51 protein-coding genes and 4 tRNA genes (2 of these 55 cut by a window edge) are annotated in these 56,987 nt (G+C 68.6%); 32 read left to right on the top strand and 23 right to left on the bottom strand.

What is annotated here, in order from left to right; translation table 11 throughout:
- Both AC25YV_RS08135 and AC25YV_RS08130 read left to right on the top strand, forming a co-directional pair.
- Window positions 1-955, top strand: partial view of a DUF8094 domain-containing protein gene (locus AC25YV_RS08135; RefSeq protein WP_488123323.1) — the 3' portion only. It extends 863 nt beyond the left edge of the window; only the last 955 of its 1,818 coding nucleotides appear in the window; its start codon lies beyond the left edge, outside the window; it ends in the stop codon at window positions 953-955.
- Window positions 952-1,917, top strand: a complete 966-nt coding sequence (locus AC25YV_RS08130) for a tetratricopeptide repeat protein (protein ID WP_488123322.1) — start codon at window positions 952-954, stop codon at window positions 1,915-1,917. The genes AC25YV_RS08135 and AC25YV_RS08130 overlap by 4 nt, the downstream gene beginning before the upstream one ends.
- A gap of 9 nt (window positions 1,918-1,926) precedes the next feature.
- Here AC25YV_RS08130 and glgB read toward each other — a convergent pair whose 3' ends face one another.
- From glgB to glgX, 3 genes are all read right to left on the bottom strand, one after another.
- Window positions 1,927-4,101 carry a 1,4-alpha-glucan branching protein GlgB gene (glgB, locus tag AC25YV_RS08125; RefSeq protein ID WP_488123321.1) on the bottom strand — a complete coding sequence of 725 codons (2,175 nt, stop codon included), beginning with the start codon at window positions 4,099-4,101 and terminating at the stop codon, window positions 1,927-1,929.
- The gene (locus tag AC25YV_RS08120) at window positions 4,098-6,185 is read right to left on the bottom strand and encodes a maltotransferase domain-containing protein (RefSeq protein WP_488123320.1); all 2,088 of its coding nucleotides are present in this window, start codon (window positions 6,183-6,185) and stop codon (window positions 4,098-4,100) included. Before AC25YV_RS08120 ends, glgB begins: the two co-directional genes overlap by 4 nt.
- Window positions 6,186-6,246: 61 nt before the next feature.
- On the bottom strand, window positions 6,247-8,334 hold the full coding sequence (glgX, locus tag AC25YV_RS08115; RefSeq protein ID WP_488123319.1) for a glycogen debranching protein GlgX: 2,088 nt from the start codon (window positions 8,332-8,334) through the stop codon (window positions 6,247-6,249).
- 53 nt (window positions 8,335-8,387) lie between these two features.
- Between glgX and AC25YV_RS08110 the strand changes: the two genes are divergently transcribed.
- From AC25YV_RS08110 to ligA, 3 genes are read left to right on the top strand one after another with little or no spacing between them, the layout of a single operon-like run.
- Window positions 8,388-9,551 (top strand): cysteine desulfurase family protein, encoded by a 1,164-nt coding sequence (locus AC25YV_RS08110; protein WP_488123318.1) that lies wholly within the window; start codon window positions 8,388-8,390, stop codon window positions 9,549-9,551.
- A gap of 52 nt (window positions 9,552-9,603) precedes the next feature.
- Window positions 9,604-10,701 (top strand): tRNA 2-thiouridine(34) synthase MnmA, encoded by a 1,098-nt coding sequence (mnmA, locus tag AC25YV_RS08105; RefSeq protein WP_488123317.1) that lies wholly within the window; start codon window positions 9,604-9,606, stop codon window positions 10,699-10,701.
- A 31-nt stretch (window positions 10,702-10,732) separates the two neighbouring features.
- Complete coding sequence (gene ligA / locus AC25YV_RS08100; protein ID WP_488123316.1) at window positions 10,733-13,063, top strand: NAD-dependent DNA ligase LigA; 2,331 nt, start codon at window positions 10,733-10,735, stop codon at window positions 13,061-13,063.
- Window positions 13,064-13,087: 24 nt separating this feature from the next.
- On the opposite strand, the gene AC25YV_RS08095 is transcribed toward ligA, so the two are convergent.
- Window positions 13,088-14,791 (bottom strand): long-chain-fatty-acid--CoA ligase, encoded by a 1,704-nt coding sequence (locus AC25YV_RS08095; protein ID WP_488123315.1) that lies wholly within the window; start codon window positions 14,789-14,791, stop codon window positions 13,088-13,090.
- Between the two features lie 54 nt (window positions 14,792-14,845).
- On the opposite strand from AC25YV_RS08095, the gene gatC reads away from it, so the two are divergent.
- From gatC to AC25YV_RS08065, 6 genes are read left to right on the top strand one after another with little or no spacing between them, the layout of a single operon-like run.
- A complete protein-coding gene (gene gatC / locus AC25YV_RS08090) occupies window positions 14,846-15,145 on the top strand; it encodes an Asp-tRNA(Asn)/Glu-tRNA(Gln) amidotransferase subunit GatC (protein ID WP_488123314.1) in 300 nt (99 codons plus the stop codon).
- The gene (gene gatA / locus AC25YV_RS08085; protein WP_488123313.1) at window positions 15,142-16,665 is read left to right on the top strand and encodes an Asp-tRNA(Asn)/Glu-tRNA(Gln) amidotransferase subunit GatA; all 1,524 of its coding nucleotides are present in this window, start codon (window positions 15,142-15,144) and stop codon (window positions 16,663-16,665) included. The genes gatC and gatA overlap by 4 nt, the downstream gene beginning before the upstream one ends.
- Window positions 16,665-18,194: an Asp-tRNA(Asn)/Glu-tRNA(Gln) amidotransferase subunit GatB gene (gene gatB, locus AC25YV_RS08080; RefSeq protein WP_488123312.1), complete on the top strand. Its 1,530-nt coding sequence runs from the start codon at window positions 16,665-16,667 to the stop codon at window positions 18,192-18,194. The genes gatA and gatB overlap by 1 nt, the downstream gene beginning before the upstream one ends.
- A gap of 49 nt (window positions 18,195-18,243) precedes the next feature.
- Window positions 18,244-19,503, top strand: coding sequence for a DNA polymerase IV (gene dinB / locus AC25YV_RS08075; RefSeq protein ID WP_488123311.1), 1,260 nt, complete (start codon window positions 18,244-18,246; stop codon window positions 19,501-19,503).
- A gap of 43 nt (window positions 19,504-19,546) precedes the next feature.
- Entirely contained in the window at window positions 19,547-19,867 is a 321-nt protein-coding gene (locus tag AC25YV_RS08070) for a hypothetical protein (protein ID WP_488123310.1), read from the top strand.
- Window positions 19,842-20,435, top strand: coding sequence for a nucleoside/nucleotide kinase family protein (locus tag AC25YV_RS08065; RefSeq protein WP_488123309.1), 594 nt, complete (start codon window positions 19,842-19,844; stop codon window positions 20,433-20,435). The genes AC25YV_RS08070 and AC25YV_RS08065 overlap by 26 nt, the downstream gene beginning before the upstream one ends.
- A gap of 4 nt (window positions 20,436-20,439) precedes the next feature.
- On the opposite strand, the gene AC25YV_RS08060 is transcribed toward AC25YV_RS08065, so the two are convergent.
- The 6 genes from AC25YV_RS08060 to AC25YV_RS08035 form a co-directional block, all read right to left on the bottom strand.
- Window positions 20,440-20,925: a DUF2017 family protein gene (locus tag AC25YV_RS08060; RefSeq protein ID WP_488123308.1), complete on the bottom strand. Its 486-nt coding sequence runs from the start codon at window positions 20,923-20,925 to the stop codon at window positions 20,440-20,442.
- On the bottom strand, window positions 20,922-21,218 hold the full coding sequence (gene clpS, locus AC25YV_RS08055) for an ATP-dependent Clp protease adapter ClpS (protein WP_488123307.1): 297 nt from the start codon (window positions 21,216-21,218) through the stop codon (window positions 20,922-20,924). Before clpS ends, AC25YV_RS08060 begins: the two co-directional genes overlap by 4 nt.
- Window positions 21,218-21,565: a metallopeptidase family protein gene (locus tag AC25YV_RS08050; RefSeq protein ID WP_488123306.1), complete on the bottom strand. Its 348-nt coding sequence runs from the start codon at window positions 21,563-21,565 to the stop codon at window positions 21,218-21,220. Before AC25YV_RS08050 ends, clpS begins: the two co-directional genes overlap by 1 nt.
- Before the next feature lie 26 nt (window positions 21,566-21,591).
- A tRNA-His gene (locus AC25YV_RS08045) sits at window positions 21,592-21,667 on the bottom strand.
- Between the two features lie 37 nt (window positions 21,668-21,704).
- The gene (gene orn / locus AC25YV_RS08040; RefSeq protein ID WP_488123305.1) at window positions 21,705-22,331 is read right to left on the bottom strand and encodes an oligoribonuclease; all 627 of its coding nucleotides are present in this window, start codon (window positions 22,329-22,331) and stop codon (window positions 21,705-21,707) included.
- 41 nt (window positions 22,332-22,372) lie between these two features.
- Window positions 22,373-22,445: transfer RNA gene (locus AC25YV_RS08035), tRNA-Arg, on the bottom strand.
- 107 nt (window positions 22,446-22,552) lie between these two features.
- On the opposite strand from AC25YV_RS08035, the gene AC25YV_RS08030 reads away from it, so the two are divergent.
- Window positions 22,553-22,765, top strand: a complete 213-nt coding sequence (locus tag AC25YV_RS08030; RefSeq protein WP_488123304.1) for a methyltransferase — start codon at window positions 22,553-22,555, stop codon at window positions 22,763-22,765.
- A gap of 10 nt (window positions 22,766-22,775) precedes the next feature.
- On the opposite strand, the gene yczE is transcribed toward AC25YV_RS08030, so the two are convergent.
- The gene (gene yczE, locus AC25YV_RS08025) at window positions 22,776-23,417 is read right to left on the bottom strand and encodes a membrane protein YczE (RefSeq protein ID WP_488123303.1); all 642 of its coding nucleotides are present in this window, start codon (window positions 23,415-23,417) and stop codon (window positions 22,776-22,778) included.
- A 28-nt stretch (window positions 23,418-23,445) separates the two neighbouring features.
- The gene (locus AC25YV_RS08020) at window positions 23,446-23,709 is read right to left on the bottom strand and encodes a hypothetical protein (RefSeq protein ID WP_488123302.1); all 264 of its coding nucleotides are present in this window, start codon (window positions 23,707-23,709) and stop codon (window positions 23,446-23,448) included.
- A 207-nt stretch (window positions 23,710-23,916) separates the two neighbouring features.
- On the opposite strand from AC25YV_RS08020, the gene AC25YV_RS08015 reads away from it, so the two are divergent.
- The 4 genes from AC25YV_RS08015 (at window position 23,917) to AC25YV_RS08000 (ending at window position 27,205) form a co-directional block, all read left to right on the top strand.
- A complete protein-coding gene (locus AC25YV_RS08015) occupies window positions 23,917-24,417 on the top strand; it encodes a single-stranded DNA-binding protein (protein WP_488123301.1) in 501 nt (166 codons plus the stop codon).
- Window positions 24,418-24,458: 41 nt separating this feature from the next.
- Window positions 24,459-24,962, top strand: a complete 504-nt coding sequence (locus tag AC25YV_RS08010) for a DUF6993 domain-containing protein (protein ID WP_488123300.1) — start codon at window positions 24,459-24,461, stop codon at window positions 24,960-24,962.
- A gap of 61 nt (window positions 24,963-25,023) precedes the next feature.
- Entirely contained in the window at window positions 25,024-26,703 is a 1,680-nt protein-coding gene (gene ettA / locus AC25YV_RS08005) for an energy-dependent translational throttle protein EttA (protein WP_488123299.1), read from the top strand.
- Between the two features lie 10 nt (window positions 26,704-26,713).
- Window positions 26,714-27,205 (top strand): acyl-CoA thioesterase, encoded by a 492-nt coding sequence (locus AC25YV_RS08000; RefSeq protein WP_488123438.1) that lies wholly within the window; start codon window positions 26,714-26,716, stop codon window positions 27,203-27,205.
- 5 nt (window positions 27,206-27,210) lie between these two features.
- Here the strand turns inward: AC25YV_RS08000 and AC25YV_RS07995 are convergent, their stop codons facing one another.
- Window positions 27,211-28,122: an acyl-CoA thioesterase gene (locus tag AC25YV_RS07995; protein ID WP_488123298.1), complete on the bottom strand. Its 912-nt coding sequence runs from the start codon at window positions 28,120-28,122 to the stop codon at window positions 27,211-27,213.
- Window positions 28,123-28,177: 55 nt separating this feature from the next.
- Between AC25YV_RS07995 and AC25YV_RS07990 the strand changes: the two genes are divergently transcribed.
- Window positions 28,178-28,849 carry a DUF8185 domain-containing protein gene (locus AC25YV_RS07990; RefSeq protein WP_488123297.1) on the top strand — a complete coding sequence of 224 codons (672 nt, stop codon included), beginning with the start codon at window positions 28,178-28,180 and terminating at the stop codon, window positions 28,847-28,849.
- A 6-nt stretch (window positions 28,850-28,855) separates the two neighbouring features.
- Here the strand turns inward: AC25YV_RS07990 and AC25YV_RS07985 are convergent, their stop codons facing one another.
- The 4 genes from AC25YV_RS07985 to pepN all read right to left on the bottom strand — a co-directional run bounded on the left by AC25YV_RS07985 (window position 28,856) and on the right by pepN (window position 34,767).
- On the bottom strand, window positions 28,856-30,520 hold the full coding sequence (locus AC25YV_RS07985) for an FAD-binding dehydrogenase (RefSeq protein WP_488123296.1): 1,665 nt from the start codon (window positions 30,518-30,520) through the stop codon (window positions 28,856-28,858).
- A 27-nt stretch (window positions 30,521-30,547) separates the two neighbouring features.
- Entirely contained in the window at window positions 30,548-31,015 is a 468-nt protein-coding gene (locus AC25YV_RS07980; RefSeq protein ID WP_488123295.1) for a globin, read from the bottom strand.
- A complete protein-coding gene (locus AC25YV_RS07975; protein WP_488123437.1) occupies window positions 31,012-32,109 on the bottom strand; it encodes a mechanosensitive ion channel family protein in 1,098 nt (365 codons plus the stop codon). The genes AC25YV_RS07980 and AC25YV_RS07975 overlap by 4 nt, the downstream gene beginning before the upstream one ends.
- Before the next feature lie 72 nt (window positions 32,110-32,181).
- On the bottom strand, window positions 32,182-34,767 hold the full coding sequence (pepN, locus tag AC25YV_RS07970) for an aminopeptidase N (RefSeq protein ID WP_488123294.1): 2,586 nt from the start codon (window positions 34,765-34,767) through the stop codon (window positions 32,182-32,184).
- A 134-nt stretch (window positions 34,768-34,901) separates the two neighbouring features.
- On the opposite strand from pepN, the gene AC25YV_RS07965 reads away from it, so the two are divergent.
- The 7 genes from AC25YV_RS07965 to AC25YV_RS07935 all read left to right on the top strand — a co-directional run bounded on the left by AC25YV_RS07965 (window position 34,902) and on the right by AC25YV_RS07935 (window position 42,023).
- Complete coding sequence (locus tag AC25YV_RS07965) at window positions 34,902-36,086, top strand: ferrochelatase (RefSeq protein WP_488123293.1); 1,185 nt, start codon at window positions 34,902-34,904, stop codon at window positions 36,084-36,086.
- 29 nt (window positions 36,087-36,115) lie between these two features.
- A complete protein-coding gene (locus AC25YV_RS07960; protein ID WP_488123292.1) occupies window positions 36,116-36,652 on the top strand; it encodes a ribose-5-phosphate isomerase in 537 nt (178 codons plus the stop codon).
- Entirely contained in the window at window positions 36,652-37,650 is a 999-nt protein-coding gene (locus AC25YV_RS07955) for an Fpg/Nei family DNA glycosylase (RefSeq protein ID WP_488123291.1), read from the top strand. The genes AC25YV_RS07960 and AC25YV_RS07955 overlap by 1 nt, the downstream gene beginning before the upstream one ends.
- A 16-nt stretch (window positions 37,651-37,666) precedes the next feature.
- Window positions 37,667-38,317, top strand: a complete 651-nt coding sequence (locus AC25YV_RS07950; RefSeq protein WP_488123290.1) for an FMN-binding negative transcriptional regulator — start codon at window positions 37,667-37,669, stop codon at window positions 38,315-38,317.
- Window positions 38,314-39,810, top strand: coding sequence for an amidohydrolase (locus AC25YV_RS07945; RefSeq protein ID WP_488123289.1), 1,497 nt, complete (start codon window positions 38,314-38,316; stop codon window positions 39,808-39,810). Before AC25YV_RS07950 ends, AC25YV_RS07945 begins: the two co-directional genes overlap by 4 nt.
- 141 nt (window positions 39,811-39,951) lie before the next feature.
- The gene (locus AC25YV_RS07940; RefSeq protein WP_488123288.1) at window positions 39,952-41,340 is read left to right on the top strand and encodes a sensor histidine kinase; all 1,389 of its coding nucleotides are present in this window, start codon (window positions 39,952-39,954) and stop codon (window positions 41,338-41,340) included.
- Window positions 41,341-41,360: 20 nt separating this feature from the next.
- Complete coding sequence (locus tag AC25YV_RS07935; RefSeq protein WP_488123287.1) at window positions 41,361-42,023, top strand: response regulator transcription factor; 663 nt, start codon at window positions 41,361-41,363, stop codon at window positions 42,021-42,023.
- Window positions 42,024-42,076: 53 nt separating this feature from the next.
- Here AC25YV_RS07935 and AC25YV_RS07930 read toward each other — a convergent pair whose 3' ends face one another.
- Complete coding sequence (locus AC25YV_RS07930; protein ID WP_488123286.1) at window positions 42,077-42,562, bottom strand: Dps family protein; 486 nt, start codon at window positions 42,560-42,562, stop codon at window positions 42,077-42,079.
- A gap of 159 nt (window positions 42,563-42,721) precedes the next feature.
- Between AC25YV_RS07930 and AC25YV_RS07925 the strand changes: the two genes are divergently transcribed.
- A complete protein-coding gene (locus AC25YV_RS07925; RefSeq protein ID WP_488123285.1) occupies window positions 42,722-44,866 on the top strand; it encodes an acyltransferase family protein in 2,145 nt (714 codons plus the stop codon).
- Between the two features lie 9 nt (window positions 44,867-44,875).
- Entirely contained in the window at window positions 44,876-45,412 is a 537-nt protein-coding gene (locus AC25YV_RS07920; protein WP_488123284.1) for a gamma carbonic anhydrase family protein, read from the top strand.
- A 9-nt stretch (window positions 45,413-45,421) separates the two neighbouring features.
- On the opposite strand, the gene AC25YV_RS07915 is transcribed toward AC25YV_RS07920, so the two are convergent.
- Complete coding sequence (locus tag AC25YV_RS07915; RefSeq protein ID WP_488123283.1) at window positions 45,422-45,790, bottom strand: hypothetical protein; 369 nt, start codon at window positions 45,788-45,790, stop codon at window positions 45,422-45,424.
- 46 nt (window positions 45,791-45,836) lie between these two features.
- A tRNA-Gly gene (locus tag AC25YV_RS07910) sits at window positions 45,837-45,910 on the bottom strand.
- A 160-nt stretch (window positions 45,911-46,070) separates the two neighbouring features.
- On the opposite strand from AC25YV_RS07910, the gene AC25YV_RS07905 reads away from it, so the two are divergent.
- The 5 genes from AC25YV_RS07905 to clpX all read left to right on the top strand — a co-directional run bounded on the left by AC25YV_RS07905 (window position 46,071) and on the right by clpX (window position 50,523).
- Window positions 46,071-46,144: transfer RNA gene (locus AC25YV_RS07905), tRNA-Pro, on the top strand.
- 85 nt (window positions 46,145-46,229) lie between these two features.
- Window positions 46,230-47,687, top strand: a complete 1,458-nt coding sequence (gene tig / locus AC25YV_RS07900; protein ID WP_488123282.1) for a trigger factor — start codon at window positions 46,230-46,232, stop codon at window positions 47,685-47,687.
- A gap of 130 nt (window positions 47,688-47,817) precedes the next feature.
- Window positions 47,818-48,402, top strand: coding sequence for an ATP-dependent Clp protease proteolytic subunit (locus AC25YV_RS07895; protein WP_488123281.1), 585 nt, complete (start codon window positions 47,818-47,820; stop codon window positions 48,400-48,402).
- A 29-nt stretch (window positions 48,403-48,431) separates the two neighbouring features.
- Window positions 48,432-49,097, top strand: coding sequence for an ATP-dependent Clp protease proteolytic subunit (locus tag AC25YV_RS07890; protein WP_488123280.1), 666 nt, complete (start codon window positions 48,432-48,434; stop codon window positions 49,095-49,097).
- A gap of 157 nt (window positions 49,098-49,254) precedes the next feature.
- Entirely contained in the window at window positions 49,255-50,523 is a 1,269-nt protein-coding gene (gene clpX, locus AC25YV_RS07885; protein WP_488123279.1) for an ATP-dependent Clp protease ATP-binding subunit ClpX, read from the top strand.
- Between the two features lie 13 nt (window positions 50,524-50,536).
- Here clpX and AC25YV_RS07880 read toward each other — a convergent pair whose 3' ends face one another.
- The 3 genes from AC25YV_RS07880 to valS all read right to left on the bottom strand — a co-directional run bounded on the left by AC25YV_RS07880 (window position 50,537) and on the right by valS (window position 55,478).
- Entirely contained in the window at window positions 50,537-52,588 is a 2,052-nt protein-coding gene (locus AC25YV_RS07880) for a M3 family metallopeptidase (protein WP_488123278.1), read from the bottom strand.
- Window positions 52,589-52,659: 71 nt separating this feature from the next.
- Entirely contained in the window at window positions 52,660-52,902 is a 243-nt protein-coding gene (locus tag AC25YV_RS07875; RefSeq protein ID WP_488123277.1) for a hypothetical protein, read from the bottom strand.
- Window positions 52,902-55,478, bottom strand: a complete 2,577-nt coding sequence (gene valS / locus AC25YV_RS07870; protein WP_488123276.1) for a valine--tRNA ligase — start codon at window positions 55,476-55,478, stop codon at window positions 52,902-52,904. The genes AC25YV_RS07875 and valS overlap by 1 nt, the downstream gene beginning before the upstream one ends.
- Before the next feature lie 165 nt (window positions 55,479-55,643).
- Here valS and AC25YV_RS07865 point away from each other — a divergent pair, with 165 nt between their 5' ends.
- Window positions 55,644-56,987 carry the 5' portion of an ABC transporter substrate-binding protein gene (locus AC25YV_RS07865; protein ID WP_488123275.1) on the top strand. Its footprint extends 279 nt past the window's final position, so the window shows 1,344 of its 1,623 coding nt (coding positions 1-1,344); its start codon is at window positions 55,644-55,646; the stop codon falls past the right edge of the window.

The following is a 56,987-nucleotide window of genomic DNA, read 5'->3' as shown; positions in this document are numbered from 1 at the left end:
GACCCCGACCCCGACGCCGACGGTCATCGTTCCTGAGGGCCAGCAGGCCCCTGCGGTCACGAAGGCGCAAGCAGAGCGGATCCTCTCCCGCATCGGCGAGACGGTTGCCGAAGCCGACGCCGCGATGGACCCCGCCCTCGCCGCGACACGACTGGACGGCGCGGTGCTTGCGACCCGCACCACCAACTACAAGCTCCGCGGTGCGATCCCCGACTACGCCGCTCCGCAGCCCATCATCACCAAGCCGGTCGAGATCCTGCTGCCGCAGGCATACGACGGCTGGCCGCGGTCGGCGATGGCCGTCGTCGATGATGAGGAATCGAAGACCTCGAGCATCATGATCATGACGCAGGCCGATCCTTGGGCGCCGTACAAGATCACGTATCAGGCGAACCTCGAAGCGGCGACGCTCATGCCCGACCTGGCCGCCTCGTACGTCGGTGCTTCGCAGATCCCGCCGGACTCGTCCTTCCTGATCCTGCCCCCCGACAAGCTGGCCGCCGCGTACGCCGACATCGTCGACAACGGCGACGAGAGCGAGTTCGCCGGGCTGTTCGATTCAGAGGGCGACCAGTTCCGCACGAGCATCGCGGCCGACCGGCAGGCACGCATCGACGCCTTCAACGAGACGGCGACGAACACGGGAAGCCTCGCGTTCGACGCCGTCCCCGGCACCGAGGAGCCGTTCGCCATCGCCACTCTCGAAAGCGGCGCCATCGTCGCGGTGAACATCCACGAAGTCGACACGGTCAAGCCGACCAACACCGACGCCGTCATCAAGCTCGACACGAACCCGACCGTGCAGACCCTCGCGGGGGCTGAGCAGTCTTCGACGGGCTTCAGCACGACGTACAGCGACCAGCTGTTCTTCTACGTCCCCGGCCAGGGCTCGTCCGAGAAGATCCGTCTTCTGGGCTACGGCTCGGCAATCCTCGATGCGAAGGTGATCAGTTGAGCAACCCCACACCGCCCGCGGCCATGCGCGGCGCCGTCGATCTGTCCGCCCTGCGCAACCGCCCGGCGGCGGCGCCGCCCGCCGGCGCCGGCGCCGGCGCCGCCACCGGCGCGGGGGCCGCGCCCTCGACCCCGTCGCTCGTCTTCGATGTGACGGATGCCACGTTCCCGCAGGTGCTCGAGCTGTCGCGCACCGTCCCGGTCGTCATCGACCTGTGGGCCGAGTGGTGCGGGCCGTGCAAGCAGCTCAGCCCGATCCTTGAACGCGTCGTCGCCGAACTCGCCGGCAAGCTGGTGCTCGGCAAGGTCGACGTCGACGCAAACCCGCAGCTGGCACAGGCCTTCCGCGCGCAGTCCATCCCGATGGTGCTCGCTCTCGTCGGCGGTCAGCCGGTTCCCCTGTTCACGGGCGCCGTTCCCGAGCAGCAGGTGCGCGACGTCTTCGCCCAGCTGCTGCAGTTGGCGGCGCAGAACGGCGTGACGGGCACGGTCCCGGTGGGCGATTCCGCCGACGGCGCCGACACACCCGCCGAAGCGGTCGAGCCGCCCTTGCCGCCGCTGCACGCCGAGGCCTTCGCGGCGATCGAAGAGGGCGACTACCCCCGCGCGATCGCCGCCTACGAGCAGGCGCTCAGCGAGAACCCCCGCGACGCCGAGGCGCGTGCCGGGCTCGGTCAGGTGCGGCTGCTCGATCGGGTCAAGGATCTCGATCTGCAGGAGGCACGCGCTGCTGCCGCGGCGGCTCCGAGGGACATCGCGGCGCAGTTCGCCGTCGCCGATCTCGATATGACGGGTGGGCACGTCGACGATGCGTTCGAGCGGCTGCTCGAGCTCTTCGCGACGTTGCCGTCCGACGAGCGCAGCCCTGTGCGCGAGCGGCTGCTCGAGCTCTTCGGGCTCGTCGGCGATGCCGACGCGCGCGTGCTGCGCGCTCGGGGCCGACTGGCCAACTTGATGTTCTGACGCCCGGCTTCAGCCGCGCGCGGCCGTGGGAAGGTGCTTCTCCGGCTCGTGACGCAGCCACAGCACCCCCAGGGGCGGCAGAGTGAGCGACGCGTGACCGTCGGCATCGGCGTGCACGATCCCGCCGTTACCGGCCCCGGACCCGCCGAATTCGAGCGCGTCGGTGTTGAGGATCTCGTGCCAGACGCCGTGCCCGGGCAGATCCAGTCGGTACCCGACGAGAGGGGTGCCCGAGAAGTTGCACACGACCGCGACCGTCGTCCCGTGACCGTCTCGGCGGGTGAATGCGATGACGTCGGGGTTCCAGCTCGGGCCCCCGATGCGCGCGAACGCGGCGCTGTCGCTGTCGCGTGACCACAGCGCGGGCTCGGCCCGATACGTGCGATTGAGCGAGCCGACGAACGTCAGCAACTGCGCGTGCGAGGGCTGCTCGAGGATCCACCAGTCCAGTCCGCGGCTTTCGGACCACTCAGAGAGCTGACCGAACTCCTGTCCCATGAACAGCAGCTGCTTGCCGGGATGCCCCCACATGTAGGCCAGGTACGCCCGCATGTTGGCGAGTTTCTGCCAGTGGTCGCCTGGCATCCGTCCGAACAGACTGCCCTTGCCGTGCACGACCTCGTCGTGGCTGATCGGAAGCATGTAGTGCTCGCTGAAGGCGTAGACGAACGAGAACGTCAGCTCCCCCTCGTGATGCGATCGGTGGAGCGGATCACGGGAGATGTACTGGAGTGAGTCGTTCATCCAGCCCATGTTCCACTTGAACCCGAACCCGAGCCCTGCTTGGTGAGTGGGGGTCGTGACCCCGGGAAAGCTCGTCGACTCCTCGGCGATCATCGCGATTCCGGGGTAGCGCCGGTAGGCCGTCGCGTTGACCTCCTGCAGGAAGGCGATGGCCTCGAGGTTCTCGCGCCCGCCGTGCACGTTGGGTTCCCAATCGCCCGGCTCGCGCGAATAGTCGAGATAGATCATCGAGGCGACCGCGTCGACGCGCAGCCCGTCGACGTGGAACTCCTCGAACCAGTACAGCGCGTTGGCGACGAGGAAGTTGCGCACTTCGCGACGGCCGTAGTCGAAGATGTACGTGCCCCAGTCACGGTGCTCCCCACGCCGGGGATCGGCGTGCTCGTAGAGCGGCTCGCCGTCGAACCGGGCGAGAGCGAAGGCATCCTTCGGGAAGTGCCCGGGCACCCAGTCCATGATGACGCCGATGCCCGCCTGATGCAGCCGGTCGATCAGGTAGCGCAGGTCATCGGGCTCGCCGAACCGGCTCGTGGGCGCGTAGTACCCCGTCACCTGATATCCCCATGACCCGCCGAAGGGATGCTCGGCGAGCGGCATGAACTCCACGTGCGTGAAGCCGTGCTCCGTGACGTAGTCGACCAGCGGATCCGCCGCGGCACGGTAGGAAAGCCCAGGGCGCCACGATCCGAGGTGCAGTTCGTACACCGACATCGGCTCGGTCAGCGGAGTCGCCCGCGCGCGCCGTACCATCCACTCGCGGTCGCGCCAGCGGTACGACGACTGCGTCACGATCGATGCGGTCGCGGGCGGCACCTCGGCGTACCGCGCCATCGGGTCGGCCTTCATGATCCAGTCGCCGCGTCGCGGGAGCAGTTCGTACTTGTAGGTCGTCCCGGGGCCGATGCCCGGAACGAACAGCTCCCACACACCCGACGCGCCCAGCGAACGCATCGCGTGGCTTTGGCCGTCCCACGCGTTGAGGTCGCCGACGATGCGAACGGCGCGAGCGTCCGGCGCCCACACGGCGAACGCGACACCCGTCACGCCATCGAGGTTGCGCACGTGCGAGCCGAGCACGCGCCACAGCTCCTCGTGGCGTCCTTCGCCGATCAGGTGCAGATCCAGTTCGCCGAGGGTCGGACGGTGCCGGTACGGGTCATCGGCGACGTGGTCGGGACCGGAGTCGTAACGCGCGACGAGCTCGTACGCTCCCGCCGTGCCGCCGCGCGTGCCTTCCCAGATGCCGCTGCGCACATGCTCGAGCGGTACGCGGGTGCCATCATCGAAGACCGCCGTGACGCTGCGCGCCAGCGGACGCCGAGCGCGGACGACCCAGCCTGAGGAGCCCTCGTCGTCGACCGCGGGGTGCAGCCCCAGCACGCTGTGCGGGTCGTGGTGCGATCCGGTTGCGATGTCGTCGAAAACCTGGTCGTCGATCATGACGTGCGCTCCTTGACGTGGAGGATGTGCACGGGTTCGGTGAAGGCATCCAGTCGCACGTAGTTGTGATCCGTCCAGGTCCACGTCGCGCCCGTCACGAGGTCCTCGACGTCGTAGGGCGCCCCCGGCTCGACACCCCATACGGTCGTGTCCAGATGCACCGTGGTCTGTCGTGCGGAGTGCGGATCAACGTTGACGACGACGATGATGGTGTCGCTGCGGCCCGTCGGCGACAGCGCGGCATCCAGGTGCTTCGCGTACACGAGGATCGCGTCATCGTCGCTCCAGTGCACCGTGAGATTGCGCAGCTGACGCAGCGCCGGGTGGTCACGCCGGATCTCGTTGAGACGTGTCAGGAAGGGAGCAAGCGAATCGCCCCGCGTCTGCGCCCCGACCCAGTCGCGCACCTTCACCTCGTACTTCTCGTTGTCGACGTTCTCTTCCGAACCCGGCCGGGCGACGTTCTCGTAGAGCTCGTAACCGGCATACACGCCGTAGGACGGGGCGGCCGTCGCGGCGATCGCCGCGCGGATGCGATAGGCGGCGCGCCCGCCGAACTGCAGGTACTCGGTCAGGATGTCGGGCGTATTGACGAAGAGGTTCGGACGCAGGAAGTCGGCGGTCTCGTCGGCGAGCGACGCGAGGAACTCCTCGAGCTCCGGCTTGGTGTTGCGCCACGTGAAGTAGGTGTAGCTCTGCTGGAATCCGACCGCTGCGAGTGCCTGCAGGGGAGCGGGACGAGTGAAGGCCTCGGCGAGGAAGACGACCCCGGGATGCCGCCCGTTCACGGTGCGGATGAGCCACTCCCAGAACTGCAGTGGCTTGGTGTGCGGATTGTCGACCCGGAAGATCTCGACGCCCTGCGCGATCCAGTGCTCGACGATGCGAAGCACCTCGGCACGGATGCCGTCGGGGTCGTTGTCGAAGTTGACCGGGTAGATGTCCTGGTACTTCTTCGGCGGGTTCTCGGCGTACGCAATCGTGCCGTCGGGAAGCGTCGTGAACCACTCGGGGTGCTCCGTGACCCAGGGATGGTCGGGCGCAGCCTGCAGCGCGAGGTCGAGCGCGACCTCGATGCCCTCGTCGCGGGCGGCGCGCACGAACGCGCGGAAGTCCTCGAGCGTTCCGAGTTCGGGATGCACGGCGTCGTGCCCGCCTTCTGCGGCCCCGATGGCCCACGGCGAGCCTGGGTCGGTCGGTTTCGCGTCCAGCGTGTTGTTCGGGCCCTTCCGGTTGCGTCTGCCGATCGGGTGGATCGGCGGCAGGTACAGCACGTCGAAGCCCATCGCGGCGACAGCCGGAAGACGCTCAGCCGCCGTGCGGAACGTGCCGCTGCGCACGGATCCGTCGGCGAGCCGTACGGCGCCTTCTGACCGCGGGAAGAACTCGTACCAGGCACCCACGCCGGCGCGCTCGCGCTCGACCACGAGCGCGTGCTCTTCGCCGACGGTCCGCAGCGACATGAGCGGTCGCGCCTCGAAATACGCCGCGATGGCGGGATCGCGGACGATCTCCAGCGCGGCGGCATCCGTCGTCTTCGGATCGCGCAGCGACGCAGCGGCCGTACGGAGCGCCGTGCGCTCGGCGGAGGGTCGGCTCTTCTCTGCGGCGGCGCGGTCGAACAGAAGCGCGCCGCTCTCGCGCATGAGGGGCGCATCGACATCGGCGGCGATCTTCAGATCGGCGGAGTGGCGCCACGTGGCGACGTCGTCGCCGAACGCTTCGTACCGGAACGTCCAGATGCCCTCTTCGAGCGGCGCGATGAGCGCCTCCCAGCGGTCGAACCCGTCATCGAGAGCACGCAGGCGGTGCAGCGACGCCGCCCCGGACGGCGCGACCAGCCGCACGTGAACGCCGATGCGGTCGTGCCCTTCGCGGAACGCCGTGACCTGGAACGGCACGACCTCGCCGTGATAGGCCTTCGGGCGGAACCGGCCACCGGGGACGGCGGGCCGAGCCAGCGAGAGCGGGATGCGGGGCGTGACGGTGTCGCGCTCCGCCCCGTCGTCCGGCCAGTCCCGCAGTGGAATCTCGGCGGCACTTCGCCAGGGGCGGGAGGGTTCGGTTCGCGACGGCTTCACCACGGTTCGAACCTATCGAACGGAACCGCCCTCGCGCGCGACGGGGTGCTGCGGCGATCGCGTCTCACTCTGCACGGAAGAGCTGCATGGAGGTGCCGCCGATCTGGAGGATCTCGCCGGGTGAGTGTTCGAGATGCTCGTCGGCGGGCCGATCATCGACGCTCGACCACAGCGACACGAACCGCGTCACACCGTCGACATGCGGCAGCGCGACCTCGATCGGGCGTTCGGAGCCGTGGACGATGAGCAGGATGCGATTGGGCTCCTCGGTCTCCGGCGTCGACGTCGCGACGTACTGCAGCGTGCGGTGCGAGGGATCCGTCCAGCGCTCTCCCGACATCGTCTCGCCGTGCTCGTCGTACCACTCCATGACCGACGCCGACGGCGTGTGCTCGCCGAGCCGGGCGAACCGGCTCGGGCGCAGCGCCGGATTCTCACGGCGCAGCTGGGTGAGTCGCTGCACGTGCGCGTGCAGGTCCTGCTGCCACGGGGCGTACTCCCACGTCAGCCAGGTCAGACGCGAGTCGTGGCAGTAGGCGTTGTTGTTGCCGCGCTGCGTGCGACCGAACTCGTCGCCGGCGGTGAGCATCGGGACGCCCGAGGACAGCAGCAGTGTGCCCAGCAGGTTGCGCATGGCCTTGCGGCGCGTCGCGCGGATGCCCTCGTCGTCCGTCGGGCCCTCTGCGCCGTGGTTGAAGGAGCGGTTCGTGTCCGCGCCGTCGCGATTCTGCTCGCCGTTGCCCAGGTTGTGCTTGACGTCGTACGACACGAGGTCGCGCAGCGTGAAGCCGTCGTGAGCTGTGACGAAGTTGACGCTTGCGAGCGGGCCCCGCTCAGCGCTGAACGTGTTCGACGAGCCTGCGAGGCGCGTCGCGAAGCCGCCGATGCCGACGGGTGACGTCGAAGCGCGGCGCGCGTAGTCGACGTCGCTGAGCCAGAAGTTGCGCACGCGGTCGCGATACCGGTCATTCCACTCGTGCCAGCCCTCGCCGAAATTGCCCGTCTGCCATCCGCCCATGCCGACATCCCACGGTTCGGCGATCTTCTTGACGCCGGCTAGTCCGGGGTCGTGCACGATGGCCTGCAGGAGCGGATGATCGGGGGTGAAGACGTGGGATGCGTCGCGGCCGAGGGTCGTCGCCAGATCGAAGCGAAACCCGTCGATCTGCACGTCGTTCGCCCAGTAGCGCAGCGAATCCAGCACGAGTCGCGCAGCAGCATCCGTCGCGGTGTTCACCGAGTTGCCGCATCCGGTCACGTCGATGTAGGCGCCGTCGTCGGTCTGCCGGTAGTACGCGCGATTGTCGATGCCCCGCAGGCTCGTGCGCGGGCCGCCGAGACCCTCTTCGGAGGTGTGATTGAACACGACGTCGAGGATCACCTCGAGCCCTGCCTCGTGCAGCAGGCGCACCATGCCCTTGAATTCGCGCAGAACCCCTTCGGGGCCGTCGCGACGGGCGTCTTCGCTCGCGTAGGCGGCGTGGGGCGTGAAGAAGTTGACGGTGTTGTAGCCCCAATAGTTGGTGAGGCCGTGCTGGAGCAGTCGGGGCTCGGTCGCGAACGCGTGCACGGGCAGGAGCTGCACGCTCGTCACCCCCAGATCCAGGAGGTGCTCGATCATGGCCGGGTGGCCCAGCCCCGCATACGTGCCGTGCAGGGCCGTGGGCACCTGTGGGTGGCGCTTCGTGAGGCCCTTGAGATGGGCTTCGTAGATGACGGTGCGATCCAGCGGCACGGCGGGCTTGCCGACGCCGCCCCAATCGAAGGCCCCGTCGATGACGACCGAGCGCCAGTCCTCGAAGCCCGCACTGTCCAGTCCCCGCGAATAGGGCTCTACCAGGAGCGTCCCCCGGTTGAAGGTGTTACCCGGCGCGTGCGGTCCGTCGACACGGATCGCGTAACGCGCCCCGGGCCGCATCAGCGGTGTCGTCACGCTCCACACGCCGCCGCCGACGGGCGAAAGGGGCAACTCGTCGGTGATCCAGTCCAGATCGTCGCTGTCGAACAGCACGAGATCGACGGAGTCGGCAGCCCCCGACCACACGCGCAGGGTGCCGCCGTCGGGTCCCTGCGTGACACCGAGCCCGTCGAGTTCAGTGCTCAGCAGGCCCCGCGGGGGCACAGCGGAGTCGGGCGCGTCCGGGTCATGCATGCGTTCTAGAGTAGTAAGGCTCGGACGGTGCCCAGCGCGCGAAGGGAGGGGCCATGACGGTCTACCTGGATCACGCGGCGACGACGCCCCTGCGCCCCGAAGCGCGCGACGCATGGCTGCGAGCTGCCGAGCTCGTCGGCAACGCGTCATCGATCCACGGCGGGGGTCAGGCCGCGCGGCGCCTTCTCGAGGAGTCGCGCGAGCGGCTCGCCGTCGTGCTGGACTGCGACCCCATCGAGGTCGTGTTCACCTCGGGCGGCACCGAATCGGTCAACCTCGCCCTCAAGGGTCTGTGGTGGGCGCGCGTCCCCGATGACGACGCGCTCGTTCTGCCCGACGGCGAGCACCACGCGACGATCGACGTCGTCGACTGGCTCGTCGCCTCGCAGGGCGCCACCGTGCGCGCCGTGCCCCTCGACCCGCACGGGCACATTCCGCTCAGCGCATGGCAGGCGGCGCTCCCCGGCGCCGCGCTGGCCACCGCGCTCGTGGCGGCGAACGAGACGGGCACCCTCAACGATGCGGCGGCGCTCTCGGCGACGGCGGCCGCGGCGGCGGTGCCGCTGCACCTCGACGCGATCGCCGCGCTGGGGCATGTTCCTGTCACGTTCTCGGCGTGGCGGGGGGATGCTGCGGCAGCGACGGGCCTCGTCGCCCTCAGCGTGTCGGGGCACAAGATCGGCGCTCCCGTCGGCACGGGCGCACTCGTCGTCGAGCGCACCGCCCGCATCGCCGCGCTCGTGCACGGCGGCGGGCAGCAGCGCCGGCTGCGCGCCGGAACGCAGGACGTCGCGGGCGCCGCGGCGTTCGCCGTCGCTGCCGAGCTGGTGACCGCCGAACTCACGCGAGAGGCCGATCGCCTCGCCCCGCTGCGCGATGATCTCGTGCGCGGCATCCGCGCGGCTGTTCCGGATGCCGAGCTGCTCGGCGATCCAGAGGCTCGTCTTCCCGGCAATGCGCACGTGCTCTTCCCCGGGGCCGCGGGGGAGACCCTGCTGTTCCTGCTCGACCAGCGCGGCATCGCGGTGTCGACAGGCTCGGCGTGCCAGGCGGGCGTGCCCGAGCCCTCGCACGTCGTGCGCGCGCTCGGTCGCAGCGACGTCGAAGCACGCGAGGTCCTGCGTTTCACACTCGGCCGCACGACGACCGCCGCTGACATCGCCGCCGTCCTCGCGGTGCTTCCCGAGGTCGTCGAGCGAGCGCGCGCCGCCCGCTGACGGATCTGGTGGTCTCAGCGAACGCCGATCCGCGAGCTCGTAGACTGGAAAGATGCGCATTCTGGCAGCGATGAGCGGGGGAGTCGACTCCGCCGTGGCGACCGCGCGCGCCGTCGAGGCGGGGCACGAGGTCGTCGGCGTGCACCTCGCCCTCTCACGGGCCGGCGGCACGCTGCGCACCGGCAGTCGCGGCTGCTGCACCATCGAAGACGCCATGGATGCGCGACGCGCGGCCGACCTGCTCGGCATCCCGTTCTACGTGTGGGACTTCTCGGAACGCTTCCGCGACGACGTCATCGAGGACTTCGTCTCCGAGTACCGTGCGGGTCGCACCCCCAACCCGTGCATGCGCTGCAACGAGAAGATCAAGTTCGCAGCCCTGCTCGAACGCGCCATCGAGCTGGGATTCGACGCCGTCTGCACAGGGCATTACGCGACGCTCATCGACGGGCCCGACGGGCTCGAGCTGCACCGGGCTTCGGATGCCGCGAAGGACCAGTCCTACGTACTCGGCGTGCTCACGGCGCAGCAGCTCGCGCACACGTACTTCCCGCTGGGCGACACGCCGTCCAAGGCGCTCGTCCGGGCCGAGGCCGAGCGCCGCGGTCTGACGGTCGCGCAGAAACCGGACAGCCACGACATCTGCTTCATCCCCGACGGCGACACGCGGGGTTGGCTCGCCGAGCGCGTCGGCGCCGAGCGCGGCGACATCGTCGACCGCGCGGGCGACGTCGTCGGCTCACACGAAGGCGCGCACGCGTTCACGATCGGCCAGCGCCGCGGACTGCAGCTCGGGGTCCCGGCATCCGACGGCAAGCCTCGTTTCGTGCTCGAGGTGCGTCCCGTCTCGAACACCGTGGTCGTCGGCCCGAAAGAAGCGCTCGCCACCGCCCGCATCGGCGGGGACCGGTACACGTGGGCGGGGCGCCCTCAGCCTGCGGGCGAGTTCGCCTGCCACGTGCAGATCCGCGCGCACGCCGACCCCGTTCCGGCCGTCGCCGTGCTCGATGACGACGGCCTCACGGTCACCCCCGAGACGCCGTTCGACGGTGTGGCGACGGGGCAGACCGCCGTACTCTACGACGGCACGCGTGTCATCGGCCAGTTCACGATCGACCGCACAGAGTCGGCTGTTCCCGTCGCATCCTGACGACGTCGGAGGCCGCTCGTAGACTGTGCAGGTGGCTGATGGCGTACCTTCTGACCTTCCCGATCTGACACTCGAGCAGGCGCACGACGAGGCGGCCGACCTCACCGAGCGGATCATGGGCGCGCGCGAGGCGTACTACGGCGCCGACGCCGAGCTGGTCGATGATGCGACGTACGACGGGTGGATGCGGCGGCTCGAAGCGCTCGAGCGACGGTACCCCGAGTTGCAGGGCCAGGACTCGCCGACCCAGACCGTGGGCGCCGCCCAGTCATCGATGTTCGCGCCGGTGACGCACGCCGAGCGCATGCTGAGCCTCGACAACGTCTTCAGCGACGACGAACTCCGCGAATGGTGCGTCAAGACGCAGGCGGCCGCGGGGCGGGCCGTGCACTGGCTCACCGAGCTCAAGATCGATGGACTCGCGGTCAACCTGCGCTACGAACACGGGGTGCTGACGACAGCCGCGACGCGAGGCGACGGCCGGATCGGCGAAGACGTCACGGCGAACGCGCTCCGCGTCACCGGCATCCCGCAGCGGCTGTCGGGAACAGGTCACCCCGCGCTCGTCGAAGTGCGCGGTGAAGTGTTCATCCCCGTGGCGGCGTTCCGCGACCTCAATGCGCTGCAGGCACGCCTGCGCGAGCGGGTCATCGCCGACGCCCTCGCGCGGGGGATCGACGAGGATCGCGCCGCGCGCAGTGCAGCGCGCCGCTTCGCCGCGTTCGCCAATCCTCGCAACGCCGCCAGCGGCGGCCTGCGTCAGCAGCTCGAGAAGAAGTCCGGACTCGAACTCGAAGCCGGACTCGCGCGCCTGGACTCGCTGCGCCTCTTCGTGCACGGAATCGGCGCGTGGGAGGCGCCACCGGTCGGCGCGCAGAGCGAGGTCTACCGGCTCCTCGCCGAGTGGGGCCTGCCCACGAGCCCGTATGCGCGCACGTTCGACGACATCGACGGCGTGCTGGGCTTCGTCGAGTACTACGGCCAGCACCGGCACGACGTGGAGCATGAGCTCGATGGCATCGTCGTCAAGGTCGACGAGCTCGCCCTTCACGATGAGCTCGGCGCGACCAGTCGTGCGCCGCGATGGGCGATCGCCTACAAATACCCCCCTGAGCAGGTCAACACGAAGCTACTCGACATCGTCGTGTCGGTCGGCCGCACGGGGCGCGCGACGCCGTTCGCCGTCATGGCGCCCGCGCTCGTCGCAGGCTCGGTCGTGCGTCAGGCCACGCTGCACAATCAAGACGTCGTGCGGGCGAAGGGCGTGCTCATCGGCGACACCGTCGTGCTGCGCAAAGCCGGCGACGTGATCCCCGAGGTTCTGGGCCCTGTCGTCGAGCTTCGAGACGGCACCGAGCGTGAGTTCGTCATGCCGACCGACTGCCCCGAATGCGGCTCGCGGCTCGCACCCGCGAAAGAAGGCGACATCGATCTGCGATGCCCGAACACGCGGTCCTGCCCCGCCCAGGTGCGCGGCCGTGTCGAGCACATCGGGTCCCGCGGCGCTCTCGACATCGAGGCGCTCGGTGAAGTGACGGCCGCCGCGCTCACGCAGCCCTCGGTTCCTGAGCAACCGCCGCTCGACACCGAAGCAGGACTGTTCGATCTGACGCTTGACGAACTCGTGCCCATCGAGGTTCTCGTCCGCGACCCCGAGACAGGGCTGCCCCGGCAGGACGACGACGGCACGCCCAAGGTGCGCGCGCCGTTCCGGCGCAACCCCACCGCCGCCGAGCGCAAAGCGGGTCTGGAGGGCCCGCATCCGTCGGCGCAGGCGATCACGCTGCTCGACGAACTCGAGAAGGCGAAGACGAAAGAGCTCTGGCGCTTCCTCGTCGCGCTCAACATCCGCCACGTCGGACCGGTCGCGGCCCGCGCCCTGGCGCAGTGGTTCGGATCCGTCGAGGCGATCCGCACCGCCACGAGAGAGGAACTCGCATCGGTCGAGGGCGTCGGAGGCATCATCGCCGACTCACTGCGCGACTGGTTCGGCGTGGAGTGGCACCGCGAGATCATCGATCGCTGGCAGCGCGCGGGTGCGCAGCTGGCCACGCCCGGTCATCCGGGTCCGGGTGCAGCCGCCGCCGCGGGCGGCGTGCTCGATGGTGTGACGATCGTGGCGACCGGTTCGCTCGAAGGCTATACGCGTGAAGGCGCGCAAGAAGCCATCATCGCCGCGGGCGGCAAGGCGGCGTCGAGCGTGTCGAAGAAGACCGACTTCGTCGCGGCGGGGCCAGGAGCCGGGTCGAAGCTCGCGAAGGCCGAAGACCTCGGCCTTCGGATCATCGACGCGGCGCAGTTCCGCATCCTCGTGGAGCAGGGGCCGGCGGCGCTCGACGCGCTCGCCCCCGACGCCGGCTGATGACGGCTCGCTCGCGACGAGGCGTCAGCTGCCGGTCGTGAGGTTCAGGAGAGAATCCCGCACACGGCGACGCAGCACCTTTCCGATGAGCGACTTCGGCAGCTCGTCGACGACGAAGAGCCGGCGAGGCACCTTGTAGGGCGTCAGGATGCCGCGGGCGAACTCTCGGATCGCCTCGACATCGGGATGCTCGACGTCCGGTGAGACGACGATCGCGGCGACGACTTCTTCACCGGAGTGCTCGCTCGGCAATCCGACCACGGCTGCATCCTCGACGTCGGGGTGTTGCCGCAGTGCGATCTCGACCTCGGTGGGAGCGACGTTGAAGCCGCCGGTGATGATGAGCTCCTTGATCCGGTCCACGATGCGCACGAACCCGGCGTCGTCGATCGTGACGATGTCGCCCGTGCGGAACCAGCCGTCGACGAACACGGCTTCGGTCTCCTCTGGCTTTCCGTAATACCCGTGGAAGACCTGGGGCCCGCGCACGATGAGTTCGCCGCGTTCGCCCTGCGGCACGTCGACGGTCGGCTCGTCGGGGTCGACGACGCGACATTCGGTACCCGGCAGCGGGAGCCCGACGGTTCCGGGCACACGGTTCTCGGCGACGGGATTCGCCATCAGCACGGGGGAGCACTCCGACAGGCCATAGCCTTCGACCAGGTACCCGCCCGAGGCCTTCTCGAACGGAACCACGAGCTCATGCGGCAGCGCCATGGCACCGGAGATCGCCACCTCGGTGCCGCGCAGCGAGACGCCCTGCTCGATCGCCGCGGCAAGCAGCCGGTCGGCGATCGGAGGAACGAGCGGCAGCAGCGTCGGCGGGTGCTTCTTCATCACCTCGAGCACCATGTCCGGGTCGAAGCGCGGGAACAGCACGAGCCGAGCTCCCATCGACATGGCGAAGGTGAGGCAGAGCGTGAGCCCGTAGGCGTGGAACATCGGCAGCACCGCGTAGACGACGCACCCGTTGCCGCGCACGATCGACGGCACCCACAGCTGCGCCTGCTTCGCGTTGGCGAGCAGGTTGCCGTGGGTCAGCACGGCGCCCTTCGGGGTGCCGGTCGTGCCGCTCGTGTACTGGATGATCGCGATGTCGTCGATTGCGGGGTGCGGATGCGCCGCGGGCAGCGCCTCGTGGTGCAGCACGCTCTCCCACGGTGTGGCGCCGCTCACGTGCTCGGTGAGAGCGGCACGTGCATCCCGTGCTTTCGAGATCGGCAGACGCAGCATCGCGCGCATGCGCATCGGCATCGCCTTCGTGATGTCCACGCTCACGAGATGATCGACCCTCAGGTCGGCGGGGAACTCCTGCACCGTCGTGACGACCTTGCTCCACACGATCGCGTGCTTCGCGCCGTGGTCCTCGAACTGCTTGCGCAGTTCGCGCGGCGTGTAGAGGGGATTGTGCTCGATCGCGATCGCGCCGAGCCGCAGGATCGCGTAGAAGGCGATGATGTGCTGCGGGCAGTTCGGCAGGACGATCGCGACGGGGTCGCCCGCCTTGACTCCGAGAGCCTTCAGCCCTGCCGCCGCACGCTCGATCGAGGCGAGCAGCTCGCGGTACGACATGGTTCGGCCGAAGAACTGCAGCGCCGGCGCATCCGGATAGTCGCGCGCCGAGGCTTCGACGATATCCACGAGCGAGCCGGACACCACTCCGAGGTCTGCAGGCACTCCGTCGGCATAGCTGGCGATCCAGGGGCGCGGCGGGTTATACGTCGTCACGCAGACAGCCTAAGGCGGTCCGCCGTGAGACCCCACCGCTCGTAGAATGGGGGCGTGTCGGAAATCACCCCAGATCTCGTGCGCCATCTCGGCGTGCTCGCCCGCATCCAGCTGACCGATGAGGAGGTGCAGCGACTCACGGGACAACTCGATGTCATCGTCGACAACATCGCCAAGGTGTCCGAGGTCGCGACCCCTGACGTCGTCGCGACGAGTCACCCCATCCCGCTGCAGAACGTCTTCCGCCCCGACGTGCCGGGCGACATGCTGACGACCGCGCAGGTGCTGCAGAACGCTCCGGATGCCGCGGACGATCGGTTCCGCGTCACGGCGATCCTGGGGGAGGAGCAGTGAGCGACCTCACGCGGCTGAGCGCCGCCGACCTCGCCGACCGCCTGGCCTCCGGAGAGGTGTCGAGCGTCGAAGCGACCCAGGCACACCTCGATCGGATCGCCGCCGTCGACGGCGATGTGCACGCCTTCCTGCACGTCAGCGACCACGCCCTCGACGTCGCCGCCGACATCGACCGTCGCCGCGCGGCGGGCGAACATCTCGGACCTGTCGCGGGAGTCCCCCTCGCGATCAAGGACGTCCTCGTCACGACGGATATGCCCTCCACGAGCGGGTCCCGGATCCTCGAGGGCTACATGTCGCCCTACGACGCGACCGTCGTCGCGCGTGCCCGGGCGGCCGGTCTCGTGCCCCTCGGCAAGACGAACATGGATGAGTTCGCGATGGGCTCGTCGACCGAGCACTCCGCCTACGGTCCGACGCGCAACCCGTGGGATCTCGACCGCATCCCCGGAGGCTCCGGCGGAGGCTCCGCGGCAGCCGTCGCGGCCTTCGAAGCCCCGCTCGCGCTGGGCTCGGACACCGGCGGCTCGATCCGCCAACCCGCTCACGTGACCGGCACCGTGGGTATGAAGCCCACCTACGGCGGCGTGAGCCGGTACGGCGCGATCGCCCTGGCGTCCTCTCTCGACCAGGTCGGCCCCGTGACCCGCACGGTCCTCGACGCCGGACTGCTGCACGACGTCATCGGCGGCCACGACCCGCACGACTCGACGTCGCTCTCGGACGTGTGGCCGTCATTCGCGCAGGCCGCGCGAGACGGAGCATCGGGCGAGGTGCTGAAGGGCCTGCGCGTGGGCGTCATCCGCGAACTGGCCGACGGAGCATTCCAGGCCGGCGTCGCCGAGTCGTTCCGGCAGTCGCTCGCCCTTCTCGAGGCGAACGGCGCCGAGATCGTCGAGGTCAGCGCGCCGCACTTCGAGTACGGTGTCGCCGCCTACTACCTGATCCTTCCCGCCGAGGCGTCGAGCAACCTTGCGAAGTTCGACTCCGTCCGCTTCGGCATGCGCGTCACGCCCCACGCGACGGCCACCGTCGAAGAGGTCATGGCCGCCACCCGTGAGGCAGGCTTCGGCGACGAGGTGAAGCGCCGCGTGATCCTCGGCACCTATGCCCTTTCGGCGGGCTACTACGACGCGTACTACGGCTCGGCGCAGAAGGTGCGCACGCTCATCCAGCGCGACTTCGACGAGGCGTTCGCGCAGGTCGACGTCATCGCGACGCCCTCGGCGCCCACGACGGCGTTCCGACTCGGCGAGAAGATCGACGACCCGCTGCAGATGTACCTCAACGACGTCACGACGATCCCGGCCAACCTCGCCGGCGTGCCGGGGATCTCGATTCCGTCGGGGCTCGCCGCCGAGGACGGCCTGCCGGTCGGCATCCAGTTGCTCGCTCCCGCGCGCGAAGACGCCCGGCTCTACCGGGTCGGCGCAGCGCTCGAGACCGCACTGGTGGATTCCTGGGGCGGACCGCTGCTGGACAGAGCGCCGGCTCTCGGAACGAACGGAGGTGCCCTCTGATGGCGAAGGACAAGCTGATGGACTTCGACGCGGCACTCGAGATGTTCGAGCCCGTGCTCGGCTTCGAGGTACACGTCGAGCTCAACACGGCGACGAAGATGTTCTCGTCGGCGGCCAACCCCGCGAACTCCGCCAACCACGGCGCGCCGCCCAACTCGCTCGTCGCGGCCGTGGACATCGGTCTGCCCGGTTCGCTGCCCGTCGTGAACGAGACGGCGATCCGGTACTCGATCAGCCTGGGCCTCGCCCTCGGCTGCTCGATCGCCCCGACGAGCCGGTTCGCGCGGAAGAACTACTTCTACCCCGATCTGGGCAAGAATTACCAGATCTCGCAGTACGACGAGCCCATCGCCTTCGAGGGTGAGATCGACGTCGAGCTGTCGGACGGCACGATCGTTGCGATTCCGATCGAGCGGGCCCACATGGAAGAGGATGCCGGCAAGCTGACCCACGTCGGCGGGGCGACGGGGCGCATTCAGGGCGCCGAGTACTCCCTCGTGGACTACAACCGTGCCGGTGTGCCGCTCGTCGAGATCGTGACCAAGACGATCTTCGGCGCCGAGCACCGTGCACCCGAGATCGCGAAGGCGTACGTGCAGACGATCCGCGACGTCGTGATCGGGCTCGGCATCTCGGATGCCCGTCTCGAGCGCGGAAACCTGCGCTGCGACGCCAACGTCTCACTTCGTCGTCGCACGCCCGCCGGCGAGCCCGACGAGCCGCTCGGCACCCGCACCGAGACGAAGAACGTCAACTCGATGCGCTCGGTCGAACGCGCCGTGCGCTACGAGATCCAGCGGCAGGCGGCGATCCTGGCTGCAGGCGGGACCATCACGCAGGAGACGCGTCACTGGCACGAGGACACCGGCGCGACGTCTCCGGGCCGTCCCAAGTCCGACGCCGACGACTATCGGTATTTCCCCGAGCCCGATCTGCTGCCCGTCGTGCCTGCTCCCGAGCTGATCGAAGAGCTGCGTGCCGCGCTTCCCGAGCCTCCCGCGGCGCGTCGACGCCGTCTCAAGGCGGATTGGGGCTTCACCGATCTCGAGTTCCAGGACGTCGTCAACGGCGGACTCCTCGCCGAGGTCGAAGCGACCATCGCCGCCGGAGCGTCGCCCGCTGCCGCGCGCAAGTGGTGGACCGGTGAGCTGTCGCGCGTCGCGAATGCCGCGGGCAAGGAGCCGGCTGAACTGGTCGAGCCGACCGCCGTCGCGGAGCTGCAGAAGCTCGTCGAAAGCGGCACGCTCACCGACAAGCTCGCGCGCCAGGTGCTCGAAGGCATGATTGCGGGCGAAGGAACGCCGCAGCAGATCGTCGATGCGCGGGGTCTTGCGGTCGTTTCCGACGACGGTGCCCTGATCGCGGCGATCGACGACGCACTCGCGTCACAGCCGGACGTCCTGGCGAAGATCCGCGACGGCAAGGTGCAAGCGGCCGGTGCCGTCATCGGTGCAGTCATGAAGGCGATGCGGGGCCAGGCGGACGCCGCGCGCGTGCGCGAACTGGTCCTCGAGCGCGCAGCAGGCTGACCTCTCGTCTCGGGCGCCGGATGTCGGCGCCCGAGACGAGAATGGACGTATGGGGCGAGGCGACGGCAGCGGGCGGATGGTGTCACCGCGGGATGCGGACGACACCGGCACCGGCATCCTGCATGTCGACATGGACGCCTTCTATGCCGCTGTCGCTGTGCTCGATGATCCGAGCCTCGCCGGCAAGCCCATCATCATCGGCGCCCCCGAGAGCCGCTCGGTGGTCTCGAGCGCGTCCTATGAGGCGCGTCGGTTCGGTGTGCGCTCGGCGATGCCCGTCGGGCAGGCGCTGCGGCTGTGCCCCACGGCGATCGTCGTCCCGCCGCGGTTCGACCGATACCTCGCACTGTCCGCACAGGTCATGGCCGTCTTCCGCGACGTGACGCCGCTCGTCGAGCCCCTGTCGATCGATGAGGCCTTCCTCGACGTGCGCGGCGCCCGACGGCTGTGGGGGAGTCCCGGCATGATCGCCCGGATGCTGCGCATCCAGGTGCACGAAGCCACGGGCCTGACATGCTCGATCGGCGTGGCGGCGACGAAGCACATCGCGAAGATGGCATCGACCGCGTCCAAACCTGACGGCCTGCTCATCGTGACACCGGCCGACACCGAGGCCTTCCTCGCGCCGCGTTCTGTGCGGGCGCTGTGGGGCATCGGGCCCAAAGCAGGCGACGCGCTCGAGCGCCGCGGCATCCGTACCGTCGCCGATGTGCTCGACGAACCGCGCGAGGTGCTCGAACGCGCGCTCGGCCCGGCACTCGGTGATCGTCTGTGGCATCTCGCGAGGGGAATCGGTCCTCGCCCCGTCGACACGACGCGGATCGAGAAGAGCATCGGACACGAAGAGACCTTCCACGAGGACATCGCCGATGACACCGTGCTGAGGGCCGAGCTGAGGCGTCTCTCCGACCGGGTGGGTGCGCGCCTGCGGGAGCACGGGTGGGAGGCGTCGACCGTGTCGATCAAGGTGCGCTTCGCCGATTTCACGACCATCACGCGCTCCCAGACGCTCACCGAGCCCACCGCCGTCGGGCAGCGCATCGGCAGCGCTGCCCACGATCTGTTCGCCGGCGTCGACCGCGGGCTGCCCGTGCGGCTCGTGGGTGTGCGCGCCGAGAAGCTCAGCCCATCGGGCTCCGGTGCACCGGCTCTCTGGGACGACGACGAGGGATGGCGCCGGATCGAAGGCGCCCTCGACGGAGCAGCCACGAAGTTCGGTCGCAACGCCGTGACGCGGGCGACGCTGCTCGGCAACCGCCGTGACGGCGGTTCGCTGCCCTCGCATCCGCGAACCCCGAGGGCGCAGTGAGTCCGCTCTGGGAATGACCGGCGCGGGCGGGTAGCGTGGTGGCATGGCCAACATCGCTCTCGAACTGTCCAAGCAATCCGCCTCGCTCGGCGTGAAGAGCGTCTACGGCGAACCTCAGGACATCGATGGTGTCACCTTCATCCCCGTCGCGCTGACATGGTCGGGCTTCGGTGGCGGCGCCGATGAGCAAGGCAACGGCGGCGGCGGGGGCGGCGGCTACGCGGTTCCCATGGGTGCGTATGTCCGCAAGGGAGACGACCTACGGTTCGAGCCGAACCTGGTCTCGCTGCTGGCGGTCGGGATCCCGTTCGTGTGGATCGCCGGGCGTGCGCTCAGCCGTGTCATCCGCGCCCTCAAGAAGTAACGCCGACGCCGTCGGAGAGGCCCTCAGCGCCGCGACGTCGCTCGTTCTCCACGCGGCTGCGTCCGTCTCGGCCGCGAACCCCGTCATTCTCATCGACGGGCGAAGCGGAGCGGGAAAGTCCTCCCTCGCGCGCCGCACCGTCTCGCAGTGGCCTCACGGCTCCCGTGTCCAGCTCGTTGCGCTGGATTCCCTGTATCCGGGGTGGGACGGCCTTGAAGCCGGCGTCGAGCGCGCGCTTGAGGACATCCTGCGGCCACACGCGCGGGGCATGATCGGCGTGTGGCAGCGGTGGGACTGGCACGAGGAGCGGACCGCCGAAGCCCACGCGGTTGATCCGGCGCTTCCGCTCATCATCGAGGGTGCGGGAATTCTCACGCCCCAGACCGCCGAGCTCGCCGACGTCCGGGTGTGGTGTGAGTCGCCGTCGGCATCACGCCGCCGGCGCGCGCTCGATCGCGACGGAGACACGTATCGCCCGCACTGGGAGCGGTGGGCTCTGCAGGAACAGGCGCACATCGATCGCCACGACCCCGCCGCGTTGGCGACGCTGCGCGTCGAGGTGCCGTGACCCGTCAGTCCTCGTCGATGGCGCGGACGAGCCCGTCGAGGCGATACCCGAGCCACTCGTAGATGCCGAATCGGGGGTCGTCCTGAGGATGATCGTCGTCATCGGTGATGTCCAGGCGCGTCGCGAGCACGAGCCGCACCGCCGAGAGTGTGCGCAGCCAGGACCGCGCTTCGCCGGCATCGAGGGAGATCTCGACGACCTCGACGAAGCGGGGATCATCGGGGTCATCGGGCAGCTCGCCGATCACGGCGAGAGAGTCCAGCACGACCGCCGCGTCGTCGGCTCGGCGCGCGAGCAGATCGCGCTCCGTGAGCGCGCGGAACTCCCGCGCAGCCTCGGCGTCGGCATAGGCGTCGGGAACGAGGCGCCCCAGCGCCGGATCCCCGGCGACGTCATCCTCGGCGAGCAGCTCACCGAACTGGCGCACGAGCATCGTGAGGTGAGCCCCTTCGATCCGTGCGAGTTCGAGCACGATCGTCCGCTCGGTCACGGGGCCTCCCGGACGGTGGCCCAGAGGCTGTAGTCGTGCATGGCCTGCGTGTGCAATTCCATCTGCTCGCGGGCGCCCTCGGCCACAACAGCATGCCCGTCGTGGTGGACCGCGAGCATGAGCCGCTCCGCTTCGTCGCGCGAATAGCCGAAGTACTCGCGGAACACGTGCGTCACGTAGCTCATCAGATTGACCGGATCGTTCCAGACGACGGTCTGCCACGGACGCACGGGTTCGACGAGCCGGTCAGCCACGGGGGAGCGGTCGGTGTCGGGCAGCGCCACCGTAGCCATCACGCCCACCCCAGCTCGTGCAGCCGGTCATCGTCGATCCCATAGAAGTGGGCGATCTCATGGACGAGGGTGGTGTGGACCTCATCGCGCAGTTCGTCGATGTCGTCGCAGTTCGCCAGATGCGGCTCGCGGTACACGATGATCCGGTCTGGCAGCTCGCCGCCGCCGTACTGGCCGCGCTCGGTGAGGGCCCAGCCATCGTAGAGCCCGAGCAGGTCGAGGCTGCCGTCTTCGGGTCGATCCTCGACGACGAACACGACATTGTCGAGAGCGTCGACCATCTCATCAGGGAGCTGGTCGAGCTCGTCGATGACGAGCTGCTCGAACTCAGCTGCTTCCATGTCCATACGATGCCCCATGGCCTCGCTTCGATTGGGGTGAGTAACGGGGCTCGAACCCGCGACATCGGCCACCACAAGGCCGCGCTCTACCAACTGAGCTATACCCACCATGTCTCCCGCTTTCGCGGGCAACCAGAAGATTCTCTCACACCTCCGTCGAGAATGACGAAACGGCGGCGACCGCGGCCGCGCGAGCGTCATCGCTGGTCGGTCCCGGCTCTGGAACGAAGACAGCGCGGCGGTAGTAGACCAGCTCGCGGATCGATTCGAGGATGTCAGCGAGGGCGCGGTGGCCGCCGTCTTTGGCCGGTGCGTGGATGTACGCGCGAGGGTGCCAGCGGCGCGAGAGCTCTTTGATGCTGGAGACGTCGACGTTGCGGTAGTGCAGCCACCGGTCGACGCGCGGCATGTACTTCGCGAGGAACATACGGTCGGTGCCGATCGTGTTGCCGGCCAGCGGAGCCTTGCCCTGCTGCGGCACGAACCGCTGGATGTACTCGAGCGCCTGGAACTCGGCATCGGCGACCGAGACGCCCCCGGGGATCTCGTCGAGCAGCCCGGACTTCTCGTGCATGGCAGTCACGAAGTCGTTCATGTTCTCGAGCGCCGACGCATCAGGCTTGATGACGATGTGGAAGCCCGCGTCGAGCGGCCGCAACTCGAAGTCGGTCACGACGATCGCGATCTCGACGAGTTCGTCGACCTCGAGATCGAGACCGGTCATTTCGCAATCGATCCAGACGAGCCGGTCGTTCTCAGAGGCACCCACCATGGGCTCCATCCTAACGATGGCAGCGACACGGGATTCTTCGGTCCCCCAGAGGTGATTCGAACACCTGACCGGCGGATTAGAAGGCCGCTGCTCTATCCACTGAGCTACTGGGGGTCACTGCCATCAAGGGTAGCGGCCATCAGGCATCAGGGAATCGACGGGAGTGCTGGCTCTTTGTCCGTCGGCGGCGTAGCGTCGGGCGCATCGGAGGGAGTTCTGCGATGAGCACGACCGAGACTTCACGCGCCCTGTGGGTCGCTTACGGCCCGGGAGGCGTCGTCGGCAGCATCCGCAAGGTCGATGAGGGATACACCGTCTCGATGACGGGGACGCAGGGTGCGGCTGGGACCTACCCCTCGATGGAGGTGGCCAAACGTGCGCTGCACGCCCGCATGGCACCTGGGAGCGACTGGCCGCGGTTCCTCGAGCACTGAAGTTCGGCGATCAGCTCTGCGGCGGCAGGATCTCATCTGAAGTGATGGTCGGAACCTTCGCCGCGCCGCGGCGGGGAGGGCGTCGGGTGTCCAGCAGCGGCAGAGCAGCATGGACGAGGGGGCCGATGAGCACGGCGAACAGGACCGTGCCGAGCCCGACCGTTCCGCCGAGCAGCCAGCCGCCGAACAGCACCGACAGCTCGACCGTGGCCCGGCAGACCCAGATGGGCCACCCCAGGCGCATGTTCATCCCCGTCATCAGGCCGTCACGCGGTCCGGGCCCGAAGTGTGCGCCGATGTACAGGCCCGAAGCGATCGCCACGAGCAGGATGCCGGCGAGCAGGACCGCGATCTGAGCGACGAGCCCTTCGGTGGGCGGAACCCACGTCAGGACCGCCTGCATCGAGGTGCCGACGAGGGCGATGTTCGCCACCGTTCCCACGCCCGGCTTCTGGCGGAGAGGGACCCACAGCAGCAGGACGAGCAGCCCGAGCAGGCTCGTCACCCATCCGATGCCGATCCCCGTGTGGATCGAGATACCCTCGGCCAAAACGGTCCAGGGGTCTACTCCCAGCCCCGCCCGCACCGTCAGCGCGCAGCCCGCGCCGAAGAGCAGCAGCCCGATGAGCAGTTGGACGACGCGACGTAGCACAGCCCCATCCAACAGCATGAGCGCGCAGTCAGCGCGCGTAGCGCAGGCACTCCAGCGCGTCGTCGGCCGACCAGAAGTCGCCGAGGTCGCGGAACACACGTGAATCCGGGTGGAATCGGCGCGCTCGGTAGCGCGTGCCGCGGGTGTCGGACACCGATTGCAGGTGCCCGACGACGAGTCCCGTGTGGTCGATCACGCGCCAGAGCGCGCGGGCCGCGGGCGCGAGTCGCATCGGTGTGGGGCGACGCAACTCCGGGGCGGTCAGCGCGGGCCAATGGGTATGGATCGACATGGATCTCCCTTCCGGTTCGAACATAAGTGCGACTTCCGACATCAATCACCAACGCCCCTCTCCTCCCCAAGCGAGGCTCCTCGCCGCGCTGTCCCCAGATCCTCCGCGCTCGGGCCGCGGCGGGTGATCGGGAGCGAGGGTGGGACAGCCGTGGTGCCGGCCGGGCACGCGGGCACCACGGCACACCATCCGAGCGAAGGAGAAGGCATGAACGGCACGACCATCACGGTCGCGGGGAACATCGCGACCACACCAGAGCAGCGCAGCACCGCGGCCGGGGTCGCCTACACACGGTTCCGTCTCGCATGCAGCGAACGCCGCCGCGACAAGGCGACAGGCGAGTGGGTCGACGCGGGGACGAACTGGTACACCGTTTCGGTGTTCCGCACGCTCGGCGAGAACGCCGCGCGGTCGTTGAAGATCGGAGAGCGGGTGCTCCTCACGGGCAGGCTGCGTATCCGTGACTGGGAGACCGCGCAGAACCACGGCACCGAGGCCGAGATCGACGCCGAGGCGATCGGGCATGATCTGCGGTGGGGAACGACGTCCTTCGCGAAGACGTCCCCGGCAGACGGCGCGCAGGCGCAGGCGCCGCGGTCCGAGTGGGCGGCCCCCGGCACGTCCCCGGCTCAGCGCGCCGGAGAGGGGGAGCGGTCGCCCGTTGCGGTCGGGGCTTCCGGTGGCCCCGTCGAGGAGGCGCCGTACTGACCGTCCAGGGGCCTTCCTGGTCGCGGACCTAGAATCTCACCGTGACCCGATCCCCGCAGAACGGCCCCTCTCACCTCCGACGTGGAGTGGCGACGGCGGCGGCGCTGGGCGTCGGCCTCCTGGTGCTGAGCGGATGCACCGAGGCATCGCCCGCGCCAACCGCGACGACGACGGCAGCCGCGACGCCGACCGCCACCCCGACCCCCGACGTGGTGGCGTTCCTTCCCGACGGCACGGCGTCAGATAACCTGCCGATCTTCCGGCAGGTCGTCGAGATGGTCTGGGCCGGCGAGGACAACGCGTCCGGTCGCGCCTACATCGACGCCCTGATCGCGACGGGTTTCGACCGCGGGGCGATGGAAGTCACCCAAGACCTGTCGACCGTCGGGAACCCGGCCGAAAGCCTGCAGTTCTCGGTGCTGTGGGGGTCGGAGTGCCTCATCGGACAGGTCGGGCCCGCGACGGGTGACCCCGTGGCCGTCGTCGTCGACGCTCTGGCCGAAGGCGGCTGCCTCATCGGCCGCACGCGTCCGATCGACTGGTGACCTCTCCGCGGCCGGTAGGCTGGGGGGCTGACGTCCGCAGTCCAAGGAGAGCAGGATTCGCATGGCTGAGTACATCTACTCGATGGTCCGCGCCCGGAAGGCGGTCGGAGAGAAGCTGATCCTCGATGACGTGACGATGGCGTTCCTCCCCGGCGCCAAGATCGGAATGGTCGGCCCCAACGGTGCCGGCAAGTCGACGATCCTCAAGATCATGGCCGGCCTGGACACACCGTCCAACGGCGAAGCGAAGCTCAGCCCCGGGTTCACGGTCGGCATCCTCATGCAGGAGCCCGAGCTCGACGAGTCCAAGACCGTGCTGGAGAACATTCAGGACGGCATCGCCATCAAGGCGAAGGTCGACCGCTTCAACGAGATCTCCGGCCTGATGAGCGACCCGGACGCCGACTTCGACGCCCTCCTGGCCGAGATGGGCACGCTTCAGGAAGAGATCGACGCCGCGGACGCGTGGGACCTCGACTCGCAGCTCGAGCAGGCGATGGATGCCCTGCGCACGCCCCCCGGCGACGCATCTGTCTCGAACCTCTCGGGCGGTGAGAAGCGCCGTGTGGCGCTGACCAAGCTGCTGCTGCAGAAGCCCGACCTGCTGCTGCTTGACGAGCCCACGAACCACCTCGACGCTGAGAGCGTGCTGTGGCTCGAGCAGCACCTGCAGAAGTACACCGGTGCCGTCATCGCCATCACCCACGATCGCTACTTCCTCGACAACGTCGCGGAGTGGATCGCCGAGGTCGACCGCGGTCGTCTCATCGGCTACGAGGGCAACTACTCGACGTACCTCGAGAAGAAGCGCGAGCGCCTCGACGTGCAGGGCAAGAAGGACGCCAAGCTCGCGAAGCGTCTCGCCGAAGAGCTCGAGTGGGTCCGCTCCAACCAGAAGGGCCGCCAGGCCAAGTCCAAGGCGCGTCTGGCCCGCTACGAAGAGATGGCCTCCGAGGCGGAGCGCACCCGCAAGCTCGACTTCGAAGAGATCCAGATCCCGCCGGGCCCGCGCCTGGGTGGCGTCGTGATCGAGGCGAAGAACCTGCGGAAGGGCTTCGACGGCCGCTCGCTCATCGACAATCTGAGCTTCAGCCTGCCCCCGAACGGCATCGTGGGCGTCATCGGTCCCAACGGCGTCGGAAAGACGACGCTGTTCAAGACCATCGTGGGCCTCGAACCGCTCGACGGCGGTCAGCTCAAGATCGGTGAGACGGTCAAGATCAGCTACGTCGACCAGTCGCGATCGAACATCGACCCGGACAAGACGCTGTGGGAGGTCGTCTCGGACGGCCTGGACATCATCACGGTCGGAAAGATCGAGATCCCGTCGCGCGCCTACGTCTCGAAGTTCGGGTTCAAGGGCCCGGACCAGCAGAAGAAGGCGGGGGTGCTCTCCGGCGGTGAGCGAAACCGTCTCAACCTGGCGCTCACGCTCAAAGAGGGCGGAAACCTTCTGCTCCTCGACGAGCCCACGAACGACCTCGACGTCGAGACGCTCCAGTCCCTCGAGAACGCGCTCCTGGAGTTCCCGGGCTGTGCCGTGGTGATCACGCACGACCGGTGGTTCCTCGACCGCATCGCGACGCACATCCTCGCGTACGAGGGCACCGAAGAGCACCCCGACCGGTGGTACTGGTTCGAGGGCAACTTCGACGCCTACGAAGAGAACAAGGTCGAGCGGCTCGGGCCTGACGCGGCCAAGCCGAACCGTTCGGCGTACCGCAAGCTCACGCGTGACTAACGACGCCGGCATGGTCGTCGATATCGGGCGCCGCGTCCGCATCCCCATCCATCTGCGATGGGGAGACCTCGACGCGCTCGGACATGTCAACAATACGTCCATGCTCAAGCTGCTCGAAGAAGCGCGCCTGCGCGCCTTCTGGTTGCCCGAGGGAGACGCTGAGGCAGCTCCGACGGCGATCTTCGACATGTCGGTGCTCGAGGGCGGAGGTGACCGATCGGCTCTCGTGGCGCGGCAGGAGATCGAGTATCTGCGCCCTGTGCCTTACGGGCATCGGCCGCTCGACGTGCAGATGTGGATCAGCAAGATCGGCGGGTCGAGCATCGAGGTCTGCTACGAGGTGTTCAGCCCGCTCGGCGATGATCAGCAAGTTCTCTACGCGCGTTCGTCGGCCGTCGTGGTGCTCGTCGACATCGTCTCCGGCACGCCCACGCGCCTGAACGAGCGCGAGCGGTCGACGTTGTCGCCGTTCCTCGGAGAGCCGATCAGCTACCGTCGCTGACGCGCTCAGGCCTCGGTCGGCACCCGCACCATGACTTCCTGTGCGACGCTCGCGATGAGCACGCCGTCGCGCGAGTAGACGCGTCCGTTCGAGAGTCCGCGTCCGCCTCGGGCGCTCGGCGACTCCTGGACGTAGAGCATCCACTCATCGACGCGCCCCGGGCGATGCCACCACATCGCGTGGTCGAGGCTCGCGACCTTCAGTCCAGGCTGCGACCACGGGATGCCGTGTGCGCGCAGGATCGACTCCTGAATGGTGAGATCGCTGAGGTACGCGAGGGCTGCGCGATGTATGCCCGGGTCATCGGGCATCGCGCTGCGCACCCGCATCCACACCGCCTGTTCAGGGCGACGCTCACCGGACACCTTCGTGTAGATCGGCGAGGAGACGTGACGCAGGTCGAGAGGCCGGTCCGTGTACATCCGTTTCGTCATCGGATGCAGCCCGTCCAGCTGAGACTCGACGTCGGGCAGGTCCTCGGGGTCAGGCACTCCGGTGGGCATCGGCGTCTGATGTTCGAGCCCCGTGTCCTCGTCCTGGAAGGACGCGATCATCGAGAAGATCGGCACGCCCTCCTGGAAGGCCTGCGTGCGTCGCGTGGAGAAGGAACGGCCATCGTGGATCCGGTCTACCGCGAACGTGATGTGGGCTTCGGCGTCACCCGGGCGCAGGAAGTACCCGTGCATGGAGTGCACCGTGCGCTCCTCGGGCAGCGTGCGCGAGGCCGCGACGATCGACTGCGCGAGCACCTGCCCGCCGTACACGCGACCGAGCGGCATCGGCTGCGACACACCCGTGAAGATGTCCTCTGTCGTGCGTGCGTCCGAATCGGCGAGGTCAAGAACAGCGAGCATCGAAGCGACCGGCTCGGCGCCTGCGCCGTCGTACGTGGACTCAGGTGCGTCGGTCACTGGCATCTCCGTCTCCGATGGCCGGGGTGTCACCTCGGCGCCGCTTGGTAGTTTAGATCGGATGTCTTCCCGTCTTCTGTTCGCCGACACCGCTTCGGCCGCCGACGCCCTGACGTTCGCCGGCCGTGCGGCCGTCCTCGGCGACGGCGCGGTGCGATTGCGTGGCGCCGACGGCGCACTCGTCATGACCAGCGCGCCGCTCTCCCCGCGTGGGCTGCTCGACTCCACGCCGACGGTCCTCGGGATGCGCGTCCTGACCGTCGATCCCGAACTCGTGTGCGACATCGTGGTCGAGGCATCCGAGCTGAGCGCCGCAGACGACGATGCGACCGCGGTCGTGCTGCCCGAGGTGGGGCTCTCACCGGCCTGGGCAGGCGTCTCGCCTCCGCGCAGCGGGTGGGAGCCGCAGGGCACGATCGCCGCAGCCACCCTCGCGTCGCGGGCGCAGTGGGGGATCGCCGCTGTCGCCGAGGCGGTGCCCCGCGACGCCGGCGAGGACGCCGTGCGCGCCGTACGCGCATCGGTGTGGGGGAGCCCCGACGATGCGCTTCAGGGGCTGCCGCTGGGCGTCGCCTTCGCCGCGTTCGGTCTCGGCTTCATCGCGGGGCAGGAAGACGCGGTCGCGCGCACAGCCGCCGGCTGGATGAGACTCACGCTCGCCCGCGGTCACGTCCTGGTGCGCGGTCCCGTCCGCAGAGGACTGACGCAGGTGCGCTCCACGGGCCGCGGCTGAGCACGCTCAGACGGCAGCTGCCATCGCGCGCCCCGCGATGCGGCCCGAGAAGAGGCATCCGCCGAGGAATGTCCCCTCGAGAGCTCGGTATCCGTGCACGCCCCCGCCCCCGAATCCGCTCGCCTCTCCGGCCGCGTACAGGCCAGGAACGGGCTCACGCCGCGAGGACACGACGCGTGCCGAGAGGTCGGTCTCGAGTCCGCCGAGCGACTTGCGCGTGAGGACGTGCAGCTTGACGGCGATGAGCGGCCCCGCGGCAGGATCGAGGATGCGATGCGGCGCCGCCGTGCGGATGAGACGGTCGCCCCGGTAGGCGCGCGCCGAGCGCAGCATCGCGATCTGCGCGTCCTTCGTGAAGTCGTTCTCGACGGCGCGGTCCCGAGCTTCGATCTCGAATCGCACGCGCGCGGCATCGAGCAGGTCGCCGCCCGGCAGCGCCTGCATGCCGCGGATGAGGTCCGCCAGCGAATCGCGCACGACGAAGTCGGCGCCGCGGTCCATGAACGCCTGCACGGGCCCGGCCGCGCCCTTGCCGAGCCGGGAGCGGGCGAGCAGAGCGAGGTCCTTGCCCGTGAGATCGGGGTTCTGCTCGCTGCCCGAGAGCGTGAACTCCTTCTCGATGATCTTCTGCGACAGCACAAACCACGAATGATCGTGCCCCGTCGCACGCAGGTGCGCGAGGGTGCCGAGGGTGTCGAAGCCCGGGAAGAGCGGGACCGGCAGACGGTGCCCCGTGGCGTCCAACCAGACGGACGAAGGACCGGGAAGGATCCGGATGCCGTGATCGGGCCAGACCGGATCCCAGTTCTGCAGACCTTCGACGTAGTGCCACATGCGGTCCTCGTTGATGAACCGCGCGCCGGCATGCCGCGCGGGCTCGATCATGGAGCCGTCGACATAAGCGGGGACCCCGGTGAGCATGGTTGCGGGCGCTGTGCCGAGGCGAGCCGGCCAGTAGCGCCGGACGAGGTCGTGATTGCCGCCGATCCCCCCGGCGGCGATGAGTGTGGCTCCGGCAGAGATCTCGAACGAGCCGACGACGTCGCGCGTCGTCACGACGCCTCGTGCAGCCCCCGCCGGGGCGAGCACATCGCCGGTCGCACCGGTGACGGCGCCGTCTGACATCGACAGCGAGGTGACGCGGTGCCGAGGCAGGATCGTGATCCGACCCTTCGCCTCGGCCTGCTGCACGGCCGCCTGGAACGGTGCGACGACGCCGGGACCTGTACCCCAGGTGACATGGAAGCGCGGCACGGAGTTGCCGGGCCCGGTCGCGGAGTATCCGCCGCGCTCGGCCCATCCGACGATCGGGAAGAAGCCGACACCCTTCTCTCGCAGCCAGGCGCGCTTCTCGCCGTGCGCGAAGTGGAGGTAGGCCTCGGCCCACCGGCGCGGCCAGGCATCGTCATCGCGGTCGAAGCCGGCCGTCCCGAACCAGTCCTGGTGCGCGAGCTCGAGCGAGTCCGTGATGCCCATCCGGCGCTGCTCGGGGGAGTCGACGAAGAACAGCCCGCCGAAGGACCACCACGCCTGGCCCCCCAGATTGACGCGTGGCTCCTGGTCCACGATCACGACCCGCTTGCCCGCCGCCGCCGCTTCGCTCGCCGCGACGAGTCCGGCCAGCCCCCATCCGATGACGAGCACATCGGTGCTGCGGGTCGTGGGGGACATGGCGACTCCTTCGTCGGTGGAATGCGCTCAGCTCGTGGCGGGTGGCTCCGGATTCACAGCGATGGATGCCGAGGCGCGCCCCGCCGCCGACGGACCGATGCCCGTAGGTTCGAAGGTGTTCACCATGGCATGCGCCGCGCGTTCGAGATAGTCCCACAGCGTCGCTTCGTGCAGCGGAGACAGCGACAGGTCATCGACAGCGACCCGCATGTGCGCGAGCCATCGATCCCGCGCGTCGGGGTTGACGTGGAACGGATTGTGCCGTGCCCGCAGACGAGGGTGCCCGCGCTCCTGGCTGTAGGTCGAGGGCCCACCCCAGTACTGTTCGAGGAACATCAGCAGACGTCGTTTGGCGGGGCCGAGATCCTCCTCGGGGTACATCGGCTGCAGCACCTCGTCGTCGGCGACACCGCGATAGAAGAGATCGACGAGTCGCTCGAACGTCGGGCGCCCGCCGATCTCTTCGTAGAAGGTCTGAGATGCGGCATCCGTCATGAGTCCTCCGGAGGGGTCTCGGGTGTCGCGGGCGGCGTCTTCGGCATCCGCTTGGGCTTCCACACCGGACGCGCCGAGGCGTTGCTGATCGTGGGCTGAGGCCTGGTCTTGGGCGGATTCGAGCCACGCACGCGTCCGGCGCTCTCGAGCCCGGACAGCATCACGGTGCTCAGCTGAGGCACAGTGACACCGAGGACGTCCATCGACTGCTTGATACGCACCCGCAGCTCTCGCGCGACGTCGTCCTTCGCATTCGCGCGCGTCTTCATGACCAGGCGGATGATGAGGGCGTCACCGGACACCGACTCCAGACCCCACACCTCGGGGTTCTCGAGGATGCGCGAGCGCCATTTCGGGTCCTTCGCCAAGGCCGAGGCGGCGTCGAGCATCGTCTTCTCGACCTCGTCGATGTCGCTGTCGATGGGCACCGCGAGATCGATGATGACGCGCGACCACCCTTGCGAGAGGTTTCCGATGCGCAGGATCTCACCGTTGCGCACGTACCAGAGGGTGCCGTTGACATCACGCACGTGCGTGATGCGTACGCTCACGTACTCGACGATTCCGGTCGCGAGCCCCAGGTCGACGACGTCGCCGATCCCCACCTGGTCTTCGGCGACGATGAAGATCCCGTTGAGCACGTCTTTGACGATGTTCTGCGCACCGAAACCGAGGCCCGCGCCGATCGCCGCCGTCAGCAGTGTGAGCGAGGCGAGGGCGTTGGGCGCGAGCACGTCGACGACGAGCAGCAGCGCGATGATGACAATCGAGACGTTGACGATGTTCTGCAGGATCGAACCGAGCGTGCGGGTGCGCTGCACGAGGCGGACGGACGCGAGCGGTGACCGCTCGAGTGCCATCGTGTCGGTGACTTCTGCCTTCGTCTTGGCTCCGTTGACGACGCGGTGCACCACACGGCGGATGACGAGCCGCAGCACCCAGGCGATCAGGAACGCCACCACGATGATTCCTGCGATTCGCAGGATGTTCCAGCCGGAGTCGATCAGGAACGCCAACACTTCTTCCCAGAAGACGGGGTCGATGATCGCCGGCGCCGCCGGGTCGGGGGCGTTCGGATCTGCCTGAATCCACATCATCGCCACGATCCTAACGACGGATGCCTCGGCTTCGCCTGAGTGCGCGAGAGCCGAGGCATCCTGACGGAACTACTCCGCGTCGCGTTCCTGCACATCGAGCGCGCGATCCACACCGGCGAGGTTCTCGGCGACCAGACGGCGCAGGGCGGGAGGCGCGTCGAGGTTCGCGGCGAGCCACGCGCGCGTCGCATCACGCAGCGAGACATCCGCGAGTGCTGCCGGGTAGAGCCCGAAGATCAGATACTCCGCGATCTTGTACGTGCGCGACTCCCAGATCGGCAGCAGCATGTCGAAGTACGGCGCGACGAAGTCCCGGAGCAGATCCCGGCTCGCGGGGTGCCCGAACCCGAGGGCGGCGGCACGCACGAGCGTGTTCGGCAGGTCGTCGCTGCCGACGAGCGCATCCCACGCGGCGCGCTTGGCTTCGCTTGTGGGAATGGCGGCCTTGGCCTGCGCCGCGAACTCCCCGCCCTTGGCGGTGTTGTCGGCGGCCAGGGCCACGTCGATGTCCTCGGCGGTGACGAGTCCGCCGGCCGCGAGCGAGACCAGAAGCTGCCAGGACAGGTCGGTGTCGATCTCGAGACCGGGGAGCATATCCTCACCATCTCGCAGGCGACGCACCTGCTCGCGCTGAGCGGAGGTCGATGCGGCGGCGGCGAACGATGTGGCGAACTGCAGCTGATTGTCGCTTCCGGCCTCGGCGGCGGTCGCGAGCTTCCAGAGCGCGTCGGCGACCTTGGCGCGGGTAGCCTCACGGCGTTCGGGAGCGACGTACGAGTTGGCGGCGAGCAGCAGCTGCCCCAGCGTCGTGCGGACCGTCGTCGACTCGGTCTCGGAGGCGATGTTGCGCAGGACGAGGTCGACATAGTCCGAGGCCGACGCTTCGGCATCGCGCGTCTGGTCCCAGGCGGCACCCCACACGAGCGAGCGGGCGAGGGGATCCTCGATCTTCGCCAGGTGGTCGATCGCCGTCTGCAGCGAGCGGTCGTCGAGGCGGATCTTGGCGTAGGCGAGGTCGCCGTCGTTGAGCAGCACGAGATCGCCCCGCGACACACCCTTCAGCGCGGGGACTTCGGTCAGGTCGCCGTCGACATCGAGCTCGAGGTGGTGCACGCGCACGAGCGCGTCGCCTTGGAGACGGTAGATGCCGACGCCGAGGCGGTGCGGGCGGATCGTGGGGTAGTCCGCCGGGGCAGTCTGCACGATCGCGAATCGCGTGATGAGGCCATCGACATCGGTCACGATCTCAGGCGAGAGCGTGTTGACGCCCGACGTCTCGAGCCACTTGCGAGCCCACGTCGTCAGATCGCGACCGCTCGTCTGCTCGAGTTCGGCGAGCAGATCGCCCACTTCGGTGTTCGACCACTCGTACTTCTTGAAGTAGGCCGCGACACCGGCGAAGAACTGCTCGATGCCCACCCAGGCGGCAAGCTGTTTGAGCACCGATCCGCCCTTGGCGTAGGTGATGCCGTCGAAGTTCACCTGCACGTCTTCGAGATCGTTGATCTGGGCGACGACCGGATGCGTCGAAGGCAGCTGGTCCTGGCGGTACGCCCAGGTCTTCTCCATCGCGTTGAACGTCGTCCACGCCTGGGTCCACTCGGTGGCCTCGGCGGTCGCGATCGTCGACGCCCACTCGGCGAACGACTCATTGAGCCACAGGTCGTTCCACCACTTCATCGTGACGAGGTCGCCGAACCACATGTGGGCGAGCTCGTGCAGGATCGTGACGACGCGGCGCTCCTTGACGGCATCGGTCACCTTCGAGCGGAAGACGTAGGTCTCGGTGAACGTGACGGCTCCGGCGTTCTCCATCGCGCCCGCGTTGAACTCGGGCACGAAGAGCTGGTCGTACTTCGCGAAGGGATACGGGTAGTCGAACTTCTCCTCGAAGTACGCGAAGCCCTCGCGCGTCTTGTCGAAGATGTAGTCGGCGTCGAGGTGCTGCCACAGACTCTTGCGCCCGTAGACACCGAGCGGGATGACACGGCCCGATGAACTCGTCAGCTCGGAGAACGTCGCTTCGTAGGGCCCGGCGATGAGCGCCGTGATGTACGACGAGATCGGCGGAGTCGACTCGAACTCCCACGTCGCGACCGCGTCGCCCCGGGACTGTCCCTCACCCTGCCGAAGGATCGGCTCGGGCGTGGGGGAGTTGGAGACGACCTTCCACCGAGCGGGCGCCGTCACCGTGAACTGGAACGTCGCTTTGATGTCGGGCTGCTCGAAGACGGCGTACATGCGCCGCGAGTCGGGCACCTCGAACTGCGAGTAGAGGTAGACCTCGCCGTCGACCGGGTCGACGAAGCGGTGCAGGCCTTCACCCGTGTTCGTGTAGAGGCAGTCAGCGTCGACGACGAGCTCGTTCTGAGCGTCGAGCCCGGTCAAGGCGATGCGCGAGTCTGCGAAGGCCGACAGGTCGACCTCGCGTCCGTTGAGGGTGATCGAGTGCACGTCGCGTGCGATCAGGTCGATGAAGGTTTCGGCGCCCTCGACCGCGCCGAAACGGACGACCGTGCGGGATCCGAAGACCTCGTCGCCCTTCGTGAGGTCCAGTTCGACGTCGTACGCGATCGCGTTCAGCGCGGTTGAGGCGGGACGGATGACGGCGCGACGCTCCTGCGCCTCGATCCGAGTGAGGTTCTCTCCAGGCACTGCAATGCTCCCGTGTTCTGTGGATCGGGTCGGTGCCGGACGCGGATGGCGAGGGCGGCAACCCGAACAGCCTACTGGCCGCGGATCTGCGCGCGGCGGGCCGAGACCTTCCCGCACGCTGTCAGGATGGACGCATGACAATCCGCGAGGACGAACATGTTGCGTTCGCCTCGGATGCCGCGGCATCCGGAGCCCCCTATGCAGAGGCGGCCGTCGCCTATGACGGACTGCTCTTGGCCGGCTTCGGCGGCCCGGAGGGACAGGATGACGTCATCCCGTTCCTGCGCAATGTCACCCGGGGCCGTGGGATCCCCGACGAGCGTCTCGAAGAGGTCGCGCACCACTACCGTCATTTCGGCGGGATCAGCCCGATCAACGCCCAGAACCGCGCCCTCAAGGCTGCGCTCGAAGCGGAACTCGCCCGCCGTGGCATCGACCTGCCGGTCTACTGGGGAAACCGCAACTGGGCGCCGTACCTCGAAGACGCCGTCACCGAGGCGGCAACAGCCGGTGACACGACGCTGCTCGCGCTCGCCACGAGCGCATACTCGTCGTTCTCGAGCTGCCGCCAGTACCGCGAGGACTTCGCCCGCGTGCTGACGGCGACCGACCTCGCGGGATCTGTCACGATCGACAAGGTGCGCCAGTTCTTCGACCACCCGGGGTTCGTGCAGCCCTTCATCGACGGCGTGCGCGACGCGGTCGCGGGCTTCCTCGCCGAAGGCATCGACCCCGCAGCGGTTCGCGTGCTGTTCTCGACGCACAGCATCCCGACCGATGACGCCGAACGGTCAGGACCGCGCGACCGTGAGCTCGGCCCGCTCGGTGCGTACCCTGCGCAGCATCTCGCAGTCGCCGAGGTCGTCATGGCCGCGGTCGCCGCCGAGATCCCGGCTGCAGCGACGGTCGGCTGGGAGCTGGTGTACCAGTCCCGGTCGGGTCCGCCCACGCAGCCCTGGCTCGAGCCGGACGTCAACGACGTCATCGAGAAGCTTCCCGCCGACGGTGTCGCCGCCGTCGCGATCGTGCCGCTCGGGTTCATGAGCGATCACATGGAAGTGCTGTGGGACCTCGACACCGAGGCGATGGAATCCGCCGAAGAAGCGGGCCTGCGCGCCGTGCGAACGCCCACTCCCGGCATCGACCCCGTCTTCGTCTCGGGCCTGATCGATCTCGTCGAAGAGCGACTGAGGGGCACCCCCGCGGCCGACCGCCCCCACATGACCGAGCTCGGGCCGTGGTTCGACGTGTGCCGCCCCGCATGCTGCGAGAACATCCGCGCGGGGTTCAAGCCTGCCGCCGCCGGAGTCGCGCCCTGACTCCGCTGCCCGTCCCTAGGATGGGTGCCATGCGCATCCACATCGCGACCGATCACGCCGGCCTCGAGTTCTCCACGCAGCTGCAGCACCACCTCGCGGAGCGGGGCCACGACATCGTCGACCACGGTCCACTCGAGTACGACGCGGTCGATGACTACCCCTCGTTCTGCATCCGGGCGGCGCAGGCCGTCGCGAAGGACCAGGCCGACGGCATCGAGGCGCTCGGCGTCGTCTTCGGGGGGTCGGGGAACGGCGAGCAGATCGCGGCGAACAAGGTCCGCGGCATCCGCGCGGCTCTCGTGTGGAGCATCGCGACGGCAGAGCTCGCCCGCGAGCACAACGACGCGAATGTCATCGCGGTCGGTGCCCGCCAGCACACGTTCGACGAGGCGGCGACGTTCATCGACCGCTTCATCGCGACCCCTTTCTCGGGGGATGAGCGCCACGCGCGCCGCATCCGCCAGATCGCCGCGTTCGAGATCGACGGTTCGCTCGAGCCCGATCCCCGTGCAGGCGCCCCGATGGGCGGCGAATCCGTCGAGGCGATCGACCCCGAGGCGGGCTGATGCCCGAGGGGCACTCCGTCCACCGCATCGCCCGCCAGTTCGACCGCAACTTCGTGGGGCGCAGGGTCAGCGCCTCGAGCCCTCAGGGCCGCTTCGTCGAGGGCGCCGCGATCATCGACGGACGAACGGCGACATCGGTGCGCGCCGTCGGCAAGCAGATGTTCCTCGAGTTCGACGATGACATCTGGCTGCGTGTGCACCTGGGCATGTACGGCGCGTGGGATTTCGCGGGTGAGATTCTCGCCGATGCGACCATCGAGGCCGCGAACGGACGCATGGGGCAGACGAACCAGCGGGGGACCGCCGATGCCGAGCCGATCATGGATGCCGCGGGCGAGAACTCGCTGACATCCATCGGTGCTCCCCGGCGCGCACGGGTGCACGTGCGCATGTCCGAGCAGACCACGGGGCTCGCCGGCGACGACGACGAGTGGCCACCGCCGGTCGTCGGCCAGGTGCGGCTGCGTCTGCTGACCGACACGACGTGCGCTGACCTGCGCGGGCCCACGGCCTGTCAGCTGCAGACACCGGACGAGGTGGCAGCGACCATCGCCAAGCTCGGGCCCGACCCGCTCGTCGACGATGTCGCCGAAGGGGAAGAGCGCTTCGTCTCGGTCGTGAGGCGCAAGCCGACGCCGATCGGACTGCTGCTGATGGACCAGTCCGTCGTGAGCGGGATCGGCAACGTCTACCGCGCCGAGATGCTCTTCCGCGCCCGCCAGAACCCGCATACGCCGGGTCGCGATGTGCACGAAGAGACCGTGCGCGAGCTGTGGCGCGACTGGGTCTCACTGCTCGCGATCGGTGTCGAGACCGGTCAGATGATGACGATGGACGATCTGGGTCCTGACGAGTGGCGCGCCGCGATGGCCAACCGCGACGACCGCCACTGGGTCTATCACCGCGCGGGCCTTCCGTGTCGTGTCTGCGGCACGGCGATCGTCGTCGAAGAGGCGGCTGGTCGCAAGCTCTACTGGTGTCCGGACTGCCAGCGGTGAAACCTAAGCTGAGGGGATGCGCCAGAACCCGAGCTTCGCGATGACCGACGTCGCAGAGATGCGACGACTCATCGACCAGAACCCGTGGGTCACGCTCGTGAGCCAGAGCGACGAGGGCCTCGTGGGCTCGCACTACGCCGTGATGCTCGACGACACACGGGACGACCTCACGATCGTCGGGCATGTCGGGCGGCCCGACGACCTGATCCACGGACTCGGCGACCGCGAGCTGCTCGTGGTCGTCCAGGGGCCGCACGGCTACATTTCCCCCGGTTGGTACGACGGGGGCACGCAAGTGCCCACCTGGAACTTCATCTCGGTGCACCTGAGCGGCATCCCCGAGATCCTGTCGCACGAAGAGAACCGGCGTGTGCTCGACGGGCTCGTGGGACGGTTCGAGCACGCCATGCCGCAGCCGCGCCTCATGTGGGAGCCGCCCAACGACCCCGCCGTCGTCGAGCGTCTCGAGAAGGGCACGGTCGGGTTCCGGCTCACGCCGTCGAGAGTCGTCGCCAAGCGAAAGCTGAGCCAAAACAAGTCGCCCGAGGTCGTCGAGACGATCATCGCCGAGCTCTCCGGCGACGCACCGTGGGCGAACCCGTCGCTCGCTGCCGAGATGCGTCGCGCGCACGACACCATGGCCGCAGCACGCGGGGCCCGAGCATGACGGGCGCACGCATCGCGACGATCGCGAACACCCGCATCGCCGGTGCCGGACGCGAGCTGCTGCCCGATGACGGCCCCGTCGACGTCTTCCTGCGCGACGGCCGCATCGCCGACATCGCGCCGGCCGGTGCGCTGCGCCACGAGGGCGAGACGCTGCAAGCCGAGGGGTCCTGGCTGATCCCAGGGCTGTGGGACCACCACGTGCACGTCGTGCAGTGGGCGCTCACCGCTCAGCGGCAGTCGCTCGGCGAGGCCTCGAGCGCGGCTCATGCGGCACGCATCATGGGGGGCGCGCCCGTCCTTCCCGACGGCAGGCGCCTGGGCACAGGCTTTCGCGACGCTCTCTGGCCGGATGCGCCGACGCTCGAGATGCTCGACGCGGCGACCGGCGACATCCCCACCTACATGATCAACGCCGACGTGCACAGCGTCTGGCTCAACTCCGCCGCGCTGCGCCGTGAGGGGCACGAACCCGACGGGGTCGGCATGCTCCGTGAAGAGGCGGCGTTCGAGATCTCGCGTCGGCTCAACGCGGCCGACCCCGCCGTGGCCGATGAGCTCGTCTCTGCGATGGCGAAGGATGCCGCGTCACGCGGCGTCGTCGGCATCGTCGACCTCGACATGTCCTGGAACGAGGATGCCTGGGTGCGGCGCCTCGCGGCGGGCTTCGATGCCCTGCGCGTCGAGTTCGGGATCTATCCGCAGTTCCTCGATCGGGCGATCGCGGAAGGCCTGCGCACCGCAGACGTCGCCCGCGGTGCGGCGTCCGATCTCGTCCGCGTCGGTCCGCTCAAGGTCATCACCGACGGCTCGCTCGGCACGCGGACCGCCGCCTGCTCGCACGCCTACCCCGGTGACCCTTTCAACCACGGGCTTCTCACGGTCGATCCCGACACTCTGCGCGAGCTCATGACGCGCGCGACCGGGGCGGGCATCGCGTGTGCGATCCACGCGATCGGCGATGTCGCGAACACCCACGCGCTCGACGCCTTCGCGATGAGCGGCGCATGGGGCACGATCGAGCACGCCCAGCTCGTCGCGCACGCCGACATACCGCGTTTCGTCCGCCTCGGGGTCGGGGCGAGCGTGCAACCTGAGCATGCGGTCGATGACCGCGACATGACCGACTCCCTGTGGGCCGATCAGACAGCCCTGCCCTATCCACTGCGCGACCTCGCCGACAGCGGGGCGAACCTGCTGTTCGGATCGGACGCACCCGTGTCGCCCTTGGACCCGTGGGCGGCGATGGCGGCCGCTGTCTACCGCACGCGCGACGGCCGGGCTCCGTGGCGGATCGAGCAGGGCATCGGGGCCGGCACGGCGCTTGCCGCCTCGACGCACGGCGGATCCGCCAACGGCGCACGCATCGAGGTCGGTGCGATCGGCGACCTCGCCCTGGTCGAGCGTGACCCCCTCGATGCGAGCGAAACGCAGCTGCGCGACATGCGCGTCGCGGCGACGCTCGTCGGCGGCCGCGTGACGCACTCGGCGTAGGGCCCGACAGCGCGAGAGGGGGGCCAGCCCCCGGAGAGGTTCGGGCGTCCGGCGGATGGTCCGCAGCGCCGCGGAACGCGACCCTGGAGTGGTGGCCAGCACTTCGCACTTTCACGCCACGTCGCCCCGAAGGAGACACCGATGACCCCCACGACCTCTGAGGTCCGCCCCGTACGACGAGGGTTCTGGGCGACCTACGGCTCGCTGTGGAAGCACGTGCCCGGAAGTGGCGTCTACCTCCTCGTGGTCTTCGGGCTCGCGATGGCAGGACTCACCGCGATGGTGACGCTGTTCTCGGTCGGTGCCGGACTGATCGTCCTGGTCGTGGGCCTGCCGATCATCGTGCTTTCGCTCATCGTCGCCCGCGGATTCGGCACGGCCGATCGCTTCCTCCTGCGACTGACGGGGCTGCCCGTCATCGAGGAGCCGATCTGGAACCGTGATCGTCCTGACCAGAACGGTTTCTGGATGACGTTCACCCGTCCGATCCGCAACGGACGATACTGGCTGGCGCTCGTGCACGGCATGATTGTGAACCCCGTCGTGAGCGGCGTGACGTTCTCCGTCACGATCGCATGGCTCAGCCTCGGATTCGGCGGGTTGACGCAGTGGTTCTGGCGGAGCCTCCTGCCGCCGGAGGACCCGCGCTGGGGCCCGCCGGAGGACCTGCACTGGGGCCAGTACGTCGCCGACGCGATGCCGTGGCTGTTCGGGGGATGGCCCGCCGGCGCGGTCGAGTCCGTGCTCTACACCATCGCCGGTGTCCTGTTCACGTTCACCCTTCCGTGGGTGCTGCGCGGACTCGCGATCGTTCACCACGCGATCGCGGCGGGAATGCTCGGCCGGTCGCGCTCGGACGACCTCGTCGCCGAAGTCCGCGCCGAAGCGGCGGCTCGAGGTGCGGCCGTGCACGCCGAGGATGTCGCTCTGCGCCGCCTCGAACGCGACATCCACGACGGTCCGCAGCAGCGCCTCGTGCGTCTGCAGATGGACCTCGCCGCGCTCGAGCGCCGTGCAGAATCCGGCGACGCCGGCGCCGCGGTCGAACTCGCGCGGGAAGCGCGCACGCACGCGAAGGCGGCGCTCGATGAGCTGCGGGCGCTGTCGAGTGGCGTCGCGCCGCCGCTGCTGCAGGATCGCGGGCTGTCGGCGGCGCTCGGCGCCGTCGCCTCGGCCGCGGCGCTGCCCGTCCACGTCGAGCTCGCGCCCGAGATCGATACGGTCGTGAGTCCCGAAGTGGCACGCACGGTCTACTTCATGGTGTCCGAACTCGTCACCAACGCCATCAAGCACTCGCGGGGAACCGCCGTGACGTTGCGGGCCGTCGTGCGGCCGGCAACGCCCGGAACGCTCGGGATGCTCGACGTGTGGGTCGTCGACAACGGTGTCGGCGGTGCCCGCATCACGGCCGGACACGGCCTCGAAGGGCTGCGCGAGCGAGCGGCGGGCCTGCGCGGTCAGCTGGTCGTGCACAGCCCCGACGGCGGTCCTACATCGGTCGGCGTGCACATCCCGATCACGTCCTCGTGACCGGCGCCTATTCTGAACAGGTGCTTGCCGCGCCCGATCGCCCCACCCGGGTCATCCTCGTCGAGGACTCCGTCCTGCTGCGCGAAGGGCTCGTGCGCCTCTTCGAGGAAGCCGGCTACGTCACCGCCGGCGCGTTCGGCGACGCCGAAGACATCGTGGCGCGGGTCTGCGCCGCCGACGCCGATGTCGCAATCCTCGACGTGCGGCTGCCACCCGGCTATCGCGACGAAGGCATCCGCGCCGCCCTGGCCCTGCGTGCGGCGCTGCCGCACGTCGGCATCCTCGTCCTCAGCCAGTACGTCGAGGGCGTCTACGCGCGCGAACTGCTCGCGGGCGGCGACGGCAGCGTCGGCTACCTGCTCAAGGACCGGGTCACCTCACTCGAGGAGTTCACGGATGCCGTCGAGCGTGTGCGGACCGGGGGCACGGTGCTCGACCCGGATGTCGTGCGCCAGCTCATCGCCGCCCGGCCCGACCCCGTCGCGACACTGACCCCGCGTGAGCGCGATGTGCTCGAACTCATGGCCGAGGGCCGCAGCAACGGCACGATCGCGGCGCGCCTGTTCATCGGGGTGGGCGCCGTCGAGAAGAACGTGCGCGCCATCTTCCAGAAGCTGGGGCTCGAGGACTCCGGCTCGGATCATCGGCGCGTCCTCGCCGTGCTGGCTTTCCTGCAGCGCTGACGACGACGGGGTCGGGACCCGAAGGTTCCGACCCCGCCGTGATGAGCTGCGGTCTACTCGGCCAGGTGCGCGAAGAGGAACCAGCGGTCCTTCTCGAGCGTCGCCTTGATGCTGATCGCGACGTCCTGGCTCGTCAGGTCGATCTCGTCCAGGCCATCGACGGCCGCCTGCGTGTCGGCGATCACGCGGTCCATGTCGGTGATGACGTTGCGGATGAGCGTCTCCCACTGCGTGAACCCTGCGGGGACGGCCGTCGCGGCCGACTTCTCGGCGATCGTCGCGACACGCGCGTCGACGGGCAGGCCCAGGGCGACGATGCGCTCGGCGGCCTGGTCGGCGCCGGCCTGCGCGTTGGCGACGACGGAGTCGAGCAGTTCGTGGATCGCGATGAAGTTCGTGCCGCGCACGTTCCAATGCGCCTGCTTGCCGTTCACGGCAAGACCCTGCAGCCCGAGAACAACGGGAGTAAGGAACTGGGCGGTCGCGGCGGCGACGGTGGGGTCGGCAGCGGTTGCGGGGGTCGTGTTGATCTTCGTCATATCTCTCGCCTCCATACGGGTCGGATGCTGCGCGCCCGCGCAGGTGTTCCGACGAATCCAACGCTAGTGCGCGGTGATCATTCCGCAAGCAAGACAAGGCTCCGCTAACTGCCGCACGCCCTGCCGGGCAAGCCCGCTCGACTCGGCTAACGTCGAGGCGTGCCTTCAGCCGACCATGATCTGGGTCCCCAGAACCTCCGCAAGCCCTCCCGGGTCGTCCTGCGCGAACCGCAGGACCGGTCACCCGAGCACGCCGAGCCGTCGCGGTTCCTGCCGCACGTGCAGGGTCTGCGCGCGATCGCGGTGCTGTTCGTCGTGCTCTACCACTTCTGGCCCGCGCGGCTCTCGGGGGGCTACGTCGGCGTCGACATCTTCTTCGTCATCTCGGGCTTCCTCATCACGGGGCACCTCATGCGTGAGCTCACCGCGACGGGCACGGTGCGACTCGCGCAGTTCTGGGCGCGCCGGGCACGGCGCCTGCTGCCGGCATCCCTGCTCGTGCTGCTCGTCTGCGCCCTCGCCGCCGCGACGCCTTACCTGACGCCGACCTCCGCGCTGCCCAACGAAGTGCAGGAGATCCTCGCCTCGACGTTCTACGTCGAGAACTGGTTCCTCGCCTTCACCTCCGCCGACTACCTCAACCACGCCGGCGACCCGACGACCGTTCAGCACTACTGGACGCTGTCGCTCGAGGAGCAGTTCTACGTCATGTGGCCGCTCATCATGCTTCTTGCGGCATGGGTCGGCGTGAAGTTCTTCCGCGGAGCGCGCCGCCGTGCCGTGCTCGTCGCCCTCGGCGTCGTGACCGCCGTCTCGTTCGTCTTCTGCGTCGTCTTCACGATCACCGACCCGGCACCGGCCTACTTCGTCACCTTCGCCCGCATGTGGCAATTCGGCGTCGGGGCGCTCATCGCCCTCATCCCGATGCTGCGGGTGCGCAACGCCCTCGGCAGCTTCGTGCTCGGATGGGGCGGCGTCCTCCTGCTGCTGTACGTCGCGGTGACCTTCGACGCACAGACGCCGTTCCCCGGCTACATGGCGGCTCTGCCGACCCTCGGGGCGGCGGCGATCATCGCGGCATCCAACACCGATCGCTGGTGGTACCCGACCCGCATCCTGGCGCTGCGCCCCGCGCAGTTCGTGGGCGACATCTCCTACTCGCTGTACCTGTGGCACTGGCCGCTCATCGTCATCGCGCCGTCCGTGCCGTTCTGGGGCCTCACGATCTACCACCGCGTCGCGCTGCTCGCGCTGTGCTTCGTGCTCGCGTGGCTGACGAAGGTGTTCGTCGAAGACCCCGCGCGCACCTGGAAGGTGCTCACCTCGCGGCCCGCGCGGGTGACGCTGTGGACGTCGCTGGCCGCGATGCTGCTCGTCGCCGGCACGACCGTCGGTGCCTGGGCGATCAACGCTCCCGCGTACGACTCGGGCGTGCGCGAGATCGCCGAGCTGCGCGAGAACCCGCCGGAGTGCTTCGGCGCGGCCGTCGTGCTCGACGACGCCTGCGCCGCCACGGACGCGGGGGACACGATTCTTCCTGCGCCCGGCTTCGCCGGAATCGACCGACCGGGTGACCCGCAGTGCTTCATCCAGCTCAACGACGCCCGGCCCGTCTCGTGCGAGTTCGGGTCGGACGACGCCGACGCTCCCCGGATCGCGCTCGTGGGCGACAGCCATGCCTACCAGCTGCTGTCGACCTTCCAGCGCATGGCCGATGACAACGGATGGCACCTGACGACGTGGTTCAAGGGCGCGTGCCCGTGGAGCACGACGCCGCTGTCGACCCCCGGCGCGTTCGGCGAGGCGTGCACCGAGTGGCGCGACGGCGTACGGGCGGCTCTGGCCGACCGCGACATCGACGCTGTCTTCACCGCGGCGATCGCCACGACCCCCTACGCTTCCGCAGGCTACGAGTCGTCCTTCGACGCGGCCGTCGCGGGGTACCGCGAGGCGTGGGCCGAAGTGCTGGAGCGCGGCATCCCCGTCATCACCGTCGTCGACAACCCCGTGTGGGAGACCGACCCCAACAAGTGCCTGCGCACGCGCGACCAGGCGGAGTGCGACGGACCGCGCTCGGAGCTGCTCGTCGCCGACGACCCCCTGCGTGCCGCTGCCGCGGGAGTCGATGGCGTCACGCTGCTGGACTTCACCGACGTGTTCTGCGACGAGGACACGTGCTGGCCGGTCGTGGGCGGCGCCAACATCTACCGCGACCAGGACCACCTCACGGTGACCTTCGCCGACACCGTGGCTCCCGCGTACACGGCGGCGATCGAAGAGGCACTCGCGGCACGCGCGCAATAGGGTCGGACCATGACCGTTGCCGAAGGTGCCTCCATCCTGTCCGTCCTCGGCTCGACGCCGCGGCTCGACCCGACAGCGTTCGTCGCCGCCGGCGCGCGGGTGATCGGAGCGGTGACCCTCGGGCCGGAGGCCAGCGTCTGGTACAACGCCGTTCTGCGCGCAGACGGTGACACGATCACGATCGGCGCCGGAAGCAACCTGCAGGACAACGTCTCGGTGCACGTCGACGGCGGCTCACCCGTCGTGATCGGCGAGAACGTGTCGGTCGGCCACAACGCCGTCGTCCACGGCTGCACGATCGAGGACGGCTCGCTCATCGGCATGGGCTCGGTCGTACTGTCGGGCGCCGTCATCGGAGCCGGATCCCTCGTCGCCGGGGGAGCGGTCGTGCTCGAGGGCATGGTCGTGCCGCCCGGTTCGCTCGTCGCGGGGGTGCCCGCGAAGGTGCGTCGCGAGCTGACGCCCGAGGAACGCGACGGCATTCGGCGAAACGCCGACGCGTACCGCCGGCACACTGCCGAGCACGAAGACGCAGCGCGGGCCTGAGGCCTCTCGTCAGACCGCGGCCGGCCAGACGGCGATGACGCCGACGATCGAGGCGGCGAGGATCAGCACCCACGCGAAGAAGGTGTTCATCACCTGTCGGCGGCCGCGGCCCACGGCCCGGTCGAACGCCGTCGCGAGTCGGTCGGCCTCGGCGGTGTAGTCCGCGAACCGCTGGTCGTGCAGCGCGCCGCGCGCATCTGCCGTGTCGCCCTCGAGCGGCTTGCGCAACGCCTGCTCGGCGGGTGCCAGCTGCTCGCGATAGCGGACGCCGGCCGCCGCGATGTCGGCGTCCCATGCGCGCCAGGCCGCACCGAGAGTGAACACCTGATAGGCACTGCCGAGGAGCCACAGCACCGCAGCGAGGAAGGTCAACGTCACTTCGGGATGCTATCGGGATGCGCCGGGCCCGAGGGACCGGCGTTCTTGGAGGGGCTGACGGGAATCGAACCCGCATCATTAGTTTGGAAGACTAAGGCTTTACCACTAAGCTACAGCCCCGCAATCGGCGTAATCCTGCCGATCATCGCAACGGAAAGCCACGACTTCGTCCAGTCTAACGGACCCGAAGACACGATCCGGACACGTCGGGGAAGCGAGCCGCGCGCGTCGGCTAGACTTCACAGGGCCGTTTCGTCTCCGCATTCGTGCGCGACCCGCCCGGGGCGTAGCTCAGCTTGGTAGAGCGCCCGCTTTGGGAGCGGGAGGTCGCAGGTTCAAATCCTGTCGCCCCGACGTCACGACCCCGCTCGGGGATCCGAGACCCCAGACATTCATCCGCCGCGGCCGAGTCCGGTCCAAACGAGGAGAACGAACAGGCATGGTCAACAGCACCGTCGAGAAGCTCAGCCCCACACGGGTAAAGCTCAACATCACGGTCAGCCCGGACGAGCTCAAGCCGAGCATCGCGCACGCGTACGAGCACATCGCGAAAGACGTCCAGATCCCGGGTTTCCGCAAGGGCAAGGTCCCCGCACCGATCATCGACCAGCGCATCGGACGCGTTGCGGTGCTCGAGCACGCGGTGAGCGACGGGCTCGACCGCTTCTTCCGTGAAGCCGTCGCCGCCAACGAGCTGCGCGTCATCGGGCGCCCGAACGCCGAGGTCACCGAGTGGCCGAACGAGAAGGACTTCTCGGGCGACCTCGAGGTCACGATCGAGGTCGACGTGCGCCCCGAGTTCGAGCTCCCCGCCTTCGAGACGCTCACCATCGAGGTCGACGCCGTCGAGACCGACGAGGCCGCTGTCGACGAAGAGCTCGACCGCCTGCGAGGCCGCTTCGGCACGCTCATCGCCGTGGACCGCCCGGCTGCGACCGGCGACTTCGTCGAGCTGGACCTGGTCGCCACGATCGGCGACACCGAGATCGACCGCGCCGAGGGCGTGTCGTACGAGGTCGGCTCGGGCGAACTGCTCGAGGGCATCGACGAGGCGATCGACTCGCTCACCGCAGGTGAGGACACCACTTTCCGCTCGAAGCTCGTCGGCGGCGACCACGCCGGCGAAGAGGCCGAGGTCTCGGTCACCGTCACCGCGGTCAAGGAGCGCGAGCTGCCCGAGGCAGACGACGACTTCGCGCAGATGGCGAGCGAATTCGACACGATCGCCGAACTGCGCGAGAGCCTCGCGGCCCGCGTCGGTCAGCAGGCGGTCTTCGCACAGGGTGCCGCTGCTCGCGACAAGTTCATCGAGAAGCTCATCGCCGAGGTGGACATCCCCGTTCCCGCCCAGCTCATCGAGGACGAGGTTCACAATCACCTCGAGGGTGAGGGCCGTCTCGAAGACGACGTCCACCGCGCCGAGGTCGCCGAGGCGAGCGAGAAGCAGTTCAAGACGCAGATGCTCCTGGACAAGCTCGCCGAGCAGTCCGACGTGCAGGTCTCGCAGGAAGAGCTCACGCAGTACCTCATCCAGTCGGCCTCGCAGTACGGCATGGCTCCCCAGGAGTTCGTCAACGCCCTGCAGGAGGGCAACCAGCTGCCGGCGATGGTCGGCGAGGTCGCCCGCAACAAGGCCCTCGCGGTCGCTCTCGGCAAAGTCACCGTCGTCGACACGAACGGCAAGCCGGTCGACCTGACCGGCTTCGTGGCCGTCGAAGACGAGCCGACCGCCGAAGAAGAGGTCGTCGAAGAGGCGCAGGAGATCGCTGACGCCGCTGCCGACGCCGACGAGGTGATCGCGGCCGAAGAGGCCGAGAAGCCCGCCAAGAAGCCCGCAGCGAAGAAGGCGCCCGCCAAGAAGGCGCCGGCCAAGAAGAAGGCCGCTGACAAGGAGTAGGTCGCACACGCGACGCGAAGGGTGGATGCCGCGGCATCCACCCTTCGTCTTTGCCCAGGGCGAACACGCGCGGGTCGCCGGCGGCGCGCCGGTAGATTCGATGCGACGACCACGGAATCAGGAGTGTCACATGGCCGAACCACTTGTCGCGACGAGCGTCTTCGACAGGCTGCTGAAGGACCGCATCATCTGGCTGGGCTCGGAGGTGCGTGATGAGAACGCCAACGAGATCTGCGCGAAGATCCTGCTCCTCGCCGCTGAGGACTCCGAGAAGGACATCTACCTCTACATCAACTCGCCCGGCGGCTCGATCACGGCCGGCATGGCGATCTACGACACGATGCAGTTCGTGCCGAACGACATCGTGACGGTCGGCATCGGCATGGCCGCCTCGATGGGGCAGCTGCTGCTGACCGCGGGCACGAAGGGCAAGCGCTACATCACCCCGAACGCCCGCGTCCTGCTGCACCAGCCGCACGGCGGTTTCGGTGGAACGGCGAGCGACATCCAGACGCAGGCGCAGCTGATCCTTGACATGAAGAAGCGTCTCGCCGAGATCACGGCGGCCCAGACGGGCAAGACCGTCGAGCAGATCAACGCCGACGGCGACCGCGACCGCTGGTTCCGCGCCGATGAGGCACTCGAATACGGCTTCGTCGACCACATCCGCGAATCCGCCTCCGACGTCATCGGCGGCGGCGGAACCGCCAACTGACCCGGCTGACGGCGAAAGAGAGAAACCGAATGCACACCCCGACTGTCGGCATCCCCCAGGGTCTTCAGATGCCCAACAGCCGCTACGTCCTGCCTCAGTTCGAAGAGCGCACGGCCTACGGCTACAAGCGTCAGGACCCCTACAACAAGCTCTTCGAGGACCGCGTCATCTTCCTCGGCGTTCAGGTCGACGACGCGTCGGCCGACGATGTGATGGCGCAGCTGCTCGTGCTGGAGTCGCAGGACCCCGATCGCGACATCATCATGTACATCAACTCGCCCGGCGGCTCGTTCACGGCCATGACGGCGATCTACGACACGATGCAGTACGTGTCGCCGCAGATCCAGACCGTCGTGCTGGGCCAGGCTGCCTCGGCGGCGGCCGTGCTGCTGGCTGCAGGCGCACCCGGCAAGCGCCTCGCGCTGCCGAACGCGCGCATCCTCATCCACCAGCCGTCAATGGGCGAGGCAGGACACGGCCAGGCGTCTGACATCGAGATCCAGGCCCAGGAGATCATGCGCATGCGCACCTGGCTCGAAGCGACGCTCGCGTACCACTCGAACAAGCCCGTCGAAGAGGTCCACAAGGACATCGACCGCGACAAGATCCTCTCGGCGGAAGAGGCGCTCACGTACGGCCTCGTCGACCAGGTACTCACGACACGCAAGCGCGGGCAGACCGCCATCACGAGCTAGCGGATGCCGCGCAGCCCCGTCGTCCGGACATTTCCGGGCGGCGGGGCTTCGTCGTCCATGTCGGCTTCCACTTGCCGCGTCGCAATCCCGCTCCATGTCGCAGCTTGCGGATAGGCTCGGAGAACGGCTGGACCCGGCCCGACAGAGGAGGAGCCACATGGCACGCATCGGTGAGAGCGCCGACCTGTTCAAGTGCTCTTTCTGCGGAAAGAGCCAGAAGCAGGTGCAGCAGCTCATCGCTGGGCCTGGCGTGTACATCTGCGACGAATGCGTCGAGCTGTGCAACGAGATCATTGAAGAGCGGATGGCCGAGTCCTCGTCGGGCGTCGTGTCCGACTTCGACCTGCCGAAGCCCCGCGAGATCTTCGACTTTCTCGAGGAGTACGTCGTCGGCCAAGAAGACGCCAAGCGGGCGTTGTCGGTCGCCGTGTACAACCACTACAAGCGCGTGCGCGCCCACGGCACGCTGCAGTCCGCAGAGCAGCGGGCCGAAGAGATCGAGATCGCCAAGAGCAACATTCTGCTGCTCGGGCCCACGGGATGCGGCAAGACCTACCTCGCGCAGACCCTCGCGAAGCGCCTCAACGTGCCCTTCGCGGTGGCAGACGCCACGGCGCTGACCGAGGCCGGCTACGTCGGCGAAGACGTCGAGAACATTCTGCTGAAGCTGTTGCAGGCAGCCGACTTCGACACGAAGCGCGCCGAGACCGGCATCATCTACATCGACGAGGTCGACAAGATCGCGCGCAAGGCCGAGAACCCCTCGATCACCCGCGATGTCTCGGGCGAGGGTGTCCAGCAGGCGCTGCTGAAGATCCTCGAGGGCACGGTCGCCTCGGTGCCTCCGCAGGGCGGGCGTAAGCACCCGCACCAGGAGTTCATCCAGATCGACACGACGAACGTGCTGTTCATCGTCGCCGGTGCTTTCGCGGGCCTCGAAGAGATCATCTCGTCGCGTGTCGGCAAGCACGGCGTGGGCTTCGGTGCACCGCTGCACAACAAGGGCGACGACCTCTCGCTGTTCAGCGAGGTCCGGCCCGAGGACCTGCACAAGTTCGGACTCATCCCCGAGTTCATCGGGCGGCTTCCGGTTGTCGCATCCGTCGCACCGCTTGACCGTGCGGCGCTCATTGAGATCCTCACCGGCCCGAAGAACGCGCTCGTCAAGCAGTATCAGCGCATGTTCGAGCTCGACGGTGCGGCGCTCGAGTTCGACGTCGAGGCGCTCGAGGCGATCGCCGAGCTCGCCGTGGCGCGAAAGACCGGTGCGCGCGGGCTGCGGGCGATCCTCGAAGAGGTGCTGGGGCCGATCATGTTCGAGATCCCGTCGTCCGACGACATCGACAAGGTCATCATCACGCGCGCCGCCGTCGAACAGGGTGCGACGCCGACGCTCGTGCTGCGAGAAAAGCGCAAGAGCGCCTGACCCGCGAGGGCCCTCAGTCGGTGAGGCCCCGTCGCGTCAGCAGCGGGCCGATGTGGGCGTCGCGGCCCCGGAAGTCGCGGTACGCCTCGAGAGGGTTCTTCGAACCGCCGACACCGAGCAGCCGTTCGCGGAATCGGTCCCCGTTGGCCCGCGTGAGTCCGCCGTTCTCGCGGAACCACTCGACCGTGTCGGCGTCGAGCACTTCGCTCCAGATGTACGAGTAGTACCCGGCGCTGTACCCGCCCGAGAAGATGTGCGCGAAGTACGTCGATGAGTACCTGGGCGGGATCTCTTCCATGTCGAGCCCGATGTCGCCGAGAGCGGCCTTCTCGAAAGCTGCGACGTCGTCGACCTCGGCCGCCTGCTCGGGCGGGAGCGAGTGCCACGCCTGATCGATCCAGGTCGCCGCGAGGTATTCGCTCGTCGCGAAGCCCTGATTGAACGCGGCCGAACTCGTGAGCTTGTCCACCACGTCGTCGGGGAGCGGCTCTCCGGTGTCGACGTGCCGCGCGTACGAAGCGAGCACGTCGGGCCAGAAGATCCACATCTCGTTGACCTGGCTCGGGAACTCGACGAAGTCCCGGAAGACATTCGTGCCCGCGAAGTGCGGGTAGGTCACCGTCGCGAAGAGGCCGTGGAGCGCGTGGCCGAACTCGTGGAAGAAGGTCGTCACCTCGTCGAGGGTGAGCAGTGTCGGCTCTCCGGGTGCCGGCTGCGAGACATTCAGATTGTTCACCACGATGGGGGCCGTGCCACGCAGACGCGACTGGAGCACGATCGAGTTCATCCACGCCCCGCCGCGCTTGGTGTCCCGCGTGTACAGATCGAGCACGTACAGGCCGAGGGCCGATCCGTCGGAGTCATGCACCTCGAAGACCCGCGCGTCCGGGTTGTAGGCGTGCAGGTCGGCACGCTCGGTGAAGGTGATGCCGTACAGCTCGGTCGCGGCGCGGAACACGCCGTCGTGCAGCACTCGCTCTGCCTCGAACCAGGGGCGCAGCGCCGCCGTGTCGAGGTCGTAGCGCGCGGAGCGCACCCGCTCGGTGTAGAACGCCCAGTCGTGGGCCGCGAGGGGGAACGGCTCGGGTTCGGCGTCGATGATCTTCTGCAGATCGGCGCGCTCGCGCCGGGCGTTGCGGGCGGCGGGGATCGCGAGGCTGCGCAGCAGCTCGTGCACGGCGGCGGGGGAGCCGGCCGTCTCATCGGAGGTCACGTAGTCGGCGTGCGTCTCGAAGCCGAGCAGCTGTGCGCGCTCGGCGCGCAGGGTGACGATCTCGCGCAGCACGTCGCTGTTGTCGTGCGCGTTGCCGCGGCGTCCGCGCGCCCGTGAGGCGTCCATGATGCGGCGCCGCGACTCGCGGTTGGTGAGTGAGGAGAGATAGGGGTGGCCGGTGAACAGCGGCAGCGTCACGACGTATCCGTCGTCGAGACCTCGATCGCGTGCGGCACGGGCAGCCGCCGACACCTCGCCGTGGGTGATCCCCGCGAGTTCATCCGCCGTGTCGAAGACGACCGCGAGGTCGTTGGTGTCCGCGAGCAGGTTCTTCTCGAACGTCGTCGTCAGCACCGACAGGCGAGTGTTGATCGAGGTGAGACGGGCCTTCGCTTCGTCATCGAGTCCGGCTCCCGCGCGGGCCATCTCGCGGTAGCGCCGCTCGACGAGATAGCGCTGCTCGGGGTCGAGATCGAGCTCATCCAGGCGATCGTGCAGCGTCTTGATCCGCCAGAAGAGCTGCGCGTCGAGCTGGATGGCATCGTGGTGCGCAGCCATCAGCGGCGCGAGCGTCTCTTCGATCTCCTGGATCTCGTCGGTGGCATCCGCCGCGGACACCGTGTAGAACGCGTGGGCGACGTCCGTCAGCAGCGCACCGCTGGACTCGAGCGCGACGATGGTGTTCTCGAACGTCGGCATCGATCGCACGCGCGTGATGGCGGCGACCTCGGCGAGCTGCCGCTCAAAGCCCTCGCGGAAGGCCGGCAGGTAGTGCGCGGGACGGATCTCGGCGTAGTCGGGCAGGCCGTACGGCAACGTCGACGGGGTGAGCAGAGGGTTCGCGGATGCCATGGGCCCAGCCTAAACGCCGCAAAACGGCGCGACCTCCAGCCGAGTTCACCCCGCGGTCAGGGGTAGCGGGGTCAGGAGAACTCGTCGTCGGGGTCGTGGCTGACGACGGGCTCGTCGGCGGCGTCGAGGGTGACGATCGTGCCCGTGTCGAGTTCGGCGATCGGCCGCCCCTCGAGCCACGTCAGGGTCCACCGCGGACGCGGCCCGTCCGTCAGGGCGAGCGCGCCTTCGACTGAGCGGATGCCTCGGGTGAGGGCCGTGGGCACCGAGGTGGGCGGTTCGTCGCCCGACGTCCAGCGCGTGCCGAGCTGCATCAGGCCTCCTCGACCGGGGCGAGGACCACGTCGCCGACGGCGAGTTCGTCACCGTCCGCGTAGGCGATGTCGCTGATGCGACCGACGGCCTTGAGGTCACCCTCGGCAAGGCTGATCGCTGCGAGGGATGCCGCGGGCGCCGTGATCGTGAGGCGCTCGACCGCTGTCTTCTGCGATGCCTTGGCCTCGGTCTTGGCGCGGCGGACGCCGATGAGTGCGGCGCTCACGGCCTTCAGCACTGCCGGGTCTCCCTCGATGCCGAGGGGCTCCGGCCAGGGCGCCGTGTGCACCGAGTCATCGTTGAACCACGACCACGACTCTTCGGCGGCGAAAGCCAGGACCGGCGCGAACAGCCGCAGCAGCGTCGACAGCGCGGTCCGCAGAGCGAGAGCCGCCGAGGGCTGCCCGACGTCGGTCTGGTCGTAGGCGCGCTCCTTCACGAGCTCGAGGTAGTCGTCGCAGAACGTCCAGAAGAACGACTCGGTGAGTTCGAGCGCCCGTGCGTGGTCATAGCCTTCGAACGCCTTCGTCGCCTCGCGCACGACGCCGTCCAGCGTCGCGAGCATCGACGCGTCGAGCGCATGTGTGATCTCAGCACCCTCGGGCACGGGGAAGGACAGCACGAATTTCGACGCGTTCAGAACCTTGATCGCCAGGCGACGCCCGATCTTGACCTGCGTGGGGTTCTGCGGGTCAAAGGCGGCGTCGGCGCCGAGCCGGCTCGAGGCCGCCCAGTAGCGCACCGCGTCGGTGCCGTGCTTGTCGAGGATGTCGGCGGGAGTGACGACGTTGCCCTTCGACTTCGACATCTTCTTGCGGTCGGGGTCGACGATGAAGCCCGAGATGGCGGCATCCGTCCACGGCGCCCGGCCGTCTTCGAGGGTGGAGCGCAGCATCGTCGAGAACAGCCACGTGCGGATGATGTCCTGTCCCTGCGGGCGCAGGTCGAACGGCGCCACGAGGTTCCACAGCTCCTCATCGCGCTGCCAGCCACCGGCCAGCTGCGGCGTGAGCGATGATGTGGCCCAGGTGTCGAAGATGTCCTTCTCCGCATCGAATCCGCCCGGCATGCCGCGCTGGTCCTCGGTGTATCCCGGCGGTACGTCGATCGTCGGGTCGATCGGCAGCGTCGCCTGATCCGGTGTCAGCACGCGGTCGTAGTCCCGCTCGCCGTTCTCGTCGAGGGCGTACCAGACGGGGATCGGCACGCCGAAGAAGCGCTGGCGCGACACGAGCCAGTCGCCCGTGAGGCCTCCGACCCAGTTCTCGTAGCGCACGCGCATGAAATCGGGGTGCCACGCCATGTCCTTGCCGAGGGCGATGAGCTTCTCACGCAGCGACTCGTCGCGGGCGCCGTTTCGCAGGTACCACTGGCGGGTCGAAACGATCTCGAGCGGGCGGTCGCCCTTCTCGAAGAACTTCACGGCGTGCGTGAACGGCTTGGGATCGCCGTCGAGTTCGCCCGACGCGCGCAGCAGGTCGACGATCGCCTTCTTGGCGCTGAACACGGTCTTGCCCGAGATCTCGGCGTAGGCCGCCTTCGCGGCATCCGTCACGATGACATCAGGGGCTTCGGCGAGGATACGGCCGTCCTTGCCGAGGATCGTGCGGTTGGGCAGGTCGAGTTCGCGCCACCAGATGATGTCGGTGACATCGCCGAAGGTGCAGATCATGGCGATGCCCGACCCCTTGTCCTTCTGCGCGAGGGGGTGCGCGAGCACGGGCACCTCGACGTCGAAGAGCGGCGTGCGAACGGTCGAGCCGAAGAGCGGCTGGTACCGCTCGTCGTCGGGGTGCGCGACGAGCGCGACGCAGGCCGCGAGCAGTTCGGGACGTGTCGTCTCGATGTGCACGTCGCCCGAGCCGTCGCTCTTGTGGAAAGCGACGCGGTGGTACGCCGCGGGCTGGTCGCGGTCTTCGAGTTCGGCCTGCGCGATCGCGGAGCGGAAGTCGATGTCCCACAGCGTCGGCGCGAGCGCCTGGTAGGCCTCGCCGCGTTCGAGGTTGCGAAGGAACGCGAGCTGGCTCGTGCGGATCGTGTCGTCCGAGATCGTGCGGTAGGTCTGGGTCCAATCGACGCTCAGCCCGAGCTGGCGGAAGAGGGCTTCGAACTGCTTCTCGTCTTCGAGCGTCAGGCTCTCGCACAGCTCGATGAAGTTGCGGCGGCTGATCGGAATCTGGTCTGCGGCCTTGGTGCTCTTGTTGTCGCCGCCCTGGAACGGGGGCGTGAAGTCGTTGTCGTAGGGCAGCGACGGGTCGCAGCGCACGCCGTAGTAGTTCTGAACGCGACGCTCGGTGGGAAGACCGTTGTCATCCCATCCCATCGGGTAGAACACCGTCTTGCCCCGCATGCGCTCGAAGCGCACCTTGACGTCGGTGTGGGTGTAGCTGAACACGTGCCCGATGTGCAGCGACCCGGATGCCGTCGGCGGGGGAGTGTCGACGGAGTAAACGCCCTCGCGCCCGACCTCTGCCGCGCGAGCGCGGTCGAACAGGTAGGTGCCCTGCTTCTGCCACGCGGCATCCCATGCGGTTTCGAGACCTTCGAGAACGGGCTTGTCGGGAATCGTGGACATATGAGGTCTCCTCGCCGTATGTGCGGCACCGTGTGAGCGTGCCTGAGTATGGGATGCCCGACGATTCTATCGAGCCCACGGACGACGCCGAACGACGCAAAGTGAACTCAGTCCAAAAAGTGCGTTAGCGTAATCTCGTCCCCGTCACGTCACAGAGGTTCCCGCATGCTCTCCCACCGCTCTCTCACTCCGCGTCTGCTGCGTGCGGCCGCCCTCACCGCAGCCGCCGCGCTCGTCCTGAGTGCGTGCGCGCCGACGGGTGACGATGCGGAAGGGACCGGCGGCGAACTGGTCTGGGCCATCGAGGGCGCGAACCTCTCTGCCGGTCACATGGATCCGCAGACGAGTCAGCTCGACGTGTCGGCCATGGTGCAGCGTGCCGTGCTCGACTCGCTCGTCTTCCAGGCCCCCGACGGCACGTTCTCGCCGTGGCTCGCCGAGGACTGGCAGATCTCCGAGGACGGACTCGAGTACACCTTCGAGCTGCGCGACGATGTCGTCTTCCACGACGGCGAGCCCTTCGACGCAGCGGCAGTGAAGGCCAACTTCGACCGCATCGTCGATCCCGAGACGAGCTCGGCGCAGGCGGCGGCGATGCTGGGCGCGGACTTCTACGCCGGCACCGAGGTCATCGACGACCACACCGTGCGCGTGTCCTTCACGCAGCCGTACGCCCCGTTCCTGCAAGCGGCCAGCACCGCGCAGCTCGGGTTCTATTCGCCCGCCGTGCTCGCCGCGGACGCCGACCTGCTCGCGGCCGGCGGGCCCGACGTCACGATCGGCACCGGGCCGTTCACACTGACCGACTACACGCCCGACCAGGAGATCGTCTACACGCGCAACGCCGATTACGCGTGGGGACCCCAGGGGCAGGGCGCACCCGAGATCGAGACGCTGCGCGTGTCGATCCTGCCTGAGCCCGCTGTGCGCGCCGGAGTGATCACGAGCGGTGAGGCCGACATCGCGGGCCAGCTTCCGCCGAGCACGATCGGCGACCTGCCCGAGGACATCACGGTCGAGTCGATCGAGCTGCCGGGTCTGCCGTACTCGCTGTACCTCAATGAGCAGTACGGCGTGTTCGCCGACGAGCGCGTCCGCCAGGCGTTCGCCCTCGGCATCGACATCGAACCCACGGTCGAGCAGGTGTTCTTCGGTCAGTACCCCCGCGCGTGGAGCATCCTCGCCTCGCCGACCCCGGGCTACGAGCCGTCCCTCGAGGGCACCTGGGACTTCGACCCCTCCGCGGCGAACACGCTGCTCGACGCCGCAGGATGGACCGAGCGCGACGCGGAGGGCTTCCGGACGAAGGACGGCGCGCGCCTCTCGGCCCGCTGGATCGCCTGGACGCCCGTGCCCGATGACCGCACGGCGCTGGCCAATGCGATCCAGTCCGATCTGCGCGAGATCGGCTTCGAGCTCGTGCGGGAGGTGCTCGAGCCGGGGGCATACAACGAGCAGTACGGCGGCAAGACGTTCGACCTGACCGACTGGGGCTTCTCGGGGGTCGAC

Source organism: Microbacterium sp. Y832, from assembly GCF_057669765.1.
The sequence above is the reverse complement of the archived record's forward strand: the minus strand, read 5'-3'. Positions and strand labels throughout refer to the sequence as shown.

Coding starts and splice junctions, on each gene's coding strand:
- glgX (WP_488123319.1), bottom strand. CDS start 8,334: ATGCATGACCCGGACGCGCCCGACTCCGCTGTGCCCCCGCGGGGCCTG.
- orn (WP_488123305.1), bottom strand. CDS start 22,331: ATGGTGGGTGCCTCTGAGAACGACCGGCTCGTCTGGATCGATTGCGAA.
- tig (WP_488123282.1), top strand. CDS start 46,230: ATGGTCAACAGCACCGTCGAGAAGCTCAGCCCCACACGGGTAAAGCTC.
- AC25YV_RS07985 (WP_488123296.1), bottom strand. CDS start 30,520: ATGTCCCCCACGACCCGCAGCACCGATGTGCTCGTCATCGGATGGGGG.
- AC25YV_RS07975 (WP_488123437.1), bottom strand. CDS start 32,109: ATGTGGATTCAGGCAGATCCGAACGCCCCCGACCCGGCGGCGCCGGCG.
- mnmA (WP_488123317.1), top strand. CDS start 9,604: ATGCGCATTCTGGCAGCGATGAGCGGGGGAGTCGACTCCGCCGTGGCG.
- AC25YV_RS07895 (WP_488123281.1), top strand. CDS start 47,818: ATGGCCGAACCACTTGTCGCGACGAGCGTCTTCGACAGGCTGCTGAAG.
- AC25YV_RS07880 (WP_488123278.1), bottom strand. CDS start 52,588: ATGGCATCCGCGAACCCTCTGCTCACCCCGTCGACGTTGCCGTACGGC.
- ettA (WP_488123299.1), top strand. CDS start 25,024: ATGGCTGAGTACATCTACTCGATGGTCCGCGCCCGGAAGGCGGTCGGA.
- AC25YV_RS07940 (WP_488123288.1), top strand. CDS start 39,952: ATGACCCCCACGACCTCTGAGGTCCGCCCCGTACGACGAGGGTTCTGG.
- AC25YV_RS07965 (WP_488123293.1), top strand. CDS start 34,902: ATGACAATCCGCGAGGACGAACATGTTGCGTTCGCCTCGGATGCCGCG.
- AC25YV_RS07995 (WP_488123298.1), bottom strand. CDS start 28,122: ATGCCAGTGACCGACGCACCTGAGTCCACGTACGACGGCGCAGGCGCC.
- AC25YV_RS07875 (WP_488123277.1), bottom strand. CDS start 52,902: ATGCAGCTCGGCACGCGCTGGACGTCGGGCGACGAACCGCCCACCTCG.
- AC25YV_RS08070 (WP_488123310.1), top strand. CDS start 19,547: ATGGCCAACATCGCTCTCGAACTGTCCAAGCAATCCGCCTCGCTCGGC.
- valS (WP_488123276.1), bottom strand. CDS start 55,478: ATGTCCACGATTCCCGACAAGCCCGTTCTCGAAGGTCTCGAAACCGCA.
- AC25YV_RS08110 (WP_488123318.1), top strand. CDS start 8,388: ATGACGGTCTACCTGGATCACGCGGCGACGACGCCCCTGCGCCCCGAA.
- AC25YV_RS08000 (WP_488123438.1), top strand. CDS start 26,714: ATGGTCGTCGATATCGGGCGCCGCGTCCGCATCCCCATCCATCTGCGA.
- gatB (WP_488123312.1), top strand. CDS start 16,665: ATGGCGAAGGACAAGCTGATGGACTTCGACGCGGCACTCGAGATGTTC.
- AC25YV_RS07945 (WP_488123289.1), top strand. CDS start 38,314: ATGACGGGCGCACGCATCGCGACGATCGCGAACACCCGCATCGCCGGT.
- AC25YV_RS08015 (WP_488123301.1), top strand. CDS start 23,917: ATGAACGGCACGACCATCACGGTCGCGGGGAACATCGCGACCACACCA.
- AC25YV_RS07890 (WP_488123280.1), top strand. CDS start 48,432: ATGCACACCCCGACTGTCGGCATCCCCCAGGGTCTTCAGATGCCCAAC.
- AC25YV_RS08030 (WP_488123304.1), top strand. CDS start 22,553: ATGAGCACGACCGAGACTTCACGCGCCCTGTGGGTCGCTTACGGCCCG.
- glgB (WP_488123321.1), bottom strand. CDS start 4,101: ATGATCGACGACCAGGTTTTCGACGACATCGCAACCGGATCGCACCAC.
- AC25YV_RS07920 (WP_488123284.1), top strand. CDS start 44,876: ATGACCGTTGCCGAAGGTGCCTCCATCCTGTCCGTCCTCGGCTCGACG.
- AC25YV_RS07950 (WP_488123290.1), top strand. CDS start 37,667: ATGCGCCAGAACCCGAGCTTCGCGATGACCGACGTCGCAGAGATGCGA.
- AC25YV_RS07990 (WP_488123297.1), top strand. CDS start 28,178: ATGTCTTCCCGTCTTCTGTTCGCCGACACCGCTTCGGCCGCCGACGCC.
- AC25YV_RS07930 (WP_488123286.1), bottom strand. CDS start 42,562: ATGACGAAGATCAACACGACCCCCGCAACCGCTGCCGACCCCACCGTC.
- AC25YV_RS07980 (WP_488123295.1), bottom strand. CDS start 31,015: ATGACGGATGCCGCATCTCAGACCTTCTACGAAGAGATCGGCGGGCGC.
- dinB (WP_488123311.1), top strand. CDS start 18,244: ATGGGGCGAGGCGACGGCAGCGGGCGGATGGTGTCACCGCGGGATGCG.
- clpX (WP_488123279.1), top strand. CDS start 49,255: ATGGCACGCATCGGTGAGAGCGCCGACCTGTTCAAGTGCTCTTTCTGC.
- AC25YV_RS07955 (WP_488123291.1), top strand. CDS start 36,652: ATGCCCGAGGGGCACTCCGTCCACCGCATCGCCCGCCAGTTCGACCGC.
- AC25YV_RS08050 (WP_488123306.1), bottom strand. CDS start 21,565: ATGGACATGGAAGCAGCTGAGTTCGAGCAGCTCGTCATCGACGAGCTC.
- AC25YV_RS08020 (WP_488123302.1), bottom strand. CDS start 23,709: ATGTCGATCCATACCCATTGGCCCGCGCTGACCGCCCCGGAGTTGCGT.
- AC25YV_RS07960 (WP_488123292.1), top strand. CDS start 36,116: ATGCGCATCCACATCGCGACCGATCACGCCGGCCTCGAGTTCTCCACG.
- clpS (WP_488123307.1), bottom strand. CDS start 21,218: ATGGCTACGGTGGCGCTGCCCGACACCGACCGCTCCCCCGTGGCTGAC.